At 54.6% G+C, this 57,534-nt stretch carries 55 protein-coding genes and 1 pseudogene (1 of these 56 only partly in view); 25 read left to right on the forward strand and 31 right to left on the reverse strand.

Annotated features, from left to right (window positions below; translation table 11 throughout):
* Positions 1–117: pseudogene (locus D7M11_RS37600) on the forward strand (IS30 family transposase); the annotation flags it as partial.
* Here D7M11_RS37600 and D7M11_RS32245 read toward each other — a convergent pair.
* Both D7M11_RS32245 and D7M11_RS32250 read right to left on the reverse strand, forming a co-directional pair.
* Positions 109–915 (reverse strand): ABC transporter substrate-binding protein, encoded by an 807-nt coding sequence (locus tag D7M11_RS32245; protein WP_205127142.1) that lies wholly within the window; start codon positions 913–915, stop codon positions 109–111. The pseudogene D7M11_RS37600 and the gene D7M11_RS32245 sit on opposite strands and share 9 nt — an antisense overlap.
* 409 nt (positions 916–1,324) lie before the next feature.
* Complete coding sequence (locus tag D7M11_RS32250) at positions 1,325–3,115, reverse strand: M3 family oligoendopeptidase (protein WP_120751405.1); 1,791 nt, start codon at positions 3,113–3,115, stop codon at positions 1,325–1,327.
* 283 nt (positions 3,116–3,398) lie between these two features.
* On the opposite strand from D7M11_RS32250, the gene D7M11_RS32255 reads away from it, so the two are divergent.
* The 3 genes from D7M11_RS32255 (at position 3,399) to D7M11_RS32265 (ending at position 5,052) form a co-directional block, all read left to right on the forward strand.
* Entirely contained in the window at positions 3,399–3,584 is a 186-nt protein-coding gene (locus D7M11_RS32255; RefSeq protein WP_120751406.1) for a YycC family protein, read from the forward strand.
* Positions 3,581–3,817 (forward strand): hypothetical protein, encoded by a 237-nt coding sequence (locus D7M11_RS32260; RefSeq protein WP_120751407.1) that lies wholly within the window; start codon positions 3,581–3,583, stop codon positions 3,815–3,817. Before D7M11_RS32255 ends, D7M11_RS32260 begins: the two co-directional genes overlap by 4 nt.
* A gap of 137 nt (positions 3,818–3,954) precedes the next feature.
* Complete coding sequence (locus D7M11_RS32265) at positions 3,955–5,052, forward strand: GGDEF domain-containing protein (protein WP_120751408.1); 1,098 nt, start codon at positions 3,955–3,957, stop codon at positions 5,050–5,052.
* 135 nt (positions 5,053–5,187) lie between these two features.
* Here the strand turns inward: D7M11_RS32265 and D7M11_RS32270 are convergent, their stop codons facing one another.
* Together D7M11_RS32270 and D7M11_RS32275 are read right to left on the reverse strand one after the other, a co-directional pair.
* A complete protein-coding gene (locus tag D7M11_RS32270; protein WP_240041410.1) occupies positions 5,188–5,901 on the reverse strand; it encodes a DUF2225 domain-containing protein in 714 nt (237 codons plus the stop codon).
* A gap of 61 nt (positions 5,902–5,962) precedes the next feature.
* The gene (locus D7M11_RS32275) at positions 5,963–6,352 is read right to left on the reverse strand and encodes a globin domain-containing protein (protein ID WP_120751410.1); all 390 of its coding nucleotides are present in this window, start codon (positions 6,350–6,352) and stop codon (positions 5,963–5,965) included.
* 473 nt (positions 6,353–6,825) lie between these two features.
* Between D7M11_RS32275 and ylbJ the strand changes: the two genes are divergently transcribed.
* Together ylbJ and D7M11_RS32285 are read left to right on the forward strand one after the other, a co-directional pair.
* Positions 6,826–8,058: a sporulation integral membrane protein YlbJ gene (gene ylbJ, locus D7M11_RS32280; RefSeq protein WP_120751411.1), complete on the forward strand. Its 1,233-nt coding sequence runs from the start codon at positions 6,826–6,828 to the stop codon at positions 8,056–8,058.
* 174 nt (positions 8,059–8,232) lie between these two features.
* On the forward strand, positions 8,233–9,036 hold the full coding sequence (locus D7M11_RS32285) for an NAD kinase (RefSeq protein ID WP_120751412.1): 804 nt from the start codon (positions 8,233–8,235) through the stop codon (positions 9,034–9,036).
* A 135-nt stretch (positions 9,037–9,171) separates the two neighbouring features.
* Here the strand turns inward: D7M11_RS32285 and D7M11_RS32290 are convergent, their stop codons facing one another.
* The 6 genes from D7M11_RS32290 to lipA all read right to left on the reverse strand — a co-directional run bounded on the left by D7M11_RS32290 (position 9,172) and on the right by lipA (position 15,266).
* Entirely contained in the window at positions 9,172–9,615 is a 444-nt protein-coding gene (locus tag D7M11_RS32290) for an OsmC family protein (RefSeq protein WP_120751413.1), read from the reverse strand.
* Positions 9,616–9,802: 187 nt separating this feature from the next.
* The gene (locus D7M11_RS32295; RefSeq protein ID WP_120751414.1) at positions 9,803–10,117 is read right to left on the reverse strand and encodes an acetyl-CoA acetyltransferase; all 315 of its coding nucleotides are present in this window, start codon (positions 10,115–10,117) and stop codon (positions 9,803–9,805) included.
* Between the two features lie 143 nt (positions 10,118–10,260).
* Entirely contained in the window at positions 10,261–12,513 is a 2,253-nt protein-coding gene (locus D7M11_RS32300; protein WP_158606955.1) for a methyl-accepting chemotaxis protein, read from the reverse strand.
* 248 nt (positions 12,514–12,761) lie between these two features.
* A complete protein-coding gene (locus D7M11_RS32305) occupies positions 12,762–13,784 on the reverse strand; it encodes an efflux RND transporter periplasmic adaptor subunit (RefSeq protein ID WP_120751416.1) in 1,023 nt (340 codons plus the stop codon).
* Between the two features lie 30 nt (positions 13,785–13,814).
* Positions 13,815–14,339 carry a YutD family protein gene (locus D7M11_RS32310; protein WP_120751417.1) on the reverse strand — a complete coding sequence of 175 codons (525 nt, stop codon included), beginning with the start codon at positions 14,337–14,339 and terminating at the stop codon, positions 13,815–13,817.
* A gap of 39 nt (positions 14,340–14,378) precedes the next feature.
* Positions 14,379–15,266, reverse strand: a complete 888-nt coding sequence (gene lipA, locus D7M11_RS32315; protein WP_120751418.1) for a lipoyl synthase — start codon at positions 15,264–15,266, stop codon at positions 14,379–14,381.
* Positions 15,267–15,638: 372 nt separating this feature from the next.
* Here lipA and larE point away from each other — a divergent pair, with 372 nt between their 5' ends.
* Genes larE through larC form a run of 3 tightly spaced genes read left to right on the forward strand, consistent with a single transcriptional unit; the run spans position 15,639 to position 18,255 of the window.
* Positions 15,639–16,490: an ATP-dependent sacrificial sulfur transferase LarE gene (larE, locus tag D7M11_RS32320; protein WP_120751419.1), complete on the forward strand. Its 852-nt coding sequence runs from the start codon at positions 15,639–15,641 to the stop codon at positions 16,488–16,490.
* Positions 16,487–17,263 carry a nickel pincer cofactor biosynthesis protein LarB gene (gene larB / locus D7M11_RS32325; protein WP_120751420.1) on the forward strand — a complete coding sequence of 259 codons (777 nt, stop codon included), beginning with the start codon at positions 16,487–16,489 and terminating at the stop codon, positions 17,261–17,263. Before larE ends, larB begins: the two co-directional genes overlap by 4 nt.
* An 8-nt stretch (positions 17,264–17,271) precedes the next feature.
* On the forward strand, positions 17,272–18,255 hold the full coding sequence (gene larC, locus D7M11_RS32330; RefSeq protein WP_120751421.1) for a nickel pincer cofactor biosynthesis protein LarC: 984 nt from the start codon (positions 17,272–17,274) through the stop codon (positions 18,253–18,255).
* Positions 18,256–18,325: 70 nt separating this feature from the next.
* Here larC and larC2 read toward each other — a convergent pair whose 3' ends face one another.
* On the reverse strand, positions 18,326–18,817 hold the full coding sequence (gene larC2 / locus D7M11_RS32335) for a nickel pincer cofactor biosynthesis protein LarC2 (protein WP_120751422.1): 492 nt from the start codon (positions 18,815–18,817) through the stop codon (positions 18,326–18,328).
* 136 nt (positions 18,818–18,953) lie between these two features.
* Here larC2 and D7M11_RS32340 point away from each other — a divergent pair, with 136 nt between their 5' ends.
* On the forward strand, positions 18,954–20,045 hold the full coding sequence (locus tag D7M11_RS32340) for a M23 family metallopeptidase (RefSeq protein ID WP_193556335.1): 1,092 nt from the start codon (positions 18,954–18,956) through the stop codon (positions 20,043–20,045).
* Positions 20,046–20,194: 149 nt separating this feature from the next.
* Here the strand turns inward: D7M11_RS32340 and yunB are convergent, their stop codons facing one another.
* The gene (gene yunB, locus D7M11_RS32345) at positions 20,195–20,974 is read right to left on the reverse strand and encodes a sporulation protein YunB (protein ID WP_120751423.1); all 780 of its coding nucleotides are present in this window, start codon (positions 20,972–20,974) and stop codon (positions 20,195–20,197) included.
* Between the two features lie 369 nt (positions 20,975–21,343).
* Between yunB and D7M11_RS32350 the strand changes: the two genes are divergently transcribed.
* Positions 21,344–22,594 carry a DUF445 domain-containing protein gene (locus D7M11_RS32350; protein ID WP_158606956.1) on the forward strand — a complete coding sequence of 417 codons (1,251 nt, stop codon included), beginning with the start codon at positions 21,344–21,346 and terminating at the stop codon, positions 22,592–22,594.
* A 262-nt stretch (positions 22,595–22,856) separates the two neighbouring features.
* A complete protein-coding gene (locus D7M11_RS32355; RefSeq protein WP_120751425.1) occupies positions 22,857–23,618 on the forward strand; it encodes a Cna B-type domain-containing protein in 762 nt (253 codons plus the stop codon).
* A gap of 112 nt (positions 23,619–23,730) precedes the next feature.
* Here D7M11_RS32355 and D7M11_RS32360 read toward each other — a convergent pair whose 3' ends face one another.
* Positions 23,731–24,264 (reverse strand): YceI family protein, encoded by a 534-nt coding sequence (locus D7M11_RS32360; protein WP_120751426.1) that lies wholly within the window; start codon positions 24,262–24,264, stop codon positions 23,731–23,733.
* Between the two features lie 227 nt (positions 24,265–24,491).
* Between D7M11_RS32360 and D7M11_RS32365 the strand changes: the two genes are divergently transcribed.
* Positions 24,492–24,794: a winged helix-turn-helix transcriptional regulator gene (locus D7M11_RS32365; RefSeq protein ID WP_120751465.1), complete on the forward strand. Its 303-nt coding sequence runs from the start codon at positions 24,492–24,494 to the stop codon at positions 24,792–24,794.
* A gap of 127 nt (positions 24,795–24,921) precedes the next feature.
* Positions 24,922–25,122, forward strand: a complete 201-nt coding sequence (locus D7M11_RS32370; protein ID WP_120751427.1) for a hypothetical protein — start codon at positions 24,922–24,924, stop codon at positions 25,120–25,122.
* Positions 25,123–25,225: 103 nt separating this feature from the next.
* Here D7M11_RS32370 and D7M11_RS32375 read toward each other — a convergent pair whose 3' ends face one another.
* On the reverse strand, positions 25,226–26,212 hold the full coding sequence (locus D7M11_RS32375) for an LLM class flavin-dependent oxidoreductase (protein WP_120751428.1): 987 nt from the start codon (positions 26,210–26,212) through the stop codon (positions 25,226–25,228).
* 426 nt (positions 26,213–26,638) lie between these two features.
* Between D7M11_RS32375 and D7M11_RS32380 the strand changes: the two genes are divergently transcribed.
* Positions 26,639–27,307, forward strand: coding sequence for a GGDEF domain-containing protein (locus D7M11_RS32380; RefSeq protein WP_120751429.1), 669 nt, complete (start codon positions 26,639–26,641; stop codon positions 27,305–27,307).
* An 8-nt stretch (positions 27,308–27,315) separates the two neighbouring features.
* Here the strand turns inward: D7M11_RS32380 and D7M11_RS32385 are convergent, their stop codons facing one another.
* The 4 genes from D7M11_RS32385 to D7M11_RS32400 all read right to left on the reverse strand — a co-directional run bounded on the left by D7M11_RS32385 (position 27,316) and on the right by D7M11_RS32400 (position 33,546).
* Positions 27,316–28,338, reverse strand: coding sequence for an HD-GYP domain-containing protein (locus D7M11_RS32385; protein WP_120751430.1), 1,023 nt, complete (start codon positions 28,336–28,338; stop codon positions 27,316–27,318).
* Positions 28,339–28,469: 131 nt separating this feature from the next.
* Positions 28,470–31,901 carry a BREX-1 system adenine-specific DNA-methyltransferase PglX gene (pglX, locus tag D7M11_RS32390; RefSeq protein ID WP_120751466.1) on the reverse strand — a complete coding sequence of 1,144 codons (3,432 nt, stop codon included), beginning with the start codon at positions 31,899–31,901 and terminating at the stop codon, positions 28,470–28,472.
* 167 nt (positions 31,902–32,068) lie between these two features.
* A complete protein-coding gene (locus D7M11_RS32395; protein WP_240041412.1) occupies positions 32,069–32,881 on the reverse strand; it encodes a TrmH family RNA methyltransferase in 813 nt (270 codons plus the stop codon).
* A complete protein-coding gene (locus D7M11_RS32400) occupies positions 32,878–33,546 on the reverse strand; it encodes a potassium channel family protein (RefSeq protein WP_120751431.1) in 669 nt (222 codons plus the stop codon). The genes D7M11_RS32395 and D7M11_RS32400 overlap by 4 nt, the downstream gene beginning before the upstream one ends.
* A gap of 174 nt (positions 33,547–33,720) precedes the next feature.
* Between D7M11_RS32400 and sspI the strand changes: the two genes are divergently transcribed.
* The 9 genes from sspI (at position 33,721) to D7M11_RS32445 (ending at position 42,222) form a co-directional block, all read left to right on the forward strand.
* Complete coding sequence (gene sspI / locus D7M11_RS32405; protein ID WP_120751432.1) at positions 33,721–33,936, forward strand: small acid-soluble spore protein SspI; 216 nt, start codon at positions 33,721–33,723, stop codon at positions 33,934–33,936.
* A 161-nt stretch (positions 33,937–34,097) separates the two neighbouring features.
* Positions 34,098–34,802 (forward strand): response regulator transcription factor, encoded by a 705-nt coding sequence (locus D7M11_RS32410; protein ID WP_120751468.1) that lies wholly within the window; start codon positions 34,098–34,100, stop codon positions 34,800–34,802.
* A gap of 7 nt (positions 34,803–34,809) precedes the next feature.
* A complete protein-coding gene (locus tag D7M11_RS32415; RefSeq protein WP_120751433.1) occupies positions 34,810–36,327 on the forward strand; it encodes a sensor histidine kinase in 1,518 nt (505 codons plus the stop codon).
* 167 nt (positions 36,328–36,494) lie between these two features.
* A complete protein-coding gene (locus D7M11_RS32420) occupies positions 36,495–37,145 on the forward strand; it encodes a GntR family transcriptional regulator (RefSeq protein ID WP_120751434.1) in 651 nt (216 codons plus the stop codon).
* A gap of 205 nt (positions 37,146–37,350) precedes the next feature.
* Positions 37,351–38,175, forward strand: coding sequence for a metallophosphoesterase family protein (locus D7M11_RS32425; RefSeq protein ID WP_120751435.1), 825 nt, complete (start codon positions 37,351–37,353; stop codon positions 38,173–38,175).
* An 18-nt stretch (positions 38,176–38,193) separates the two neighbouring features.
* The gene (locus tag D7M11_RS32430) at positions 38,194–39,528 is read left to right on the forward strand and encodes an ABC transporter substrate-binding protein (RefSeq protein ID WP_120751436.1); all 1,335 of its coding nucleotides are present in this window, start codon (positions 38,194–38,196) and stop codon (positions 39,526–39,528) included.
* Positions 39,525–40,505, forward strand: a complete 981-nt coding sequence (locus tag D7M11_RS32435) for a carbohydrate ABC transporter permease (RefSeq protein WP_120751437.1) — start codon at positions 39,525–39,527, stop codon at positions 40,503–40,505. The genes D7M11_RS32430 and D7M11_RS32435 overlap by 4 nt, the downstream gene beginning before the upstream one ends.
* A 30-nt stretch (positions 40,506–40,535) precedes the next feature.
* Entirely contained in the window at positions 40,536–41,390 is an 855-nt protein-coding gene (locus D7M11_RS32440) for a carbohydrate ABC transporter permease (RefSeq protein ID WP_205127143.1), read from the forward strand.
* A 49-nt stretch (positions 41,391–41,439) separates the two neighbouring features.
* On the forward strand, positions 41,440–42,222 hold the full coding sequence (locus tag D7M11_RS32445) for a tyrosine-protein phosphatase (protein ID WP_158606957.1): 783 nt from the start codon (positions 41,440–41,442) through the stop codon (positions 42,220–42,222).
* Positions 42,223–42,321: 99 nt separating this feature from the next.
* Here D7M11_RS32445 and D7M11_RS32450 read toward each other — a convergent pair whose 3' ends face one another.
* From D7M11_RS32450 to D7M11_RS32465, 4 genes are all read right to left on the reverse strand, one after another.
* Positions 42,322–43,884: a peptide chain release factor 3 gene (locus tag D7M11_RS32450; RefSeq protein ID WP_420818456.1), complete on the reverse strand. Its 1,563-nt coding sequence runs from the start codon at positions 43,882–43,884 to the stop codon at positions 42,322–42,324.
* A 187-nt stretch (positions 43,885–44,071) separates the two neighbouring features.
* Entirely contained in the window at positions 44,072–45,151 is a 1,080-nt protein-coding gene (locus tag D7M11_RS32455) for a metallophosphoesterase family protein (RefSeq protein WP_120751441.1), read from the reverse strand.
* Between the two features lie 150 nt (positions 45,152–45,301).
* The gene (gene zwf / locus D7M11_RS32460; protein ID WP_120751442.1) at positions 45,302–46,861 is read right to left on the reverse strand and encodes a glucose-6-phosphate dehydrogenase; all 1,560 of its coding nucleotides are present in this window, start codon (positions 46,859–46,861) and stop codon (positions 45,302–45,304) included.
* A 114-nt stretch (positions 46,862–46,975) separates the two neighbouring features.
* The gene (locus D7M11_RS32465; protein ID WP_120751443.1) at positions 46,976–47,734 is read right to left on the reverse strand and encodes a YwmB family TATA-box binding protein; all 759 of its coding nucleotides are present in this window, start codon (positions 47,732–47,734) and stop codon (positions 46,976–46,978) included.
* Between the two features lie 237 nt (positions 47,735–47,971).
* Between D7M11_RS32465 and D7M11_RS32470 the strand changes: the two genes are divergently transcribed.
* A complete protein-coding gene (locus D7M11_RS32470) occupies positions 47,972–48,358 on the forward strand; it encodes a hypothetical protein (RefSeq protein WP_120751444.1) in 387 nt (128 codons plus the stop codon).
* Positions 48,359–48,484: 126 nt separating this feature from the next.
* Here the strand turns inward: D7M11_RS32470 and D7M11_RS32475 are convergent, their stop codons facing one another.
* The 9 genes from D7M11_RS32475 to liaF form a co-directional block, all read right to left on the reverse strand.
* The gene (locus D7M11_RS32475; RefSeq protein WP_120751445.1) at positions 48,485–48,940 is read right to left on the reverse strand and encodes a GNAT family N-acetyltransferase; all 456 of its coding nucleotides are present in this window, start codon (positions 48,938–48,940) and stop codon (positions 48,485–48,487) included.
* A 776-nt stretch (positions 48,941–49,716) separates the two neighbouring features.
* Positions 49,717–50,766, reverse strand: coding sequence for a zinc-binding dehydrogenase (locus tag D7M11_RS32480; RefSeq protein WP_120751446.1), 1,050 nt, complete (start codon positions 50,764–50,766; stop codon positions 49,717–49,719).
* A gap of 56 nt (positions 50,767–50,822) precedes the next feature.
* Entirely contained in the window at positions 50,823–51,953 is a 1,131-nt protein-coding gene (locus tag D7M11_RS32485) for an aminotransferase class V-fold PLP-dependent enzyme (RefSeq protein WP_158606959.1), read from the reverse strand.
* Positions 51,954–51,996: 43 nt separating this feature from the next.
* Positions 51,997–52,734 carry an MBL fold metallo-hydrolase gene (locus D7M11_RS32490; RefSeq protein WP_120751448.1) on the reverse strand — a complete coding sequence of 246 codons (738 nt, stop codon included), beginning with the start codon at positions 52,732–52,734 and terminating at the stop codon, positions 51,997–51,999.
* A gap of 69 nt (positions 52,735–52,803) precedes the next feature.
* Entirely contained in the window at positions 52,804–53,973 is a 1,170-nt protein-coding gene (locus D7M11_RS32495; RefSeq protein ID WP_158606960.1) for a M20 family metallopeptidase, read from the reverse strand.
* 264 nt (positions 53,974–54,237) lie between these two features.
* Positions 54,238–54,948: a GntR family transcriptional regulator gene (locus tag D7M11_RS32500; RefSeq protein ID WP_158606961.1), complete on the reverse strand. Its 711-nt coding sequence runs from the start codon at positions 54,946–54,948 to the stop codon at positions 54,238–54,240.
* A 248-nt stretch (positions 54,949–55,196) separates the two neighbouring features.
* Entirely contained in the window at positions 55,197–55,841 is a 645-nt protein-coding gene (locus D7M11_RS32505) for a response regulator (protein ID WP_120751451.1), read from the reverse strand.
* On the reverse strand, positions 55,825–56,871 hold the full coding sequence (locus tag D7M11_RS32510) for a sensor histidine kinase (RefSeq protein ID WP_120751469.1): 1,047 nt from the start codon (positions 56,869–56,871) through the stop codon (positions 55,825–55,827). The genes D7M11_RS32505 and D7M11_RS32510 overlap by 17 nt, the downstream gene beginning before the upstream one ends.
* A 113-nt stretch (positions 56,872–56,984) precedes the next feature.
* Positions 56,985–57,534: the 3' portion of a cell wall-active antibiotics response protein LiaF gene (gene liaF, locus D7M11_RS32515; RefSeq protein WP_120751452.1), read on the reverse strand. It continues 98 nt past the right edge of the window; the window shows 550 of its 648 coding nt (coding positions 99–648); its start codon lies beyond the right edge, outside the window; the stop codon is at positions 56,985–56,987.

A 57,534-nucleotide genomic window follows, 5' to 3' on the forward strand; every position in this document is an offset into this window, starting at 1 on the left:
GTGTCGGATGAGGAGTTGGCGACAGCTCTTCGTCTTATCAACCTTCGCCCTCGTAAATGTCTCGGCTGGAAATCGGCTCACGAAGCATTCATGGACGAATTGTCGCACTTAGCTTGACAATCCGTCATTTATAAAACCGGACGGCTCGAGTGTCATCGCAGCTTTCCCGGCTGCAAATAAATTGTTCTTCCTGGACTGCTCAATCATGAGCTCGAAGTCTTTCACAGTTTGGGCGTTGGCTGCACCGGACTGGAGAACGTTTGCGTCAAAAATAGCCCCCGATTTGTATGCCCCTGTTACATTCGCGAAAACTTTTGCCCATGCGGGCGTACCGATCGTTATGTTTCGCGCAGCCGAATCGATCCATTGCAAACCCAGCAAGTCTCCAGCGTAAAGCAAAAACGCTCCGGGGGTCATTCCTTTTTTATAAAATCCGGCAACCGGCTGTTCCGTTTGTCTTTCCGTAAATCGATAGGCCAGTTGAAGGACTTCCTCAAAACTCATCCCGTTATGGGGATACGCTATTTTGAATTCGTCGAAAAGACGTTTATTGTAATATAAAGCTTGACTGCTGAACGAGGTCGGCAGCCCGTATAGGCTTCCTTGACCTTTGGCTCGAAGCAGCGTAGTAACGAGAGGAGCAAATTGATCGATATCGAACTTATCTTTAGCGATAAAGTTGTCCAATGCCAGCAAGCTTCCCTGCTCTATCAATTGTTCAAACAGCCCGGGAACAGGTAAAATCGTTACGATGTCGGGCTTATTGGTATGGATGAAATCATAAAATCCTTCCGGGTTAAGCTTTCCCGGCTGCATGAGTTCCGCATAGGAAACCACTTCGATATGAAGATCCGGAAACTTGTAATCCAGCACATTCGCATACTCCCGGCGGTAAGACTCCTCGTCACGGAACATAAGCTTTATCGTCTTTTGGGATACGGGTACATTCGCATCTTTGTCGCATGCAAATAGAAAAAGAATCGTTGCCATGCTCGTTAGTGTCAACACATTCAAATATTCTCGCTTCATACATCCTCCTACCGTGTAAATTCTCTTTTTTGAAACGTATACATATCAGCTTGTATGTTATACAAGTTATAGTAGGTCCCTTGCCTAATTTTGGTTTACATATAATACCACATTATTCACTTGTTTATATGGTTATCAAAAACTATTTATCCTTTTTTTACATAAATCTAAGCAATCCCACCGCATATACTACTTGCCTGCGAATAGGAATGTTCCCAGGACGCCCAACGTGAAAAAGGCCTGCGCTCTATGGAGTGCGCAAAGCCTTTTTGTGTATCGCCGAATCCCGGGTCCCCTACTCCGTCATAGCCATAAACTGCTTGACGTCTTCCATCGCCAAATCGACGGCGCTCTGCCAAAAATCCGGCTTGGTGAGATCCACGCCGAGATGCTTCTCAGCGAGCTGCTCCACCGTCATGCTTCCCGTATCCCGCAGCAGCGCGATATATTTGTCTTCGAAGGCGGCCCCTTCACGCAATGCGACAGCATATATGCCCGAGCTGAACAAGTAACCGAACGTATACGGGAAGTTGTAAAACGGCACGCCCGTAATATAAAAATGCAGCTTCGATGCCCAGAAGTGCGGATGGTATTCGCTGAGCGCATCCTTGTAAGCCCGGCGCTGGGCGTTTTGCATCAGCTCACACAGCTGCTCGGTGCCGACCAGGCCTTTGCGGCGCAGCTCGTAAAATTCCGTTTCGAACAGGAAGCGCGCGTGAATGTTCATGAAGAACGCAACCGAACGCTGAATTTTGTCCTCGATGAGCGTAAGCCGCTCCTCCTCGGAGGACGCCATCTTCACCGCCGCGTCGGCCACGATCATTTCGGCGAACGTCGAAGCCGTCTCGGCCACGTTCATCGCGTATTCCTGCGCCAGCGCCGGCATGTCGTTCATCACATGCTGATGGTAGGCATGACCGAGCTCATGCGCCAGCGTAGCGACGTTGGAGGCCGTTTTCCCGTAAGTCATGAAAATGCGGGTTTCTCCCTTGATCGGAAACGAGGTGCAAAAGCCGCCCGGACGTTTGCCCGGCCGATCCTCCGCCTCGATCCAGCGGTTTGCGAACGCCATCTCCGCAAAGTCGGCCATCTTCGGACTGAACCTGCGGAACTGGCTCACGATCATGTTGGCCGCTTCCTCGAACGGTATTTCTTTCGCCGCCTTCCCTACGGAAGCATCGACATCGTGCCAGGACAAGGCTTCGAGCCCGAACATGTTCGCCTTGCGGCGCAAATAATCGACGAACGGACCTTTGTTCCGGTCGATGACGTCCCACATCACCTGAAGCGTCTGCTCCGACATCCGGTTAATCGCAAGCGGCTCCTTCAGCACCGACTCCCAGCCCCGGTGTTTGTATACTTGCAACCGGAAGCCGGCCAAACGGTTGAGCGCGTCAGCGGCAAAATCGGCCGATTCGCCCCAAGCTTTCTCCCAATCCGCGAACAGGCGGGTGCGGACGTTCCGATCCGTGCTGTTCAGCTTGTTCGCCGCTTGTCCGGCGGACAGCTCGAGCGTTTGACCGTTTTCCTCGAACGCGATTTTGAACTTGCCGACCGTCGTATTGTACGCTTCTTCCCAGCCGTGGTAACCGTCCACCGCCAAATCGGCGATAAGCGACTCCTGCTCCGGCGGGAGCTTTTCCTTGGCCAGATGGCGTCGTTCCGCAAGCGGGAATGCAATTGGACTGAAGCCGGCGGATTGCAGCAGCTCCGTCCAGATGCCGTCCGGTATTTGCCGCAGCAGTTGATCGAAGCGCGTAAGCGCGGAAGTAAAGGAAGCGCCGATCGACGAAATATGCCCGCCGAGCTGCACCGCTTTTTTGTCGTGCTGGTTTTCTGCGGCCAGACATCCTGCGAACGAATCCGCCTCGCGCAGCATCAGCGTGACGTTCTGCATCCGTTCGGTCAGATCCGCAAGCGTCTGCGCATCGACGGCTGTACCAGCGTCAGTTGCCGTCCGGACCTCCCCGCGAAACTGTTCGACCGCACGCTCCAGTTGCTGCAAAAATAAGGCAAATTCCGCCGACGAGCTGCCTCCCGGAAAAAACGCGTCCAAATCCCAAACGAGACTATACGATTGTGACATAACGTCCTCCACCTTCCTATGTAGGGGTACACTACATCATTAAAGCATATTTCGCCTCGGGAAGAAATGTTTCGATCCGGCGGCTTAAGAGCTGAAGCTTCGGACCGCCAGCCGCCCGCGTCTCCTGCTTCGTTCAAATTCTGTTTAATTTTTATTTACCGATATTGAAACTCCATTTACTCGAGAAGCGTACAGTTCTCATGTATAATAAGATCATACTACCTTCGCTGCTTGTCCAAGACGTGTATACCAACAATCGGAAATACGGAAAGGAACTGGACGTATGAGACCGTTACAAATATCGCCCGAAACGGCAATCAAGCTGGCCGAAACGCTTAAAGTACCGATCGAGCAGCTTATGCATATGCCGCAGCATCTTTTAATCCAAAAGCTGGCCGAGCTGGCGCGGATCGAGACCGGCGAAGCCGGACAACCGGCCGCGGAGCGGAAAGACGACAGCCGGTCATGATTCCTTTTGAAAATACGCTGCCTTACGAAACGATCGGGGCCGATGTGTACTTGAACGAATGCCCCTATTGCCGCGCCAGCAACGTTCTGCTGCCGATCAAAACAACCGACCTCGCTTCGATCCGGGACGGCAGGAAGCGGCTGATCGTATTCCCTTGCTGCCGGGACAAAATAACGGCCATCGATGTCGACCGGGACTACTTCCTTGCCGACAGGCCGATTCGCAGAAGATGAACGAAGAATCCGGATAGCAGCGACTTACGGCGTGTTTGCAAACACGCCTCAGGAAGATAACAGACTTGCAGGAAGGAGACATCGACGAATAACATGCTTCTCCGAAACGTTTGCGGCCTTTTCAGGAGCGCTAAGCAATGAACGAATATCTAATACCGGTTACGATCTCATGTACGCTCATAACACTTAGCTATATCGCGCTGAAGCTGCGAAATCGCATACTGGGCAGCATGAACGAGATGGTGGTCGTTCCGCTTTATACCGGGATCGCTTCCCTTCTTATGATCCTGCTGCCGATAACGAACGAACCAGCCGTTACGGATCTGCGCCATATTCCGATCCTTATGGCCGGCCTTCAGCTCGGTTTGCCGGTAGCGCTGCTGTCGACGCTCCCCCCTGCGGCCTTTATCTTGCTGATTGACGGGGTTCGCGGCGTTCCGGATCTATTGGTCGGAATTGCGCTGCCGGCCTTCATCAGCGCACTCATGCATCGCAAGGAGTACCGCTCGGGCTTCGAGCGGCTTCGTCTGGGCGACGGCGTCAAAATAATCGCGCTTCTCTTCCTTGTGAAGATTGCCCTCGGCTTTTTTACATTGCCGGTCCCGTGGCCCGAATATTTGCAGTTGAATGCGTATTTATTCGTGATATCGCTTCTCTGTCTGGTTGTGCTGGTCGCCCTTCATAACGATGAGAACAAAAATTGGCTGCTCCAGAGGCAGCTGGAGCTCGAGGCGAATCAGGACCGGCTTACCGGGCTGCCGAACATCCGCAGCTTTCTGGAAATCGCCGGCAACATGCTGAAGAAGCGCCAGATCAGCATCCTGATGATCGACATCGACAATTTCAAAAATTTCAACGACACGCTGGGTCATCTGCAGGGCGATCACCTGCTGCGCGAAACCGGTCATCTGCTGCGGGGGACGATCGGCGAGAAGGATTACATCGCCCGGTACGGCGGCGAGGAGTTTATCGTCATGTGCGATTCGGTAGACAGCCGAAGACTTGCTTCTCTCGCCAGCCGGCTATGTCATGCCGTCGCCGCTTACCCGTTCGCGGGCAGAGAAATTCAGCCCGGTCAGGCGATATCGATCTCGATCGGCATTTCGATCGCGGCGAGGCCCGAGGATGATTTATACCGCCTCATTGCCGAAGCCGACAAAGCGCTGTATACCTCCAAAAGAAGCGGTAAAAATCGTTTCACCTTTTACGAGAGCTCTACCTCCGCTACTTCCTGACCCCAGCCCCTATCGGACACGCCGACGGGGCTGTTGCTGGTTTCGGGCGGCAAAAAAACGAAACAGAAAAGACCGGTTTCCCGGTCTTGTAAAGCTGCGATCTGTGCAGCCTTTTCTATTCGTGTTTGCAGCGCTTTACGCCCGGCTCTCTTTCATCTCTTCCGGCAGCTCGAGCTGAGCCGCAATCATGTCCTCCCGGGTCTGCACCCATTGCTCCCGGCAAGCCCGAATCATCGCCGAATCCATAATTTTCTTGTCGTTGATAACCCGCCCGAACCACAGTACCGCCTTCTGGTAATTGCCGAGCCTGCGATTGAGCTCGCCGATCAAATACATGAGCCGGGCGTTGTTCACGTCCTCGCCCTCGACCTCGAACACTTTAATGTAAGCGTCCAGAGCAAACTGAAGGAAGCGGGCTTCCTGCTCCTTATTGTCCTTGTACCGGTACAGCCAGGCGATATGGTGGAGCAAGCCCGCGACGACGCGGTCCTTCTCTCCCTTGATCTGGGCGCATACAAGAGCCAGCTTGTACGTTTGCATCGCACCGCTCCAATCTCTCTCTCCGGTCAGATCCAGGCCGTTCCAGTTTTTGCCCAGCTTCTCGTAATACAGCTCTTTCGTTCTGGGGGTCATCGTTTCGGAGAAATTTTCCGTAAACGCATAGCCGCAGTACGGACATACCCGAACGACGTAATAGTCCGGATTATGCAGCTTGTAGTGGATGCAAAAATCGCTTTCCGTTCGGATCGGCTTTCTGAAGCTCGGCCGTACCCGGGAAGTTTGGAACGATTGCTCGCAGCATACGCAGTTCGCCTTGATCGAATAAAGCGGGTCTAGCTCTGTCTCCACATGCGTCATCCTTTCCGCCGCTGTCACGATTTCCCGTCGCCCTCTCCCGCGTGACTGCTGGTTAGGGCGTATTCACGAAATGATACGCCGGAGCTTTCAGCCGCTCCAAAACGGCGGTCTGCAAGTGCGGCTCGATTCCGATTTCTTCGAGCGCCCGCTTCATACAGCCAAGCCATGCATCCGCCCGCTCCGGCGTAATCGGAAACGGCAAATGTCTCGCTCGCATCATCGGATGGCCGAATTTGTCGGAATATAACGAAGGCCCGCCGAAAAATTGCGTCAGAAACAGAGCCTGCTTCTCCATGACCGGCGTGATGTCCTCCGGAAACAAAGGTCCGATGCTCGGATCGGCCTGCACCTTCGGATAAAATGCCTGAACGAGCCGGCTGATCGTTTCGGCTCCGCCGATCGCCTCGTATAGGGAAATAGTCCCGGAATGTTCTCGATTCATCCATGTCACCTGTCCTAGTAAGTATTTCACATTATACACCACAATCCGCAAAACATCTATGTCGCGAACGGAACACAAGCGCTGCGAGGAAACAAAATGGTGCCACTTTTTGTAAAAAGCGGCACCATGCTTTTAACCGAACTGTGTCCGGATTTATTAGTTTTCGATATCTTCCTCGGTGGCACCCATTAACGTTTCGCGAATGACAAAAACGAAGGCGCATACAATCAAGCCTGTGACTACACTCATCATTACGCATCACTCCGTCTGTACTTTTTTTTAGTTTACCATATTCGGAGGAAAATATCAGCCTTTTTGATCGATATATAAAAAATGTATCCGATTTCAGTTCGCTTATCTCCGGATGCCGCTGCATGTCCGAACGCCCTGTCACATAAGTATAAAAGTAAGAATGGCTTGTTCGTTTGCGTTTTATCCTTCCATGAACCAGACGCAGGATCGGAGGTGCTCGAATGACGGCTTCCCGTGTATGGTCGACGGCGCTGTTTTCGGCGAGCTTGCTAGGCGTTGCGGCTCTAATGCTTCTATACCCGGCCCAGTCGCTGGAAGCGGCTTTGCGCGGGTTATCGATTTGGTGGGACATTTTGTTTCCCGCGCTCGTTCCGTTTCTCGTCATCGCGGAGCTGATGCTCGGCTTCGGTATCGTCCATTTTTTTGGAACGCTGCTCGACCCGATGATGAGGCCGCTGTTTCGCGTTCCGGGTATAGGCGGCTTCGCGATGGCGATGGGTTTCGCCTCCGGTTACCCGGTAGGCGCCCGCCTTACCGCCCAGCTTTGGGAGCAGCGGCTGCTAGGGCGCGATGAGGGCGAACGGCTCGTTTCATTCACGACGACGTCGGACCCCATTTTCCTGATCGGCGCCGTCTCGGTCGGTTTTTTCCACAATGTCGGACTTGCCGTCATTTTGGCTGCGGCCCATTACGGAACCGGTGTCGTAATCGGTCTTCTGATGCGTTTTCACGGCAGCAGGACCATGACTGTAGCAGTGCCTCAGCAAGGGGATGCGTCGCTGCTTCGCCGGGCGATGCAGGCGATGCACCGGGCCCGGCTGCGCGACAGTCGGACATTCGGCGAGATGCTCCAGGAGGCACTGCAGACGTCCTTGAAGCTGATGATGGTCATAGGCGGCCTCGTCGTTTTCTTTTGCGTTGTGCTCGAGGTGCTGACGATTTCGCAAGTAATGAACGGCTTATATGCTACCGTTACATTCGTTCTGCAAGGCCTGCATGTGCCGCCGGAGCTGTCCCAGGCGGTCGTGAACGGTTTGTTCGAGGTAACGCTCGGCGCCAAGTCTGCTGCCGGAGCGGGTGCGCATTTATCGCTCGCAAGCAAGGTCGCGGTCGCCGCCTTCATCTTGTCTTGGGGCGGTCTGTCCGTTCACGCTCAGGTGATCAGCCTGCTGAGCCGGACGAATATCCGTTACGTTCCGTTCGGCCTAGCCAGGCTCGTTCATGGCTTTCTGGCCGCTGCGGCGGTGTTTGTGTTGTGGAAGCCTCTGGCACCGGCCATATCGGCCGTTTCGGCCGCAGTGCCGGCTTTTTCGGTCGAACGCGGCCTGCTCCCTGTCTGGCCTGCGCTGTTTTCGTTGTCCGGTCTGCTGTTTATAGGTACGCTTGTCCTCTTCTTTTTGCTGTATGCCGCTTATTTGGGACTCCGCCCTCTGCTTCACTACGGAAGACGGTGATAGACACAGGCAGCAGATACGCAACACAAGTTTCATATCCGGCGCCAAACGCGCCATTGTTTTACGTCCTAATATTTAATATGATGAGGGATAGAGAACCGCTTTGCTTCGCAAAGATCAAAAAATGCTTACGATGCCAGCTTTGCTTCGCAAAGCTCTAAGGAGGAGAACGGTGTGAAGTACAACGTAGTGAATCGGGGAGACGAAATATCGGTACGAACGAACAACCGATTCCACGAGCTTGCCGCCGAATGCGGCCTGACGCTAGATCCGGAACATCCCGACATCGTCGTGTCAATCGGCGGAGACGGCACGATGCTGCACGCGTTCCACCTGTACGCCGACCGCCTGGATCAAACGTCATTCGTCGGCATCCACACCGGACATCTCGGCTTTTACGCCGATTGGAAACCTATGGAGCTGGAAACGCTCATCCGCCATATGGCTGCCGGAGCCGAATCGTTCCGGACGGTCAAATATCCGATCATCGAAATCCAAATCGTGACCGGCCAGGGGATGGAGACGTATCTTGCGCTGAACGAGTGTACGCTTAAAGGTGTCGAAGGCACGCTTGTCGCCGAGCTTCGCATCAACGACGAGCGATTCGAGATGTTCCGCGGCGACGGCATCTGCATCTCGACGCCGACGGGCAGCACCGGCTATAATCGCAGTTTGAACGGAGCGATCCTGCATCCGTCGCTCGAAGCGGTACAGATCGCCGAGATGGCTTCGCTGAACAACCGCGTATACCGGTCGCTAGGCTCCTCCATTGTGCTGCCGAAGCACCACCACTGCGACATTTACCCGAAAAAGGGGCAAAAAATATTGCTGACGCTTGACCATTTGAATATGCAGCTTTCGGACTTGGTCTCGATTCGATGCATGGTTGCGGACCGCAAAGTATCGTTCGTGCGTTTCCGCCCGTTCCCGTTCTGGAACCGGGTGCGCGAATCGTTTATCGGCGATATTGTAGAATAGCTTTGATATTGACAAATAGGACAAGCAAACAGCCTGCCGCCGCCCCCGGATCGGGCGTGGAAACAGGCTGTTTGTTCGTCGTCTTCTAGATAGGCGAGCCGAAGCTGGTGCAGCGCTTCCCCTCCCGCCGCTGGCTCAGTTTTCGATGACGATGCCGTTTAATTTCAAATTGACCGGATTTGCTATCGTATCGCCTACAGGGCATGTCCGTTCCAAAAATTCGATGAACTGCTCGACCTGTTCGCGGGGAGAGTCGGTCTTGATATGGAATGTATAGCGGATGTCCGAATACCCTTTGCGAACATCGGATTTGTTGAAGAAGCCGTCCAGGTCGATATCGCCCTCCAGCTCAACCCAGAAGCCGTCCAGACGGACGTTGAACTTTCTCGCATATACTCTCGCCACGATCGATTGGCAGGCGCCAAGCGCGCCAAGAACCGCTTCGACCGGGTTCATGCCCGTATCGGTTCCGCCCAGGCTTTTCGGTTCGTCAATCGTCAGCTCGAAGTTCCTCGATTGGACTTTGACGACGACCCCCTCTTGCAAATGCGCGGTTGCTTTGAACGTTTCCACTGCCATGCTGCATCACTCCTGCTCCCATGAGGTTTCCAATATATTTCCATCATAACACACTTATCCTATAATGTTAATCGGATTTGTTGAAAAACAGCAATTTTCAGACGCTTTCACAGCGCTCTACATCGCCGAGCGCGAAAAGGAGCTCCGCCAAAGGGCGAAGCTCCCTTCCTGTCTGCCGGCAAGCCGGTTACAGCAGCGAAATGACCAGCAGATTGTAGAGCACCAAAGGCAAAATAACGTTGTTGTACGCGGAAGCCTGAGCCAGCGGATTAAAAAAGGCACGCGCATCCTGCGCTCTGACGCCCAGATACAAATAGTGGTCGTCCATGCTGACAAGAACGCCCTCATGAACTTGACCGTCCATCAGTTGGACGCGGACCGGACGATTCGCCCATTGGCGTCCTACTTCGTGAAGCCTATCATGGCAAGACTTCATGGCCTGGATGAAATGCGGATCGGCCTGATATACAGGCTGCTGCGCTGGAATAGAGCCGCTCGACATGAAACTATCCCTCCGTTTGCATGTTGTTAGGCTATATCCTATGCAAGCGCCCAGCTTTGTGTGCAAAGACGCTGCCAGACGAGCGGCTTCGCACACAAAATTATTAAAGAGACGAACCCGGATGCTACCCGCGTTACCCGCGCTTATGCGCCGTCGGCCGGTCTGAATACCTTGAGTGCGTTCCGCAGCTCGTGGCCGAGCTGCTCCAACTGCTCGCCCGTTCTCACGAGCTCCCCGCCCGATTCATGCTGATCGCGGATCAGGCTGGCCACGCTTTCCGTCGTTGCCGTCGATTCCTCCGATACGGCGCTTACCTGCATCATCATGCCGGACAGCTCCTCTTGCGCTTCCATCGAAAATTGCAGCGAAGTCCAAACCTGCTGGAAGCTGTCCATAAACTGTGTCATCGACGTTTGCACATGACGGAAAATCTCCTGCGAGGACCGCGATATATCGCTTTGACGCGCAAAGATCGGCAGCGATTCGGCTACAAGCCGGCTCGTCTCGCCCATTTCCGTCTGAATGCCGCCGATCACTTCCTCGACCGAAGCGATCGATTCCTTCGACTGATTCGCCAAGCTGCGAATTTCTTTGGCTACGACCATAAACCCTTTGCCCGCTTCGCCGGCCGAAGCGGCTACGATCGAAGCGTTCAGCGACAAGATGTTGATCTGCTTCGATATATTGCCGACAATATCGAGCACGACGGATATCGACTCCGTGCCGGCCTGCAGACGGCCCATCCGTTCGCTCAGCGACGATACGATGCTTTCGGCCTGCTGGTTGTACTCGGCCAGCTCTCCGACCGCGACCGCACCGCTTTTGCCCGATTCCTCCACCTGCGAAGCGATCTCTTTCATCTCGCGATTGACCTCAAGCACGTCGTTCAGCCGCTTCGTCATCTCCCCGGTCAAAGCGCTGCTCTGCTCCGCATCGCGCGACAGGCTGTCCGCCCCGGACGATACCTCGTTCATGGCGACGGCGATTTCGCCGGAGGCGTCGCGGGAGCGCTGCACCAATTCGTTGATTCGCTCGGTCGCCTGCATGAGGCGATCGGACGATTGCCCCGTCTGCGCCACGATACTGCCGATCCGCTCCATCATGCTGTCGAAGCTTCTGCTTACCGAGCCGATCTCGTCGCTCCGATTCATATTCAGCCGGACGTTCAGATCCCCCTGTTCGGCTTGACGCATTTTCGTCACGGCGCTCATAAGCGGCGAACCGATTGTCCGGTAACACCACAGCCCGAGCAGTAGAGCAAGCACCGCGCCGCCGATGGCGAGGAAAATCAGACTGTTCGCAATCGCTTTCGCGTCTTCCAGAAGCTTGTCCTCCGGAATGGCCCCGACAAGCGTCCATTCCGTATTTTGCAAAGCCTTCACGGACGTCAAATATCCTTTGTTCTCGCCCTCGATCGATACGGCAGCCGGCTGGCCAAGCACAGTCCCTTCGCGATTGGAGTACAAGCTGTTGCCGGCATTCGTGACCAGATGAATGTCGCCGATGCCGCCGAAGTTAATCGGCTTAAGCAAATTTTCGAAGAAGGCAAGCTTGAATTCGATAATGAGCACGTCCGCCCACTTCTGATCCTCCGCGCTCCAGAACGATTTGGCGACGGCGAAGACGCGTGACTCTTCGTCGGCAATTAGGAACGAGCCTTTTTGCGGCGGCAAGTACACGTTCTTGCCCTTTGCCTTCACTGCTTCAGTCGCCCACTCCGTATCGTACAGGCTGCTCGTCCGCACTTTGCCGGAGCTGCTGAACGTCTGATTCTCGCCGTTAAACCGGATCATGCCGATCGAGAACACCATGTCCGAGTTCGTCATCGCGTACGCCGAAATATACGTATTGATCGCGGAATCCAGCGCCGCTTTGTTCGTATTCAGCACGTTGTAACGGGTCATGATCGCGTTTTTCGTTTGCGAGGCGCGCGCGATGTCCTCGTTCAGCTTGATGCGCTCGCTCGAATCGGTCGCTTTGCCGGCCTGCCCGGTTTTCTGGGCGATCTCGTCGTCCAGCGAACGAATTTGCGCGAGCAATTGTTTATATTCCTTCGCCTCCGGCTCCGTCTGCGGCTCCAAATTACGCCGGTCCTTCGTTGTATACTGATTTTTGTCCGCATAGATGGCGAGCTGGTTAAACGTGCCGTCCATCACCTTGAACCACCGGTCCGCGTTGTTCGCGGCGTCCTGAACGACTTGCACCATATTGCTGCCGACCTTTTGCTTGAGCGCGTTCGCGGAAATCTGATACGCGATCATTCCGGCCGCGGCGCTGGCCACCACGATACTAGCGAGGAAGGCTGCGAAAAGCTTGAAGCCGATCGATCGGTACCATCCCTTTTGCAAGCGAATCGCCCCAAGGAACCGGCTCAGATTCATTTTCTTTCCCATCATCAACATACCCCCAACCTTGTGCTCATGGATTAGTCGAGGCCTGTTCCTGATCTAGTTGTAAAGGCTTACTTTTTTCCCGGGAACATGCCCTTCCCTCTATTGTAATGGAATAAATATGAATTTTATGTGAGCTTTTCCGACAAAAAACACGTTTTTTTCAACAAATTAGTTCTTCTGCCGTTCCCAAACGAAAAAAGAAGCGTCCGATTACGTGAACGCTTCATCGTCCGTCGACCGAGGCCGAATCGTCAGTTGTTTAGGATTACCTGCTGGCCGGCCTTGAGTCCTCTGCGGATTTCGACCTCGGTTGCGGTTTCCAGCCCTTTCTCCACATCGATTTCCTTGCGGCTGTCCCCGTCCTTCACATGAACGAAGTTGCGGCCCTGATAAGACCTCAGCCCCACACGGGGAATCGTGAGAACGTTTTCTTTTTTGTCGGTCACAATCGTCACATCGCCTTGCGAACCAAACTGCGCGCCTGGAGGGATGCCGTCCATCTCGATCAGCACCGTTCTCGCGTTGCGGTCGCTCATCTGCTGCGACGTAGCCGTCGGAGCCGTTCGGGGCGTCTGCACGACTTTGCCGGTGTACACTTTGCCGTTAAACGTAATCTCTGCCGTCATATCTTTCTCGATAGCGGATAAGTCCGCGCCGATCGTGGACGAGTACTGGAACAGCATCTGCTGCGGATCGGCCAGAGCGATGACGTCCTTATACGACGTAATTGTATCGCCAGGCTTCATAAAATCTAGAAATACAACTTTGCCGGCCCGCTCGGCCAGCAGTTTCGTCTTCGCCAGGTTCTGCTCCAAGCCTTCCAGCCTCGCCTGCTCCACTTCCCGGTTCAAACCGGCCAGCCGCAGCTTCTCCTTGTCGTCATCGCCCTTGGCCGTCTCCAGACTATCCTCCGCCTTCGCGACCACCAGCTTCTGCTGGGCGATTTTCAGCGGCATGTCGCCCGGATCGAGCTCCAGCAGCACATCGCCTTTATTCACCGTATCGCCGGGCTGTGCGCGAATCACGCCAAGCTTGCCGCCGATCGTATACTGGTAATACTTCGGAGACGACGGTATGAAAACGCCGACTCCGCGTATCTGCTTGACGAGGGAACCGCTCTTCACCTCGTACAGCTCTTCCTTCTTCTTGACGGGTTTAAGCAGCTCCGGCTTCGCTTCCGCTCCGCTGCTAACGTACGAGCAGCCGGCCTGAACGGCCGCCAGCGCGCCGAGGAGCAGCAAGACCACCCATCGTCCTTTCGCTACATGGAACAAGCCTGTCGCCTCCCAAGCTTTGTATCGATTTCACTTCGGATTGCTTTGCGGCTGCTGCTGCCGCTCGGGCCTCGCCTGGCGTTCCTGGCGTTCGGGCCGTTCGTGGCGCGCCTGCCGCTCGTGACGTTCTGGGCGCTCATGGCGTTCTTGACGCTCCGGGCGCTCATGACGCTCGTGTTTGGGATGCTGATGCTGGCGCTGATGCTCGCCTTGCGGCAAGCTTGTCTGCTTCGGCGCTTCGCCCGCATTCGTTTGCGGGGGCAGCTCGCCCTGCGGCTTGCCGCTGCCGATTTTGCGCAAAATGAAGTACGCGCAGCCGAAATTGCAATATTCGTTCAAATAATCGTGAATGCCGGACACACAAGTATCCTTGTTGCCATTCTTGTTGCTTTCCGTAAAAAAGCCCTTCAGCCGCAGCTGGCTGTAGCCCCAGTCGCCCACGATGTAGTCGTAGCGCTCCAGCACCTCGCTGAAACGGTCCCGGAACGCCTCGAAATTGTAGCCGTTTTTGTGCTCCTGCACGAGCTCGTACGTTTTGCTTCCGATATGGATCACAGCGGTTTCCTCCTAACGCCGGCTGGACGGCGGCCCCGATTAAGAACGCGCATGGGCCGCTTGCACCTGCTCATGGGCATGATACGAACTGCGGACGAGCGGCCCGGATTCGACATGGCGGAAGCCCCGCTTCATGCCTTCCTCCTTAAGCCCCGCGAACTGCTCGGGCGTGTAATACTCCACTACGCGCAGATGCTGCTTCGTTGGCTGCAAATATTGGCCGATCGTCATAATATCGCAATCCACGGCGCGCAGATCGTCCATCGTCCGCAAGATTTCGTCCCACGTTTCGCCGACGCCGACCATAATGCTCGACTTGGTCGGGATGCTCGGCGCCATCTGCTTCGATCGGGCCAGAAGCTCCAGCGAACGGGCATACTTCGCCTTGGAGCGCACCCGGTCCGACATCCGCTCGACCGTCTCCATATTGTGGTTCAAAATGTCCGGCTTCGCCTCCATGACGATGCGCAGCGTCTCCTCGTTACCCATGAAATCGGGAATGAGCACTTCCACCGAGCATAACGGCATCCGGCTGCGGATCGCGCGGATCGTCTCGGCAAAAATGGAAGCGCCTCCGTCCGCCAAATCGTCTCTGGCTACCGAAGTTACGACGCAGTGGCGCAGTCCCATCTGTTCGGCTGCTTCCGCCACGCGCTCCGGCTCCTGAAGATCCAGTTCCGTCGGCAAACCGGATTTGACCGCGCAAAACCGGCACGCCCGCGTGCAAATATCGCCCAGAATCATAAACGTCGCCGTCCGGTTCGCCCAGCATTCGTGAATATTCGGGCATTTCGCTTCCTCGCAGACGGTATGCAGCGTCTTCGAGCGCATCGTTTCTTTCAATTGCTTCACATTATCGTAATCTTCGCCTGCCGGCAGCTTGATTTTGAGCCATTCCGGCTTGCGGAGCGTTTGTTTGGTCGACATGATGGATTCCCGCTTTCTATATCGAATGAATGTATTATATCACGAAAGGGGGGATATTCCACGTCCGACCGTCTTATGCTCCCATTGTAACGAAGCGCGGGCGGAAAGGCAGGCTCGAACTTGTTGGAAAAGGTGTCGATTTGTTCGGTGCCTGCGGCTTGTGCCAAGTCCGATTCGTTTCGGCGCCTTGTGCCTGCCCCTGCTGCAAGCTTCACAAGAAGTCAGCTTTCGACTTTTCGCGCCACAGGTTTCGGTCCCTTCCTCATTGTGATACACTGCAAATAGAGAGATCGTTTACAACAGCACTCTCCGGAAAAACCGCAGAAGGATCGGAGCGGCGGAAGCGGAACGAGGCTATGGGAGGGGAAACGCATGGACAGCGGATTGACACTGAAGCAAAAGGATGAACGGCTCGGCCGCATTCTTAAGGATATGGGACGCGTCCTGATCGCTTTCTCCGGCGGTGTGGACAGCACCTTCGTTTTAAAAAGGGCGTTTCAGGAGCTCGGCGATAATGTGCTTGCGGTTACGGCCGCCTCGGAGACGTTCCCGACGCGCGAATTTGACGCCGCCGTCCGGCTGGCCGAGGATATGGGCGTTCGTTTGCACAAAACGGAAGTGAAGGAATTCGAGAACGCGGCGTTCGTCGCCAACAACCCGGACCGCTGCTATCACTGCAAAACCGGTCTGTACTCGCATCTGCAATCGATGGCGAAGGAGCTCGGCTACCCGTTCATCGTGGATGGATCGAACGTCGACGATCTGGGCGACTACCGTCCGGGGCTGCAAGCGAAAACGGAGCAGGGCGTACGCAGCCCGCTGCAGGAAGCCGGCTTCCTGAAAGCGGAAATTCGCGAGCTGTCCAAGGAGCTTGGCCTGCGCACGTGGAACAAACCGTCGTTCGCCTGCCTGTCCTCTCGCATCCCTTACGGAACGAAAATCGACAAAACGAAAATCGATCAGCTCGACGTTGCGGAAGACTTTTTGTACTCGCTCGGATTTTGGCAAGTGCGCGTGCGCCATCACGACAAGATCGCGCGCATCGAGGTTATGCCGGACGAACTTCCCAAGGTGATCGAGCTGCACGATCAGATTCACCAGAAGCTGACTTCGATCGGCTTTACGTATGTCACGCTGGACCTGGCCGGCTATAAGACGGGAAGCATGAATGCGGTGTTGAAGAAGGAACTTCCGGTGACTGTAAAGGAAGAAGCCGCGCGATGAATGAACTGGAACAGCTATTGCAGCAAGTAAAGGACGGCAGTCTGGATGTTCAGGATGCGAGGCGTCTTATCGGTGAAATGGCGCGCGAAGCGGACGGCAAAGTCGACGACCTCGGCTTTGCCCAGCTTGATATCGAACGGGAGAAGCGGACCGGGTTCCCTGAGGTCATATTCGGAGAAGGCAAAACGACGGAGCAGCTCGTTGCCATTTTCCGCAGGCTGACCGAGCATTCCGACCGCGTGCTTGCCACCCGTATCGATGCCGAGAAGGCCGAAGCCGTGCTCGCCGCCGTTCCAGGCGCTACGTACCATCAGGCCGCCCGGGCGCTGACCTGGTTCAAGAAGCCGATTTTGAGCGTGCATGACGGGTATGTTGCCGTCGTATGTGCCGGAACGTCCGATCTCCCCGTCGCCGAGGAAGCGGCGATCACGATCGAGTGCATGGGCAGCCATGTGGAAAAAGTGTATGATGTCGGGGTCGCGGGCATCCACCGGTTGTTCCGGCGGCTCCCGGTCATTCGCGGAGCGAACGTAATCGTCGTCGTCGCCGGCATGGAGGGCGCTCTGGCGAGCGTCGTCGGCGGGCTGGTGGACAAGCCGGTCATTGCCGTGCCGACCAGTATCGGTTACGGCGCCGCCTTCCACGGCGTTTCCGCCCTGCTGACGATGCTCAATTCCTGTGCGACCGGGGTCACCGTCGTTAATATCGACAACGGGTTCGGCGCCGGATACAGCGCGGGCATGATCAACAAAAATATGTCGAAAAGGTCGTGAGCCTACTCGTGAGAATCGTATATTTCGACTGCTTCTCCGGCATCAGCGGAGATATGGCGCTGGCGGCACTGGTCGATGCCGGCGCCGATCAGGCGTACATAGAGCGCGAGCTGCAAAAAATCCGCATCGAGCCTTTCGGGCTGAGCTGGAAACGTGTCAACAAAAACGGCATCTCCGCCTTGAAGATGGATGTCGTGCTCGATCCGAACAAACAGCCGACCCGGCACCGGCATTATTCGGACATCGTCAAGCTGATCCGGACGTCCGGGTTTAACGAGCGGGTTCAGGCATACAGCCTGGCTATATTTGAGAAAATCGGGATCGCCGAAGGGAAAATTCACGGCATTCCGGTCGAGAAGGTGCACTTCCACGAAGTCGGCGCTATAGACTCCATCGTTGATGTCATCGGGGTCGCACTCGCTCTCGACTCGCTTCAGGCCGAGTATATTTGCAGCTCGCCGGTGCCGCTCGGCTCTGGCATGGTACGCTGCGATCACGGCCTGTATCCGGTGCCGGCCCCGGCCACGCTGGAAATGATGCGCGGTTTGCCGATCGCCGAGACCGATTATTCGATGGAAATGACGACTCCTACCGGCGCCGGCATTGTCGCCGCGGTAGTGAACGGCTTCTCCAAGGGGCTTCCGCCGATGGTCGTCGATACGATCGGATACGGCGCGGGAACCCGCGACCTGGCGAAACAGCCGAACGTGCTGCGTGTCGTCGTCGGTACGACCGATTCGTATATTGCGAAATCGACGGCTATGCTGCAGCCTGCTCTGGCACACCTGCATTCGCATGATCACGACCACGATCATCACCATGATCACGATCATGACCACCATCACGATCATGACCATCATCACGACCATGACCATCATCACGACCATCATCACGACCATAATCATGATCATGACCATCACGACCATAACCATGATCATGACCATGAGCACGATGACGACGATGAGAGCCATGATCACCCTCACAAGCATTAAAAAAGGAAACGGCAAAAGCTCTCCGAAGGCGGAAGTCCCGCTCACACGGAGAGTTTTTTGTCTATCGTCGTCAAGGCTGCGAGCCGCCGTCGTGGTCACCCTTGTCCGCAAAGCCCCGTCTCACTTCTTCGTATACCTGTTTCAGCGGTACGCCGTGCCTTTTGGCAATGGCCTCGCATTCCTTGAACTCCGGGGCCATCTGCACCAATTGGCCCTGATGATAGCCAAGCTTCACCGTCACCGGTCCCCAGCTCGTTTCCACCTTAGCGAATTCCCTGCCTAGCCGGTGTACGGCCGCTTTCAAATAACGCAGGCCTAGCGTAGTCGTTTCCGCAAAAATAATCGCCTCCATATCGGGAATACGCTCCTCGGCCACAAGCACATTCAACATCATTCCCGGTCTTCCCCGCTTCATAATAATCGGAATCCAATACACGTCGTTGGCTCCCGCCTCGAACAGCCGATCCATTACATAAGAAGTGTACTCCGGATTCATATCGTCGATATTGGCTTGAAGCAGCGCCATATGCTCGTCGATATGCTCGCTTTTGTGATCGAACATATTACGCGGTCTCCTTTTTTATGCTTTTTTCTCATCGTAGCAGAACTGTCTATTCGCTGTAAACGAGCAGCCGGAGCCAAGTCGGTTGCAGGAAGAATAGCGCTATGCGGGAATGCGTATCCTAAGCGCATGTACGATGTTGGCCGTGAAAGGAGGCAGTACGAACTTGAAACGCGCAATCCGGTTATACCGGGCTTCTATTTTGGTTTTGTGCGGATTGCAGCTTGCTTTTCTCGCACCCGACCGAAGTATGGCCGCCGCAGCGGAGCAAGCCCCGAAGATCGAGACGAAAGACATGAAAACGATATTTGCCGAACGTAAAGCTTTGTTCGACGAGGTCAGCGGCATTACCGGCATTCCCTGGATTTATTTGGCCGCAATCGATCAGTACGAACGGACGCTTACGATCGCCAATCCAAAAACAAGAACCCGCCAGCCGGGACTGATCGGCATCTATTACTCGGAGCTGGAGTGGGCGGGATTCGCCAACCCGAATTCAGCAGATACGAATCCGGCTTCGATCGCTTTATTCGGCGGCAAAGGCAAAGACGGCTCCGGGGACGGCGTCGCGGACCGCAATAGCGATCTCGATGCTCTTTCCACAATGGCGTCGTTTTTACTCCAATACGGCAAAGGTATAGACAATCTGAAGCTGGCGCTTTGGAACTATTACCATAATGCCCGCAGTGTGGAAAGGATCGAACAATTTATTAAAATTTATGATACTTACGGGAGAATCGATCTGCACGAGCACGCTTTTCCCCTGCCGCTCGGCGCGGAATATTCGTACCGCAGTACCTGGGGGGCGAGCCGAGGCTGGGGGGGCCACCGCATCCACGAGGGCAGCGATATTTTTGCCGGATACGGCGTTCCGGTCCGCAGCACCTGCTACTGTATTGTTGAGATTAAAGGCTGGAATCCTTACGGCGGCTGGCGCGTAGGGCTGCGAGACTTGAACAACGTGTACCATTACTATGCCCATCTGCAAGGCTTCGAAAAGACGCTACAGCAAGGAAACGTTGTGAAGCCGGGCCAGGTGCTCGGCTGGGTAGGCAGCTCCGGGTACGGAAAGCCCGGAACGCAAGGGAAGTTCCCGCCCCATCTGCACTTTGGCCTGTACCGGGACAACGGCAAGCGCGAATGGTCGTTCGACCCGTATCCTTACCTGAAAAAATGGGAGCGCGAGGAACGGCTTCGCAAAGAAAAAAAGAGCGGTCAGGGCGGATAACCCGGACTGTCAGCCGAAAAATACATGCAAAAAAGCTTCCGGCTGCCCATCGTCAAAAACGAGGCCGGGGCTTTTTTGCGCTTCAGCAAAATGCCTTCGCTCCGGAAGCTTGGTTCCTATCCGAAAGGCGGAGCATCCGGGCTCCGCCCTTACGGCCCTTTCGTCGCACCGTTTGCCTGACCTGCGGCTCCCGCATCCGCTTCCGGCTTCGTCAGATCCTGCTTGATTTGCGGAATCGCGATGCTGGCCGGCGCCGAAGTCGTCTTGCCCGTCGGATTCCCCTTGTTGTCGTAGTAATACATCGGCACATCGCCCACTACGAGCACATACGAAATCGGAATTTCCGTCTCGATTACTTCAGGCTCCGAATCGAAAGGAATAATGATCGCGACTTCCGTCGACACTTTGATATAAACCTCAACCAAAATATTATTAATGCCCGTATCCTGCTGACGCGTGCTAAGGTCCACCTTCACCGCGCCGAGCGGGGTGAACTTGATCGGTATTTTCGGGCCGAACGAAGCGATAATCGCGCTGTCCATCGCTTGCCCGACGGGGATATGCTCGGGAATATCCTTCAGCGAGGTCAGGACGTTCTGCACCGTATTAATCGTATCCGACGTTATTTTCATATGCTCGCCGTAGTTGAGCATAAAGCCGGTTATTTTTCCGTTTTTGTCCGTACGCCAGTCGATCAGCCTGTCGAAGCTTTGCGATCTTGAGATTTGTTCGGTTATCGCCGAATTGATCGCTTGCGTGGCGATCTGCTTCACCCGCAGCATGGCGACATGCTGGAGCGCGGGACGCAAATTTTTCTCGAGAAAAATAAACGATTGCAGCGAAAACAAAAAAAAGATAAGCATCGCGATAAAAAAAGCTCTTCTTCTCCCCTTCTTGGCCGGCCGGCTCCGCCATCCGCGTCGCAGCATGCAGCGCTTCCCCCGATCCGTTAAGCTCACAGTCCGTCCATTCAGCTTATGCGCCAGTCCTGCTAAATAACCCCACAAAGTGGAGCCTAGGCTTCGAAGCTTACTCCAAATACTTTGCGGGGAGCCCCGAAACTTATAGCAAAAAAGACGAACCCGGTCCGGTCCTGCACGCACTGGCCCCCGAACAGTTTAGCTGTGAGATATGTTTAATTCGGGGCGGCAAGCTGCATATTTCGTTTTTGGATTTGTCCGAAATGGAGTACAATGGGAGAAGACGACTTGGGCGACATTCCGAAAGCGTGCAACAATAAGGCGTTCCATTCGGAGACCGCCCTCCATTCCGAAAATCATAGGGGTTGAATGTTTTACATGAAACGAAATACGCGATATATGGCGACCGTATCGCTTGGGGTCATGGCGGCCGGATTTCTCGTTACGCTTCCGTTTGATTCCATCCCGTGGGTCCGTTTTGTGCGCAGCGGCTTCGAAGCCGGACTTGTCGGCGGCTTGGCCGACTGGTTCGCCGTTACTGCGCTGTTCCGGCATCCGCTCGGATTGCCGATTCCCCACACGGCGATTCTTCCGAACAATCGGGACAAAGTGACGAAGGCGCTCGTTTCCACCGTTCAGAACGAGCTGCTCAGCAAGGAAAGCATTCGCGACAAAATCAAACAGTTCGCGATCGTAACCAAGCTGCTGGACGGGGCCGAGTCGCATCTTCGCACGGAATCCGGAGCGAAGGCGATCGTGGACATAAGCGACTACGTCGTCCGTTCGCTGCCGTGGGAGCAGCTTGCTCCCGTGCTGGAGCGGGAAATTCGCCGCCGTCTGGACGACGTCGATTTGTCCAATCTCGCTTCCGGGCTCGCCCAGTACGGATTCGCCCAAAACTGGGACGGCAAAGCGCTCGACTTCGTGCTCGATTTTGCCGAGGACTACATCAACCGGGAATCCACCGTCCGGCAAATGGGCGCTATGGCGTCCGCCGCAATCGGCAATATTCAGGCCGGCGGGCTTATGTCGTTTGCGCTTAATGCCTTCGCCGGCTTTATGAGCGAGGAGCGGCTCGGAGAGACGATCCGCGGGCTGCTGCAGGCGCAAATATGGGAGCTGCGCAGCGAGCACAGCCGTACTCGCATCGGTATAACGGAAACGCTGCGCGACAAGCTGGGGGCACTGCTGGAGCGTCCGGAAACGAAGGCTGCCCTGGATGCCTGGAAGGGCGATATGACGGAGCGAATGCGCTTGCCCGAGACGCTGGGAGCATTTCTGGAGCAGACGCGCGACAGACTGCTCGCCTACATCCATACAGAGGACTATCCGACCCGGATCGCTCTTCCGATCATCCAACAGGCGATCGGCCGCCTTCGTTCGGACGAGCAGAAGATCGAGCAGATTGAAACCTTTGTTCAGATCAAGCTGGCCGAATGGATCGAGCACAACCACCATAAAATCGGCGGCTTGATCGAAGAAAACATTAACAAATACGACAATGAAACACTTATCGCGTTAATTGAGGACAAAATCGGTTCCGATCTGCAGTGGATTCGCGTCAACGGTGCGATCTGCGGGTTTATGATCGGGATCGTGCTGGCCGGAATTCGTCTTGTTGCCGGCTGATCGGGGGCTGTTCGGATGATATCGAATCCGGACGGCTTTTTTGGTTGTTTGGAAACGGGGAGTAGACAAGATTTACACCTGATCATAAGCCATTAGTCTTATACATTCAGGATGATTTCCATGGAAATTTGTCAAATGTTATTCATTCATAGTCCCGCAACCGCCTTTTGAGTTAAATAATGGTAGAACATTAGCGAAATTTGTTATATACTCATACTGCATCTGTTCATATTTAGTTCATAATTACTAGGAGTGTGTAAAGATGAAGAAAGCGGTCAAACACGTACTATCGGCATTCCTGCTCGTATGCTCCCTGTTTGTATTCTCATCACTAGCTTTCGCCGATGCGGCTCTCGACTTCGAGATCACGTCGGTCGGCTATGAGAACGGGGTGTTGACGGCAAACGGCAAGTTCACGAACACCGGCGACAAAGCGATCGAGAAAGTTAACAAAGTGGACGTCAAAATCTTTTTGTACAACGATGCCGGCGATTCCAAACAGGTAGCCGACCATTATTTCACCGATTTGGCGCTCCCGCTTGCGCCAGGTCAATCGATGGACTACACGCTTGAATTCCCGGACGTGGCCGAATACGTAGACGCTACGAAGTGGAGCGCCGAAGAAGGCGATTGGGAGTTCATCTACATCGAGGAAGCCGCTCCGGCAGCGGAAGCCCCGGCTGTGGAAACACCCGCAGCAGCAGAGGAAGCTCCAGCCGCACTCGATTTCGTCATTACAAGCGTCGCTTACGAGAACGGCAAGCTGACAGCCATCGGCAAGTTCACCAACACCGGCGGCAAAAATATCGAGAAAGCCGACAGCGTAAATGTGAAAATTACGCTGCACAACGATGCCGGCGATTCGAAGCAAGTCGCCGACCACGTGTTTACCGATTTGACCCTTCATCTGAAGCCAGGCGAGGAAATGGAATATTCGCTCGAATTTACCGACGTTCCCGAATATACGGACGCCAAGCAGTGGAGCGCGGAAGAATCGGACTGGGTGTTTACATACTTCGAGTAATCGTATAGATTGCCTACAGCCATGCCGTCCGGTATTCCGGGCGGCATTTCGCTATGCGGCTACGCAAAAAAGGCAGCCGGGCTTCTCCCCGACTGCCGCTATCTTTATCCGATTACGCTTGTTTCGCGCCTTCGATTTCGAGCGAAATTTTGATTTCGTCGCCGATCAGCACGCCGCCGGCTTCCAGTACGGCATTGTAAGTCAAACCGAAATCGCTGCGTTTGATTTTGCCTTTGCCGCTGAAGCCCGCTTTTTCATTGCCCCAAGGATCTTTACCTGCGCCTTCGAAAGTAACCTGGAACGTCTCCGAACGAGTTACGCCGTGAATCGTCACATCGCCGGTTACGTCGTATTCCCCGTCGCCCGTTGCTTTAACGCCGGTCGATTTGAATTGGATCTTCGGGTATTTCTCCGCATCGAAGAAGTCGGCCGAACGCAAGTGTGCGTCGCGATCTTTATTGCGCGTATCGATGCTGTCCACGTCGATATTGAATTCGATCTCGGCCGTAGTCAGGTCTTCCGGATCGGCGTTAATCGAAGCTTCGAACGAATGAAACGATCCTTTTACATTTGCAATCATCATGTGTTTAACGGAAAAATCGATACCGCTGTGTGTCGGGTCAACTGCCCAAATCGTCTTTGCCATGGTTTTGTTCCTCCCTATTTTAACTTACTAATTATTATTTACTTACGTTTAGTAACGATAATCTTATTGTAGACGATTCGCTTCCGGTTGTCAATCTTAAAATTGAGATTACTTTGTTACTTTTCGTAAGTTAGTGTATAATAGTAATATCTTTATGTCAAGACTATTGAAAAGGGGTGGCAGCCGTGAAACCACATTCCGTATTATGTCCCCGATTCGAAAAAGGAATGAATCTCGTCAACAAGCGCTGGACCGCGCTTATCGTCCACCAGCTGTTGAACGGACCGGTTCGCTTCTGCGCGATCGAAGCCGCAATACCGATCAGTGCAAGACTGCTCTCGGAGCGGCTCAAAGAAATGGAAAACGAAGGCATCGTCCGCCGGGACGTTTATCCGGAAACGCCCGTTCGCATCGAATATTCGCTAACGGACAAAGGGCGTGCCCTGGAGCCCGTCATTCGGGCCATCGAACAATGGTCGTACCGCTGGATCGATGTGGAAAAGGACAACCCTGATGCCCCCCGCGACTAGACTCGACCCGCGACGGGAAACGGTCGGTAGCAAAGTGGCTGGCATGAAAGCCCGCCGATTGGATGGTTACACATCTCCGGTTCCCTGCTAGTCTAAACATATCCAAACGATAAAAGAAGGTGACTATATGGTTGTATATGCATCCATCATCATCCTTTTGGTTATTTTGTCCGGCGTGTTCACGGTCATGATCGGCAATTCCAAAACGAACCGGGAAGGCAATCCCAATTACGATCAGCGAACGGGAGGCAATATCGTTCGTCTGACTACGTTATACGTCATCGCCGGCATTATCGGCGTAGCGGTTATGATTTATATGATTTTTTAACTTCGCCTGCCCGGTTAATCGGCAGTCTAACGTTTTAACCCAAAAAAGCTTTCGGAGGTCCCGTACGGACGGGCATCCAAAAGCTTTTTTTCGTGACTCTGCTTTACCGGCTCAGCTTATGCCCGATTTCGGCCGTAATTTCATACGAGCGAAGCCGAGCCGCGTGATCGTAAATGTGGGCAACCGCCATAATTTCGTTCGCCTTCGTGTCGTGCAGCAGCCGCTGCAGCTTTTCCCGTACCGTATCCGGTCCACCGACGATCGAGCCGCCCAGATTTTGCTGAAGCGCCAGCTTCTCGCGTTCGGTCCAGATTCCTTCCATGCTGTCTACAGGCGCCGGAAGCGGACCCGGCCGATTGCGGATAAAGCTGAGAAACAGCTGTTGTCCTGAGGTGGCGAGCCGCTCGGCCTCCCGGTCCGTTTCCGCCGCAATGACGTTGATCGCTACTAAGGCGTATGGCTCGGCGAGCGTCCGCGAAGGCTGGAAATTCCGATGATACAGCTCCAGTGCAGGCAGCAGCTGCTGCGGGGAGAAATGCCCGGCGAACCCAAACGGCAAGCCGAGCTCCGCAGCCAATCGAGCACTGTAATCGCTAGAGCCGAGCAGCCAGATCGGCAGGGTCATCCCTTCCCCGGGAATAGCCCGAATCGGCATCCGTCCGGCAAAATAAGCTCTTAGCTCGGCAAGCTGCTCGGGAAAAAACTGCCCGTCTCTTCCACTATCCCCTCGCAGCGCCGCAGCGGTCCGCTGATCCGTTCCCGGAGCGCGGCCAAGCCCCAGATCGATTCGTCCCGGGTACAGCGCCTCAAGCGTGCCGAATTGCTCGGCAATAGCGAGCGAAGCATGGTTAGGCAGCATGATGCCGCCCGAACCGACCCGAATCGAGGTAGTTCCCGCCGCCACATGCCCAATCACGACCGATGTAGCGGAACTGGCAATGCTCGGCGAATTGTGATGCTCGGCCAGCCAGAACCGGGTATACCCCCATTTTTCCGCATGCCTTGCCAAATCGAGCGAGTTGCGCAGCGAATCCTGAACCGTGCCTCCCTCTATAATCGGGGAAACGTCAAGTACGGATAAAGCGACCATTCCGTTCTCACCATCCTGTTCCTTTAACTGTATTCCAAATCAGTACATTATATTCTACAAAAATGCAAGAAAACGGACAGCAGCATTGGAGCTGAACCTAAACCGACCGAAACGTCATTCGTTCCAAACATGCTACTTATCTCTACTGCTTCCTAGAATCGCAAAAACTCATGCATTCCGCTGCAATGCGTTTGTGTTATGGCTTCAACATCGCATCATACTGTTATCATATTTCATACAGTTAAAGCTGTCAATCTTGGATGCACAGCTGTTTGATAGTTACAGCTTCATTGTCGAAATTTGCCGAATCTTTTAATGGAAACCTACATATTTAATTCCATGTAATACTCTTCCAATATCACGAAATCATGTTATAGTATTGATAGGGCTATAGAGTCTTTTGAACTACAAAAGGATGGAGTAAACATGAAGTATTATGGCAGAATTAGTTCGATAGGCTTATCCTTCGTCATCCAAAGCTTTTACGTAATATACTTTTACCATTTTCTCGGTAAGCAGCCGGAGCTTGTACTATGGTGCGCCTACCCTGCGCTTCTCGGCGTGTTTTACTGGATGGGGAGGCAGTACGACAAGGCAACGTACTATTCCGAACGAGACCCGCTTACGAACTTGTACAACCGCCGATTTATCTCCCACGTTTTCGATAAAATCCAGGCTATCGCCAGCCGGTCTAACAGTCAAATCTTCGTGCTGCTCATCGATTGCGATAACTTCAAACAAATCAACGACCAATACAACCACCATATGGGCGACACCGTTTTGCGACAGATAAGCCGCATGCTGGTCATGAGTACAAGAAAGAGCGACCTGGTCGCTCGATGGGGTGGCGATGAATTTTTGATTGTCGGTCATTATAAGGATGATGAAGGCTTGCAAGTGCTCATCCAGCGAATTCTGGAAAGCTGCGGCAACATCCAGATTGCCAAAGGCATCCGCGTGTCGGTGTCGGTCGGTTCCGCCGTTAGTACCTCCCACCTGCAAGACGATTTGACGTATTTGATCAAAATCGCCGACGAGAACATGTACGGGTCGAAATCGAGAATAGAAAAAACCGAAAAACTCCCCCCGAAGTAAGGCGCTTTCTAAACGGTAATAATTTCTTGGATACGCACCCCGTCTTCCTTGCTTAAGTCAAGAAACTCATCCTCTATTTTGATTAAAGGCATCTCCAATCTGTGCGGGTTGAGGTACACCACTTCCCCTTCCCGGCCATCCGTTAGTCTTACGCGTTTGCCAACCAGCTTTTTCATCATGTTCTCCACAAACAGGGATACGATTGTCGGATTCAGCTCGCCAAACTTTCCTTGACTCATCTGGCTTAGAATTTCATAAAAAGGAAGCGGTTCGTGATAAGGTCTTTTGGATGACATCGCATGGAAAATGTCCGCTACCGCCACGATCGAGCTGAACCTGTCGATATGGTCCCTCTTTAATCCAAGCGGATATCCTCTTCCGTCATCGCGTTCATGGTGCTGAAGCGCAACGCGGGCTACGGCGTGGCTAATTCCAGGCGTATTTTTCAGCAGTTCGTAGCCGTATATCGTATGCTTCTTGACAAGCTCATACTCTTCGTTCGTTAACTTCCCCGGCTTGTTCAGCACTTCGATCGGAAGCTTCACCTTCCCCACGTCATGCAGCGTCGCCGCGAGCGATAACACGGAAATGTCGACCTCGCTCAGATTCATCCATCTTCCGATTAACGTCGCCAGGACGCCGACACCGATATTATGCTGATACGTATAATCGTCTTTCGCTTTGACCGCTTCGAACAGCTCGAAAACATCGGGATTTCTCGAAACGTCTTGAATGGCGGGAAGAACCTCCTGGCGAAATTCCAGCAAAGGGACTTTCCGCGAGACGGTTATCGATTCGAACAATTGCTTCGATTTTGTAACCGCTTGCTGAACGAGCTTGCTTGGCGGAGCAAGCGTCTTATCCACTCCCCCAGTCGTGTCGGGAGCAAATAGGATGGATTCAGGGTCAATTTTGTGATTCACAATTAATTTAATAACTTCATGGGTGAGGAACGTTTGCGCTGGCACTACGGTGATACCGATCTTGTTGACAATGTCTCGTGCGATTCGTTTCCCGATCAAGTAATCCAAGATCCCGACACCTCTTGAAGTCATAGTTCGTTTGGATCATATTACCATATTTATCAATAGAATACGACTCCTCCTACATCAATTCACTATTCAATTTACATCAAGTTTAAACTAGAGGTTACACAAAGATGCTACTCTATTTTGGCAAGCAGCCCTGTAAAGTTAGCATAGTTTCTGGAGACACCATCATCAAGATCAAGCTCGATGTGCAGATCGGCCATATGGTGAAGATGTTCCTCATAATCTTGAAGTTCGTCTATTTTCAAATCAACAATATTTAACTCCTTTTTAGCACCACTAATTTTTTTGGCCGGCCCGCCTTCTTCAATGATGCGTAGAAGCAATTTTTTCTCTACTTCAAGGCGAGCTTGAAGTTTTTGTACATAGTCTGTTCGGATTTTGGTTAGAGTTGACTTATCATACCGGTGTATGTAGACCAAGCAATTAAATGCCTTTTGTTTGCCTGACGTAAACAGCCAATAAATCGGCTTCTTTTTATACGTTTGGACATGGTCTTTGAAGAAGTCATTTATTAAATATCTTCCAATAGTCTCCGTACTGGTTTCCCTATTTTTCTTCCCCAGCGACTCGGCTATAAACTCAAGATTTTCCGCCAAAGCTTTCTCCCCGTACGTCACTTTCACAAATTCCACCAGTCTTAACACGACTTCATTATCAAAATACGCATTTGTAGTAATGGGAACAATATTATCTTCATTAGTTTTAAAGGTTCGATACGCTTGCGGATCAAATAAACCGCCGGCATAGATCAAACCCTCGTGATCTAACGAGTATCTCCCGAACATACAGCCGATCGCATAAGAAATAAAAGACTTCATATCTTTATCTTGGTCCGCCCTGCTAATGGTGACATCCGTTTCATCCATTTCGGGAGACAGTTCTTTTTGCAACCCGTACGTTTCAATAAATAATGTATTCAACTCTGCTTCAGCAGCTCTTAGTTGATTGAATCGATGTTCCGCCCACGTACACCAATTTTTGAATGCCTGCCTAATCTCGGCAGCCCCATCTTTATATTTCAAAAAAGGATGTTCGGTGAAGTCCCAGGAAACTTCGGCTGAATTCCAATCCTCTTTGGCTATCTCAACGAGTGCATCTACCCGTTCCCTGCTAATCCGATCATTAAATTTCACAGGTATCTTTGAAATATCGCCCGGGTTAGCATTTAGAGTCGAGTTGATGATTCTGGAGAGGTAACTAAACACTTTGGAGTTTAACAGCCCCAAGTAATACCAGGTGTTCTCTTGAGAAAACAAGGCATTCGAGGCAGAACTGAATAAAAATCCTTTCGGCAACAATCTGGTGGAAAAATTCGAGCTTGTTATGGAGGTCCAACATAAACCTTCAGTAAAAATATAGTCTAAATTCCGATTGACCGCTCTAATTCTCCCGCTCTCATGCTGCTCTGTTTGTAAGCGGTAGCCGTCATTTTCCCAATTCACTACGTCCGTATAATTCCCGTACCACTTCTTAAACTCCCCGCCATTGGCGTACGGGAACCATTTTCGATTTGAATGTTTGGCTGTTGACCTGTCAAAGGAAAACCCGATTGTATCAAACTCTACTTCATACCACGACCTTACAAATTCGGCGTTTGAACCTGTAGCCATCCCTTTCCTGGTTACAGCCAGATCCTTAAGTAAAGGATTATTCGCAAATATATCCCTCCCTGTAGAGCTTGACCAATAAGCATAGGGGACACCCGGAATTTTTGCAAAATTCTCTGTTTGCGTAATATACCGTTCTTTCCCTTGCAGAAACTTTTCTTCCTTCAACTTTGCCTGGTCATACTCAACCAATCGAACGAAAGTCGAATTGAAACCCGCGACTTTCCCTTTTCTTAATACAAAAGCAGTCGTTTGAACAACTTCCCCGCCTATTTCTTCGAATGCTTTTGCGCCTAAATGTAACATATTCACTATTTCCTGAAGTATTAGTTTACCCCTTAACTTTTTATACCTGGACAAAAACATCCAGGCATGCTGGGTTATCATAGCTTGAAAACCATGATTTTTCACCATATGGCCGCAGCTTTCAATAAATACAGCAAATAAGTCAGCTCTGCTGTCCGGGTAGTTGTTTTTAACGTGTTCGCTAAGCTTAGCCCCCATCCCGCTTCCGCCCATGTAGGGAGGATTCGTGCAGACCACATCATAGGTTGCGGCCAACATTTTATACTGCCGAAGAAGGGCTGGCATTTTCTCCAGCATTTCAGTCTCAGCTATCCGTTCCGGAATACCTCCCCAATTCTGTGATTCATCAGCAAACTTTTCCAAGGCACTCTCCAACACACTTAAATCCAAAGGCTTAACCTTCAGAATGGACCCATATTCTTTTGCATCCTCGAATGTATCTCTAAGAGAGGTCAACATCTCCCTCAGTTTCCCTTGCTCGTCCGGCTCCTGTTTAACGACAAATTCATCCATCCATTCGGTTTTCAGCCAGTTGCTTTCTTGAATCGTGCATACATGGAGATTTATCGTTTGTCCGAAAATCCCGCGGTTTTTCTCTCTCGCTTTCATCATCATCGCAAAAGAGGCCAGCCGAACGGCTCGATCGTCAAGATCTAAACCGAACAGATTTTTTTCCAGGATCAGCTTCACAATGTCATGATGGGCGTAACCTCTCTCAAGATACATGTCATAGAAAACACCAAAAGCGTATACAAGAATATGCCCGCTTCCGCAGCATGGATCTATAAAAGTAATGTCCTCTGGATTCACATTCCTGTAGCGGAGTTCATCCAGCTCCCTCTTCACCTTATCTTCCTGCTCGGCATCTTCCAAATAGTACTTCCATTCCGACCTCAACGGACTGGTGGAATCACTTTCCAACCAGATCCGCCCTAATGCATTTTCCACCATATATTTCACAATCCAATGCGGAGTAAACAACTGGGTAGCTGCCGGAATGTTCTCTTTGCTGATTTTTATATTCTTTTTTAGATCGGTGAAAATTTGATCTTTTTTATCCGAGATGTAATATTGATACAGCCAGCCCATGATCTCAACCTGTCCCCAATCGGACTTAGGGATCACTTGCAGATCAGACATTTCACGAACGAAGGATTCCTTCGTTAACAGACCTTCGGGAAACAGAATTTGCTTATAATCCTCAATGGGTTCAAACACAAAAGGAAGCATTTGATGCAAGCTATTACATTGCTTGATCACCAAATCCTTATACAACTCTTCGTTGCTATGGTTTAGCTTCGTCTCGTAAACCGATTCTTCTTCTATGTCCAGATAATCGTTTACTTCCATGAATCGTAATGCGGTAAAACGGTTAAACCAGGTATACGCAACCTCTTCGACGACCTGCTTATAACCGATCTCCTTCATCCGTGAAATCAGCTCTTCCCGCTGTTCTCTCTCCGCTGCCGAGAGTGCTTTCCCGTTTATGTAGATGGCATCCGAGCTCTCGCTCTGAGCGTTTTTTATGTTTGCTTCCGTTATCCCGATATGAAATGCTCTAGCCGTAACCTTCTCGATCAGCTCTTTCCGAGCATGGATCGCAAGATTTTTCAATGCCGTTTTATTCATTCCTTGTTCACCAGCCCGGTTCGCATGTATCTCCAATATTATTTCATTCTTAGTTTTTCTACAATGGATGCTGCCTGAAGAGCTGCTCCGGAAATATAAAAAAACTGGATTTTGATCGAATCGACATCGATCAGTTCCAGTCTTTTGTCTTTTGGAAGGACAGTTATTTATTTGTTCAACCCCCGCTGCCGCATAGCCTCAAAAAGCAAAACGGTGGCGGCCATCGCCACATTAAGCGACTCGGCCGGGCCTTTCATTGGGATAATCACGTGCTCGCCGATTTGCGCGGCTACCTCGGGCGATACGCCCTTGCCTTCATTGCCGAGCACGAACCAGACCGGGCCCGTCAAATCGGCTTCGTAGCAGCTCTGCTTTGCCTGTAAGCTCGTATTAAGCAGGCGTACGCCCTGCTCTCTCGCCTTCGCCAAAAGGGGCAGCAGGTCGGCCTCGACGACGGGAAGGTGAAACAGCGAGCCCATCGTGGAACGAACCGTCTTCGGATTATACAGATCGACCGTGCCTTTTCCAAGCACGACTCCCGTAGCGCCGACAGCATCGGCTGAACGGATAATGGTGCCGAGGTTGCCCGGATCCTGCACGCCGTCAACAACAACGACGAGGCTGTCCTCCCTGACAAGCAGGCGCTCAGCCTCGCCCCCCGCCTTGTTCACGATCGCGATGACCGGCTGCGGCGTCTGGGCATCCGAGCATTTGGCCAGCACCTGCTCGCTGACCGGGATGCATTCCGCTACCGCTCCGGAATCAAGCAGCGCTTCGATCTCCGCCGGCATTCCTCGCTCCGCTGAATATAACAGCGTCTGCACGCCGGCTTCGAATCGGATCGCCTCCTGGACGAGGTGAATGCCTTCCACCAGATATGCGCTCTGCTTGTCCCGCCCTTTTTTGTCCAGAAGCTGCACCCATAGCTTCACCTTCGGATTTTGCGCCGATTGGATCGGTTCGGCGTGACGTTTCATCATCTACCTGCCTCCAACTGCCGCTCCAGTACATTAAGCTGGTTGTTCTCGCCGACAACGATCAAGATATCGTCCTCTTTGATTATATCGTCGGCATTGGGGGAAATATTGAGTTTATCGTTGTTTTTGAGCGCCATAACGTTGCAGCCGTACTTCGCCCGAATATCGAGCTCACGCAGCGTTTGCCCGATCATGGATGCCGACGCCCTGAGCTCGACGATGCTGTAATCGTCCGACAACTCGATAAAATCGAGAATGTTCGGGGATATTAAGTTATGTGCGACCCGGAGGCCCATATCGCGTTCGGGGAAAATCACTTTGTCGGCGCCGATTTTTTTGAGCACTTTGCCATGGAGATCGGTTTGCGCTTTGACGACCAGCACCGGTACGCCCATATCTTTCAAAATTAGTGTCGTCAAAATGCTCGCCTGTATATCCTGGCCGATGGCGACGACCACCACATCGAAATTGCGTATGCCAAGCGCGCGAAGCGCCTCTTCGTCAGTCGAATCGGCCTGAACCGCATGGGTTACCAACCCGGACACGTCCTGCATCCGCTGTTCGCTGGAGTCGATTGCAAGCACCTCGTAGCCGAGCCGGCTCAGCGATATGGCCACACTCGATCCGAAACGTCCCATGCCGATTACGGCGAATTGCTTCGTTTTCATGTCCCTGCTCCCTTCAAACCTGATGACGTTTATTATACCACACTGGAGCGGCTTCACCCTATTTCACCATTTCATTTCGTACATGAAGGCGGGCCGCTGTGCGCATATTAACATGCAGGATACCCACGTCAAGACTGTCGATTATCGACGTACTAACAAACCGGAGGTTGGGTTATGATTTTGAGCTTGCGGCAAGCGATTATTAAGCGGGTTTGCGATAAATCGGAGGAAGAGCTGGCCGGGGTCATCGAGGACTCGATCGGCGGAGATGACAAAGCGTTGCCCGGACTTGGCGTCCTGTTCGAGATCATATGGGAAAACAGCGGTCAAGACGAACGCAAAAGCATGGCCGCCACTTTAAAATCGCATATCCCTGAAGGGGCCGATTAAAGTCCCCGCCCAAAACCGTTCGCCCGATGGGGCGGGCGGTTTTTCGCTTGCAGTAGACGTGCCATTTTCACATAATGACCATCTTGCATCGAAGAGAACTTGCGCATATGCTGAAAGAAGACAACCTTGCCCGGGCGAGGAAAGCGGAGGTGGCGGCTGAAGTGAAATTACTTGTTGCGGAAGATGATCCGTCCGTTTGCGAAATGCTGCGGCTGTTTCTTCATAAAGAAAACATTCAGGCTGTATTCGTCCACGACGGCAATGAAGCCGAGAAGCAGCTCCGCGAGAACGTATGGGATTTCGTGCTGCTCGATTGGATGCTGCCTGGACGGAACGGGTTAGACCTGTGCGCGGAATTTCGCAAACGGTCGGATACGCCCATTATCATTTTGACGGCAAGAACCGACGAGAAGGACCGGATCGCGGGTTTGGAGCTTGGCGCCGACGATTACGTTACGAAGCCGTTCAGTCCGCTAGAGCTGATGGCCCGGATTAAAGCGGTCAAACGCCGGTACACGCCTTCCCCTTCCGTTCCGACGGACACACCTGAAGCGGTGGCAAAGCCTTCTTCCCGCCTGAAGCACATGAATATGTGCATCGACACCGTTTCGAGGGAAGTGACTATTTACGGCCGAACGGTAACCGCTCTGACTCCGAAGGAATTCGACCTGCTCTTGCTGTTTATCTCCCATCCGAAACAGGTGTTCACGCGGGAGCAGTTGATCGAAGCGGTATGGGGATTCGATTATTACGGAGAAGACCGCACGGTTGATGTACATATTAAACGGCTGCGCAACAAAATCTCGACGGCCGAACGCCAGTGGATCATGACCGTTTGGGGCGTCGGCTACAAGCTGGAGGACTGAAGGCGTCATGCAAAGGCCAATCATCCGATTTCGGTTTACTTTGTTCCAGCGCCAGTTTCTCAGTCATTTGCTTGTAGCGCTGCTTTTGCTAGCCTTGCTGGGAACCGCTTTCACTTATTTTGCCAGACATCAGATTATCGAGAAAAACAAAGGCAAGGAACTTCTCGATACAACGCGCGCGGTCGCCCGCATTTTGCAGCGGGAGGATGTCCCCTCCGGCGTGCTCGCCAACTACAGATCGTTTCTGAAAGACCGGAACATTACGATCGTGCTCATGAGCCGCTCCGGAGAGCTGCTCGAGAAAGATGCCGGCCTGATGGGAGCCAGCGGCAGGAGCAAGCAAGTGCTAGACAGCTTGCGCCAGCAGCTGTGGAACGCACAGAGCGACCACACCTTCGTCATCGAGAAAGAGACGGCCGATCCGCTGATGGTGGCGTCAAGAAGCGTCAAGCCGAAGGGGAAAAAGGAAGAAGCGGTATTGTTCGCCATCTCGCCCATGCGGGGCTTAAACGAAACGATAGCGAACATGGAGCAGGTCACTTTGATGTCGATGGGCATCGCCTTCGTCTTCATTCTCGCTGTCGTGATCTGGCTGTCGAGGGGCACGAGCAGGGCGGTGCTTCAAATCCGGCGGGCAGCGGGGAGGATCGCAAGCGGCCAGTACGACACACGCATCGGGACGAAACGGACCGACGAGCTCGGCGACCTTGCCCGCGAGTTCAATACGATGGCCGATCAATTGCAGCTTACATCCGATAAGCTGCTGCTCGCGGAAACCCGGCGAAGACAATTTCTGTCCGACGTCTCCCATGAGCTACGTACGCCGCTTACTTCGATACGAGGACTGGTGGAAGCACTGAAGAGCGGCATCGTCACCGCGGAAGAAAGCAGCAAGGCGTACACGATTATCGAAAAAGAGACGATCCGTCTCATCCGCCTGATCAACGAGCTGCTCGACATCGAGAAGATGCAAACCGGCCAAATCACACTGCATAAAGCGAGTTATTCGGCCAAGGACATTCTCGAAATCGTCGCGGAAACGATGGAGGTGCTCGCCGCGCAGAAACGCCTCCGCCTTCAGATCGATTGTCCGCAAACGCTCATCTGGCACGGGGATTACGACCGGCTTATTCAAATCGCGATGAATATCGTTAAAAATGCGATCCAATTTTCCGACTTCGGCACGATTCGGCTTGCCGGGTCCGAATACGGGGGGAATACGGTTATCGAGATCAGCGATCAGGGATCGGGCATGACCCCGGATGAACGCGAACGGATATTTGACCGGTTCTACAAAGCCGATCCTTCGCGATCCAGAGAAAAAGGCGAAAACGGGCTCGGGCTGTTTATCGTCAAACAGCTGACGGAAGCGCATGGCGGTACAGTCGAGGCGTTCAGCGAGCCGGGGATCGGCACGACATTCCGGCTGTTTTTTCCGACTCCGCAGCAAACAAACGACGACGCCGGAGCCGAAACGGGCCGTCTTCCTCCCGGACCGGTGCCAGATTCGGATGCAGGCGCATAGTTCACAGCTCAAGCCGCAGAGAAAGCGGCTCTTTTTTTGTCCGGACGAAACCGCTATACTGAGAAATAGTTCATATTTTTTTGAAATTTGGCGCATTAACGGAATTATCGATCAAAACGATGGCCGGCTTGCTACAAGAGGAGCCGAACAAAGGAGTATAACGCGTCATGACCGATTTGCCACTGGCGGATATTGCTTACCGGGAGCTGCGCCATAAGCTGCTCAACGCCGATTATTTGCCCGGTCAATTGCTGTCCGAGGGCGAGCTTGCCGAAGGGCTGAGCATGAGCCGGACGCCGGTTCGCGCCGCGATCGCCAGGCTGGAGAAGGAAGGCTACGTCGAAACGCTGAAGAAGCGCGGGGTGCTCGTGAAAGGAGTCGATATCAAAGAGCTGTACGATATGTTCGATTTGATGTCGGCCCTCTACTTTTATGCACTAGATGTCGCGGAGCATCATCAGTACGAGATCGATTTGCAGGCGATGCAGGCGCATCTGACGGAGCTGATCGAAGCGAGCGAGCATAAGCGGTACCGCGACTATTACGAGAACGGCTTGCTGTTTATGCGAACGATACTGTCCGCCATCGAAAACCGCAGCATGCTGGAGACGTTCGATACGTACAAGGATAAAATTTTGTTTTTCGTCGTCGCCCATCGCTCGGTCAAAGGGGAAAATCGCCCCTATACCGGGAAGAAGCTGTACGCGGAAATTTACCGGCTGCTGTCGGAAGGCCATTACGCGGAAGCGAAAAAAGCGATTCTCGAATCGAAATGGAATGTCCGCGACGAACTGGTGCGGAGCGGCAGCCGGATTTAAAGCCGGTTTTCGCCCATGTGCCCGAACGAACTTCATAGGAGAACTACGGCAGAGAGCGCCCCAAGCAGGTGCTCTTTTTCGTTCCTCCGACTTTTACAATAATTCCAAACCGGCTTAACACTGTTCTTACATACAAGATCGATAATTCTTGTATACAAGATCATCTTGTAGCCGATGAAAATTACCGATAACGGAGGGCAAACCGATGGAAACCGTTCAATTTATCCACATTACCGACACGCACCTGAATGCTCCGGGGCAAGAAGCCGCATTTCTGAAAGTTAATGTCGCGGATAAGCTGATGCAAGTATTCCGCCACATCAAAGAGTCGCAGCTGAAGCCCGCCTTCATCCTCGTCACGGGTGACCTCGCTCATGAAGGCAATGCGCAAGACTATGCTTACATTCGTACGGTGATGGACGAAGGAGCGGATATCGTCGGAGCGCCCGTTTACGTCACTCTCGGCAATCATGACCACCGCTCCGCCTTCCGCGAAGGGTATCTGGGCGAACTCCCGACCGAGCAAGCCTACTACTATTCCGAAACGATCAACGGACTGCGGCTGATCGCGCTTAACTCGCAAATGCCGGGTCAGCATCACGGCACGGTCGACGACGAACAGCTCGCCTGGCTTGCCCTTCAACTGCAGACGCCTGCGCCGAACGGCACGATCGTCGCCCTGCATCACCCGCTGCTGGACATAAACGGCATGTCTTCCGATCATATGCTTTCGAATGCGAAAGAGCTCGGCGACATGGTTCGGACCGGCGACGTAACCGGCATTTTCGCCGGACACGTTCATTCGAACAACGTCGGCATGTATAACGGTATTTTGAGCGTAGCCGCTTCCGGCACCGCCTTTGCCGGAGAAAGACTGAGTGACGGTCAGTTCCGGATGTACGATTTTTGCAGCTATAACGTCGTAACATCCGGTCCGCTGAACAGCTCGGTTCAAACGATTGTCATCCCGACTTCCAATGAGGAATTCGCCCGTTTTTATATGGCGCTCCTCAGTGCGCATAAAGCGTAAACCGTTCAGGAGGCTGCCATGCTGACAAGAAAAACGACCGCTCTTCTTTTAAGCACATCGATTATCGCGCTTACGGTTTCCGCTTGCGGAACGAAGCCGGATGCCGCTTCCCCCTCCGCCGCCGATGCGTCTTCCGCACAGGCGGATAAGAAAGTGACGATCCGCTTCTACAGCTACAACTTGGGCAACGCCGTCTTCGGAGCCGGGACGCAGAAGCTGATCGACGAGTTCCAGGCCGCTCATCCGAACATTACGGTCGAAGGCGTGCCGGTTCCCGTATCCGACCTGATGACCCGCGTGCAAGCCGATACGGCCGCAGGCTCGCCGCCCGATATCGCCCAGCTCGGCTTCGGGGCGATGGACATGATCGTAAACGGCTTCGGAGCGACCCCGCTCGAGAGCCTCGTACCGGCGGACGAGCTGAAGAAAAACTTCGAGGGCTTCTCGCCGAACGGACTGAAGCTCGGTATGTACAACGGGAAAACGTACGGCCTTGCCTTTACGTTCAGTACGCCGGTTTTGTTCTACAATGCGTCGCTGTTCCGCGATGCCGGTCTGAATCCCGACCAGCCGCCGAAAACGTGGGCGGAGGCGAAACAGCAGGCGCTGCAAATCGTAGCCAAGACGAAGGCTCAGGGCATGCACCTGTCCGGCACGACGCCGACGACCGGAGACTGGCTCGTTCAGGGGCTGATCGGCAGCAACGGCGGAGCCGTTTTGTCGGATGACCGCAAGAAGCTGCTGTTCGATTCGCCGCAAACGATCGAGGCGCTGCAAATGTGGAAAGATCTGATCGACAGCGGCGCAAACGACAAGCTGAACGACACCGAAGCGATGGAAGCGATGGCTCAGGGCAAGCTTGGCATGTACGTCATGACGAGCGCCGTGCAAGGGACGTTGATCAAAGGCGCGGAAAGCGCCAAATGGGAGCTGCGGGCAGCGGAAATGCCCGGCTTCGGCAGCAAGCCGACGACGCCGACGAACTCCGGCAGCGCGCTGTTCATCCTCGCGAAAGATCCGGCGAAGCAAAAAGCGGCGTGGGAGTTTATGAAATTCGTGACGAGCGAGCGCGGCTATACGATCATTACTTCGGAAATCGGCTACCTGCCGCTGCGTCCGTCCATCCTCGACGATCCGAAATATTTGAAAGACTGGGCGAAGGATCATCAGCTCATCCAGCCTAATATTCGCCAACTGGATCGGTTAAAACCGGCTGTCGCATTCCCGGGGCCGAATTTTAGCCAAATCTCGACCATACTGATGAACGCCATACAAAAAGCGGTCATGACCAAGGCCGATGTGGCGCAAACGATGCAGGAAGCGCAAGCCCAGGCGCAGAAGCTGATGCCATGAAAACGCCAAAATCGTCCGTCCTGGCGTACCGGGAAACTCGCCGCGTCGATTCGGCGGCCGGAGTGAAGCGGATCGTTAAAGCCGCCCTCCGGCGGCTGTCCCGGGTAGAGCCGTATCTGTACCTGCTGCCCGCCTTGCTTGCCGTCGCTTTCTGGATTTACCGGCCGCTCCTGCAAACGGTGAAGCTCAGCTTCTACCAATGGAATTTGCTGCCGGCCAGCCCGAAAACATTCGTCGGCCTGCAAAATTACGAACGTATTTTGACGTTGCCGGATATGAAAACGGCTGTCGTCAACTCGCTCATTTATATGATCGGCATCTTGCCGTTCTCGCTTGTGCTGCCGCTAATCATCGCCATTTTGACGGACGGCATCGCGAAGCGGGCGCGCAATCTGTACCGGATGCTCGTATTCCTGCCGATGATTATGGCTCCCGTCGTCGTATCCGTCATCTGGAATTGGATCCTGCATCCGACGAACGGCATTGTGAACCACAAGCTTCAAGAGTGGTTCGCCGTCAGCGAGCCCGTCCGCTTTTTTACCGACGAGCGCCTCGCCATATGGAGCATCCTGTTCATCACCGGATGGAAAATGATCGGCTTCAGCACGCTAATCTTCTCCTCTGCGCTGACCGGCATCAACCGGGATTATTACGAGGCAGCCGCCGTCGATCGCGCCAGCCGCTGGCAAACCGTGCGGCATATTACACTGCCGCTGCTGTCGCCTTACATCATTTTCATATTGATGCTGAGCATTTTGTTCTCATCCGAATGGAGCTTTGCCTATATTAACGTGCTGACGCACGGCGGGCCTTCCAATTCCACGATGAATATTTACTATTTGCTATGGAACTACGGCTTCAAAACCTTTGCCATTGGCTGGAGCTCCGCGGCGGCCGTCCTGTTCTTTATCGTCTTCGGCTTGATCGCATGGGGCATGACGAAGCTAAGCAGCCGCTTCTCGTTCTACGATCACTGATGAATCATCTCGCCTACGAAAGGAGCTGAAATGATGGCAAGCGCAAGCGCCGCAACACCCCGTTCCAGAGGGCTCGCGCCACGGCTCGGCTCGATCGGCAAACACGCCGTTTTGATCGCGCTTTGCCTGTTCGCCCTGTTTCCGATTTACTGGATGATCATCTCCTCGTTCCGTCCGGAAGCGGATATGTACTCGGCGGATCTGTTCCCGAAATTTTGGACGCTGGACAATTATGTGAAGGCATGGAAGGCTATCCCGATCGGCCATATGCTCGGCAATACGCTGCTTATGGCCATCGCGCAATCCGTCTCCCAGCTTCTGACCGGCTTGCTTGCCGCCTATGCGTTCGCCCGCTGGACGTTTCGCGGCTCCAAGCTTCTCTATCTGCTGTTCGCGCTCACCTGGCTCGTTCCGTTTCAGGTGACGATGATTCCGAATTACGTGCTTATTTCCGAATGGAACTGGCGCAACAGCCTGGCCGGCCTGATCGTACCTAACCTGGCGTCGGCGTTCGCCGTCATGACGCTGTCGCAATCGTTCCATGCTTTTCCGAAGGCGCTGATCGAAGCGGCCCGGCTTGACGGCGCGTCCAATTGGTCGATCCTCTGGCGCATCGTTGTGCCGAATATGCGCGCGCCGATCTCTTCGCTAGGCATCCTGCTGTTCATTTCGTCGTGGAACGAATATTTCTGGCCTTTGCTGCTGACGAACAAGCTGCAAAACTCCGTCATCCAGATCGGACTGCAAATGTTCATGTCCTCCGACGCCAATGCGTGGGGGCCGCTGATGGCGGCGGCGATTTTGTCCAGCTTGCCGATCCTGATCGTGTACGCGGTACTGCAGCGGCAAATTATAGATTCCTTCGTCAAAATGGGGCTGCGCTAGCCCGAAGCTCCTTTTACGTCCAAACTATATTCGTTCGAGGTGAATGTTCGTGACGACAACCCGTATTACAGATTACCCCGCAGATCGTGTCATCGCACTGGAGGGAGCAAGCAACTTCCGCGACATGGGCGGTTATACGACGGAGGACGGCCGCTCGGTCAAGTTCGGCCTGTTGTTCCGGGCCGATGAGCTCGGCGGATTAACCGAGAATGACCTGCAAGCGCTGGACGCGCTCCGTATGAAAACGATCCTCGATTACCGCAGCGAAAATGAAGCGCTGCGTTCTCCGACGCCTGAGCGGATCGGGTCCGTGTATCGCCGCATCGAAGCTAATCCCGTCGCCGCATCCACAAGCGGCCGCGCGGAGGACTATCTGGCCAGCGGAGCGCTAAATCACGACACCATGGTCGCGATGTATGCGAAGCTTCCGTTCGCCAATCCGGCTTACCGCTTTCTGATGGAGTCGCTGAGTTCGCCCGAAGCGCTGCCCATCGTACATCACTGTGCGGGGGGCAAAGACCGGACAGGGGTCGGAGCCGCGCTAATTCTGAAACTGCTCGGCGTATCGGATAGGCTCGTCATGGAGGATTATATGCTGACGAACGAAACGCTCGGTCCCAAGATGGAAAAGCTGCTGCAAAGCTTGTCCGGCAAGTACGAGGAGCCCATCCTGCGCAACTTGCGAGACGTGTTCGCGGCGAAGGAAGTATACATGCAAACGACTCTCGAAGCCGTCATTCGCACCTATGGCGATTGGGATACTTATTTTGCAAACGAATTCGGCATTACGCCCGAGCAGCGGGACCGCATCCGGGAATACGTTCTGGAATAGCCGGCTTATTGCGACAAAAAAAAATCTCCGGTTTCTGCCCTGATGCGGCAGAGAACGGAGACTTTTTGTTTAAGCCGAATAGATGGCGCTGCTCGCCGGTTAAGGCGCCGTTTCGAGAAACTTCGCCTGCGGCATTTTTTCCACCGCGCTGCGCATGGCGTATTCATTCTCGAACAACGCCACGTTGTTGTCCTTTTTATCCTTGACGAGAATCGAATTGATCCGGAACTTGGACGGGTCGATTTTATCGTCCACCACCCAGCGGGCGAACTGGTAAGGCAAGCGCTGGAGCAAAATGTCCACGCCGTATTCGGCGCGCATCCGGTACTCCATAACCTCGAACTGAAGCTGCCCGACGACGCCGAGAATCATCTCGTCGAAACCGGTAACCGTATGGAACACTTGAATCGTGCCCTCTTCGGTCAATTGGTCGATGCCTTTCAGAAACTGCTTTTGCTTGAGCGCATTTTTGATCGTTACTTTGCTGAACATTTCCGGCGAGAACGTCGGCAGCTCGTCAAATACGATGTCCTGCCCTTGCGACAACGAATCGCCGATGCGGAAAATGCCAGGATCGAACAGTCCGATAATATCGCCCGGAAACGCCTCCTCGACGATATCCCGCTCCTGCGCGAGGAACTGCTGCGGCTGCGACAGCTTGATTTCTTTGCCGGCCCGCACATGCCGAACCGACATGCCGCGCTCGAACTTGCCGGAGCAGATGCGGAGGAACGCGATGCGGTCCCGGTGCGCCGGATTCATATTCGCCTGGATTTTGAAAATGTAGCCGGAAAACTTCTCGAACGTCGGCTCGATGTCGCCTTGGCTGCTGCTGCGCGATGTCGGCTTCGGCGCGAGCTCGAGGAAGTTCTCGAGAAACGTCTGCACCCCGAAATTGTTGATCGCGCTGCCGTAAAAGACGGGCGTCAGCTCGCCTCTGCGCACCTTCTCCAGATCGAACTCATCTCCGGCCACGTCCAGAAGCTGAAGCTGCTCCTGCAATTGCTCATACAAATAGTCGCCGGCGATTTCCCGCACGAGCGGATCGTCGTAGCCGCTCACCTTGCGCACCTCGATCTGATCGTGGTCGCCGTTATGGAACAGCTCGAGCTGGTTTCTCACCCGGTCGTAAACGCCGCAAAACTGCTTGCCCGAACCGATCGGCCAGTTCATCGGATAAGAACGGATGCCGAGCACCTGCTCCAGCTCTTCCATCAAGTCGAACGGGTCGCGGCCTTCGCGGTCCATCTTGTTCATAAACGTGAAGATCGGAATGCCGCGTTTGCTGCATACTTGGAACAGCTTCTTCGTCTGCGCCTCGACCCCCTTGGCCGAGTCGATCAGCATGACCGCGCTGTCGGCTGCCGTCAGCGTCCGGTATGTGTCCTCGCTGAAGTCCTGGTGACCCGGCGTATCAAGAATGTTGACCCGGTGCCCTTCATAGTCGAACTGCATGACGCTCGACGTGACCGAGATCCCGCGCTGCTTCTCGATCTCCATCCAGTCGGAAGTGGCGTGGCGGCTAGCCTTACGCCCTTTGACCGTACCGGCCAGCCGGATGGCGCCTCCAAACAGCAGCAGCTTCTCCGTCAAAGTCGTTTTCCCGGCGTCCGGGTGGGAAATAATCGCGAACGTTCTGCGCTTTTGCACTTCATTTTGCATTTGAGTTGCCGTCTGATTCATTATGTCGATCCTTTCCGATTGGGGTAAGACGCGTCTTACCTGTTCAGAGCTTTATTTAAAACGGAAAAACGGTTCCGCTCTTTCGCACGGAGCCGCTTCCGCCTTGGTCTTCGGTTTCTACAGCTTTGTTTCGCTCGCAAGAGCCCGCCTCATCTTGTCAGTATCGTCAAATTTTCGCCTTCTCAAGCGGAATCGTCCAGTTGGCCGCTTCGATCCAATCGTTCTTCGCAAACTCCCGGCCGCGTACGACAACCCGGTCTTCGTACACCTGAACGTACATGCCCTGCGACTTTTCCACGCCGCTTTGCGTATTGCGTGTGCGCCCTACGGAGGCGTTCGTGAACCAGTGGAACGTCTCCTTGCTGTAGTGGGACGTACCGTTGTCGAAGTCCTGATGCGTATGGCCGGAGATGACGAATACGTTTTTGTATGGCTTCAATATATTGCGGAATTCTTTGGCCCGCACAAGTCGATGGCTCCCGCCATCCTCGCCCTGCGGCGGCAGCGGCTGGTGAATGAGCACGAAGATCGGCTTCCCGTCCGTCGTCTCCTTCAGCTTCACCTTCAGCCATTCGAGCTGCTCGTCGGAATACCAGGCGCCCTCGCCCACCTCCGGCTTCTCCTGGCTGTACGCCTCCTGGGAGACGAGAATGACATGGTAACCGTTCAGCCAGACGTCGCTATATACGTTCGGAATCTGAAACGTCTTCATAAACCGGGCGCGGGAGCCCGCGTCGGTTTTGCCGTTCGGAAACGTGTCGCGGCTGAAGCCGCCGTTATCGTCAATCCATACATTGTAATAATCGTGGTTGCCCATATTGGCATACACGGGCGGCAGTTTGTAGCTGGCTATAATCGACTCGAACGATTTGATTTCGCTTTCCATCCCGTAGTCGGTCAAATCGCCGCCAAGCAGCAGCGCATCAACCGGCGAGTCGAAATGGGCGATCTGGTCTAACGCGTTTTTCAGCTTTCTCGGAGTGCTCTCGTCATAAACGGAGACATGCAGATCACTCAGCACGAAAAATGACAGTAGCGGAACTGCGGATACGATAGGCTTCTCTTCCTCGGCTTCGGCGGACGTTTGAGCGTAAGCATCGCTCGTCCCAGAAGCGCCTGATTCACCGGCCGACATATACGGCCGATCCGAGCCCAGCCGGGTCAGCAGCTGAACCATCGCGTAAAACGACGCTGCCACTATCGCAAACGCGGCCATCATCCATTTCAAAAATCCCCGTCTCGACATAGGCTCACACTCTCATTAGATAGGATCTCAGCATCTGAAGGCCCACGCGGGTCGGGGGACGGATGCCGCCCCCGGGTCCGGAATCTCGTTCATAGCTCCCGGCCTCTTCCCTAAAGGATACGCGCGGAAGCGGTAAGCGGTTCGGCCCGCTTACTTCGATGTTACCGGCGTCGCCCAGACGACTTCGCCTTCAAGCTGGCCGTTGACCGGCCACCATTTGAAGCCGTCCTCGGCAAGCAGCTGCTGAGCCGCATCCGGTCCCCACGTACCCGCCGGATACCGGTGCAGCTCCGAGCTGTGATCGCGCCATGCCGACTCGATTCGGTCGACGAACCTCCAGGCCAGCGCCACCTCGTCCCATCTCGTAAAGTAGGTGGAGTCGCCGCGCGCCGCATCGTACAGCAGCCGCTCGTACGCCTCCGGCGTATTGATGCCCACCTCGCAGCTTTGGCAAAAATCCATCGCGATCGGCACGATCCCCCACTGGGAGCCCGGCTGCTTCGCATTCATTTTCAAATAGATGCCTTCCGTCGGATTGACGCGGAACACGAGCAGATTCGGCTCCAGCTTCGTCTTGCGGGAAAAATAAACGTTGTCCGGCATATTTTTGAACTCGACGACGACTTCGGTCGTTTTGACCGGCAACCGTTTGCCGGTGCGAATATAAAACGGAACGCCCGCCCAGCGGAAGTTATCGACGAATACTTTGGCCGCGAAATACGTCTCCGTTGCGGAATCGTCAGGAACGCCCTCCTCGTCCCGGTATCCCGGAACGGGCTTGCCCTTCATCTCGCCGGTGTCGTATTGGCCGCGCACGACATGACGGGCCACCTCCTCCGGACTGTGAAACACGCGGAGCGAACGGAGCACCTTTACCTTCTCGTCGCGGATGTCCTCCGGCTCCATCCGGCTCGGAGGCTCCATCGCCATCATCGTAATCATTTGCAGCATATGGTTTTGCCCCATATCCCGCAGCGCTCCCGCGTGGTCGTAGTAACCTCCGCGCTCCTCGACGCCGACCGTCTCGCTGAGCGTAATCTGGATATTGGCGATATATTTGTTGTTCCAGAGCGGCTCGAAGAAGGCGTTCGCGAACCGGACAACTTCGATGTTCTGCACCATTTCCTTGCCGAGGTAATGGTCGATCCGGTACACTTCCTCTTCCTGAAACACTTGCCTGATTTGCTCGTTCAGCTTCTCCGCCGACGGCAGGTCGTAGCCGAACGGCTTCTCGATGACGAGCCGGCGCCAGCCCTCGGTCTCCAGCAGCCCGCCATCCCGCAGATTATAGCTGACGCTGCCGAACAGCTCCGGTGCAAGCGCCAAATAAAACAAGCGATTGCCGCCGATATCGAATTTGGCGTCGAGCTGCTCGGCGACCGTTTTAAGCTGCTGGAACTGCTCCAGCTTGTTAATATCAAGCGACATATAATGGAAATGTTCGGCGAACTGTTCCCAGTTATGATCCTTTTCGGACTTGTAGCGGGCGAACTCTTCAATAGAATGCTTGACGTCGTCGCGGAACTGCTCGTTCGTCCGCGGACGGCGTGCGAGACCGATGACGGCAAACCGCTCGGACAGCTTGCCTTCCCTAAACAGACTGTAAATGGCCGGAAACAGCTTTCTGCGGGCCAAATCGCCCGTTGCGCCGAAGATGAAAAAAAGCGTGCGATCCGCTCCGAAATCTGGAAGTTCCGCTGTATGTGTCATGCTTCATCATTCTTTCCTTAAGTATTTGCAGTCCGCCTTGCCCGGCGGAGCCTGTTAGTAGTTTAGCATATTGAAACCGGACAAGCTATGGCCGGCAATCAATTGGAATCCCTTTCAGGGCTCGGAAATCATGAGGGGAGTCGCTATCGTCAGCCTGTACGTGCCATAGACGGAGTCGCGGTGGAACGCCGCCTGCAGATTGATTGTCCCTGCCGCGCTGCGAATGCCCGGCTCCAGCAGCTTGCTGTTATACGAAATAATTTCGCTGGAGGAATCTTTGTAGGAGTCGACCGGCTCCGCCTTGAAGCTGGCGGCCACTTTCCCCTTCAGCGCCTTCATCGCCTCATCCGACCAAGCTCCCGCTCCTCCGCGGAGCGTAATCATCCACTTCCCCTGTATGCCCAGCTTCTCGAGCCGCGCCGACGACTCCGTCGTCCATGCCAACAGCTTAATCTTCTCCGTACCGGCCGGGGCATCCAGACGGACGATCAGATTCGTCGAGCCGTCGGCCCAGCCGGACAATGCCACCTCGAGCTTCCCCCAACCTTCGGGCTGCGTTGGCCCAGACGAGCTGTACACCCGGTGCCCATTTGCATCGCGAACCGGCTTCGACGGAGACAGGCCGAAGCCTACCGCCACTTCATTACCGAGCGCGGCAAACGAATCGTCGTCGACCGCCCGACGGTATGGCCCGGAATGCTGCACCGTCGCGGAATAAGCGGCCGAATACAGCTTGTCCGCCATTTGCAGCATGGTCTCCGCATTCGATAGCGGCGTCAAGACCGCCCGATTGGCGCCCGTGTACGCCATCCAGCCGCCCAGCAGCAGCGCCCCGAGCAGCAGTACCGCCCACAATCTGTTTTGCAGGTTCATCGCCGATTCCTCCCGCGATAGTCCCTCGATCCGTATTTCATCCAGTTACTTCCTATTTTAGCATATTCGCACGGAGGTTGCATGGAAGCGGTCCGTATGCGCGAACACGGCCCCCAAACAGCGACCCCTAGGCACCGTCAAAAATAGGCGCAAGCTCATAGGCATGCGACCATGCGCGGAATTCCCCTGTGAATAGCCTATATAGGGAAGAAACCTATCAGGGAGGCGCTATGACGCATGGAACAGATCGTTCCCATAAATGAAGAAACCTGCACTCATTTCATAGGGGTTCCGGTATGCGCCGTTCTTAACGACGGCAACAGGCACTTCGGCATTATTAGCAAAGTGCGCAAAGGCAAACTCATTCTGAATGATTCCTCCGAAGACGAGTCGTCCGGAGCCGTGAAGCGATCGAAGGGCGAGGCCACCAAAACCACCGCAGCCAAAACGAGAAAAACGCCAACTTCGCGCAAATCGAAACGGGGCTTGCAGCTTTCCGCCTTCCCTCCCGAAGCTCCCGCGGAACACTTCGAGCCGTTCGAAACTCTCGAGCCGAGGTCCCCGTTCGGCGCCAAAGTATCGGTCGATTTGGCGAACATCGCCGGGCTGTTTCCGCTGCTCTGACCCCATTCCCCGCAAAGTGAGATAAGCAACGAGGCGTATGCCGGCGGAGCGGCCAGTAGCGCCAAAAAGCTTCCGATCCACTCTCTCTCTCCAGTGGCGGAAGCTTCTTTTTTCGAGAAAATGCGGTTACAGCCGTTTAGCCATCACAATAAACGCAAACGAAGGGACGTACTCCGACTCGCCGTATCCGTTCCTTGCGTAAAATAGCCGCGCCTTGCCGTTTGCCTCGTCGACGAACAGCTTCATCTCGCGATACCCGCGCTCGCGGGCATAACGCTCCGCCTGCTTCAGAAGCGCCGTCCCCCACCCTTTGCCTTGACTGCCGGGCTCGACGGCGAGCAGATCGAGCAGCATCGTCGTGCGGTCCGACGATCGGACCGAGACGAAGCCTACCGGCTTTGCCGCTCTTCTCGGCGCAGCGACAAAGGTGACGTCACCGTCCAGCCTTCTCCGCACGTCGGCCGGGTCCCAGCGCGTCTCCGGTCGCGTCAGAACCGTGTAGACGAATAGCTCCTGCTTCACCAAACCCAGAATCGTCCGGTCATCCCGGCGGGGATTGCGCGCCCGAATCATGGCTCTCATCCTTCCGTATTCGGCTTGCCCGGACCGGGACCAACGCGTGAAGCTTCAGCGGGACGTCGATAGGCAGGCTATACGGACAGTGTATGTGGAAGCCGGATCGATGGTGAACCGGCTAACCTTTAACGTTACAAAAGTTTAACTTCGCTAAGCATTAAAGTGAAGTGCGGCCAAGTTAGGAGCTGTCCAGGGGCATGGAAGCGGAAGTAAAAGTTCCGCTATGACTGGTGGAACGCTGTAACTCAGGCGATAACGGAAGCGGAAGTTCCGTTAAAGCCGCCTATAGGCCGAGTGGATCCGGGCAAATGAAGCCATAAAGGAAGTGAGGCTTCCTCTATGCAAGCATAATAGGCACGCAAAACGGCAATAACGGAACTGGCGGTTCCGCTGATCGGGCAATAACGGAAGAGGAAGTTCCGCTATCGCTGGCAAAACCTTATTTCTTCCACCACTTCTTGCTCATCATCCACGAGAAAGCCACTGTTGCCACCAAGAAAACTACAAGCACGATCCATTGCGTACTGCTCATGATCCGTTTCCCCCACCTGTATTCGGCGGTACCCCGCCTTGCTATCGTTATTGTACCGGGAACGAGGGCAAGCGTCAAAGCAGCGCAAATCGGCTCAGGAGGGGACGAAACAACGAATAAAGGAGCCGCCCTCGGCGACTCCGTACAGATCCAATTCTATAATTACTATGTTCTCGTCCGGCAAACTTCACCGCCGTAACCATACTCGCGTACTCGCGTGAAATTCCGGCCCGGCGCAAGCCCCTCAGCCTTAATGAGGCCGCAAAAAGATCTTGCCTGCATCGACGCGTCCTGCGACCAATTCCGCAAAAGCGTCCGCTCCCGCCTCAAGCGGGCGCACCTCCGTCCAGCCCTGCTCGGTAATCCGCCCTTCCGCGAGCAGCCGGACCGCATCATGAAAATCTTGCGCGGAGTAACAAAACGAGCCGAGCACCTCGATCTCGCTGCGGATCAAATGATTGATCGGCAGCACCGTATCGTCGATGCCGAGGCCGATATTCATCACCGTGCCTCCCGGCCGCACGAGCCGCATCGCCGCTTCCCGCGTCGGCTGAAATCCGGCGGCGTCGATCACCGCATCGAGCCCGCCCTCGCCGAAGACCGCCCGCACCCGCGAACCGAGGTCCTCCTCGCGCGGATTCGCCGTCTCGAAGCCGCCGAGTGCCTCCGCTGCCGCGAGCCGCTCCGCGTTCGTGTCGGCGATCAGCACGCGCGAGGCGCCGAGCAGCTTCGCCGCAAGCGCGCACAGCAGGCCGATGCCGCCGGCGCCGAAGACGAGCGCACCCGCGAACGGGTGCCGCTCGAGCGCCCGGCGCGTCGCCCGCAACGAGCAGGCGAGCGGCTCCGCCAGCGCCGCGCGAAACGGGCTCATGCCGGCATCCACCGGCACAACGGCGGATCGGGGAACGGCCACGAGTTCCCCGAAAGCGCCCGGCCGGTGGACGCCGACGAGCGTCCGTTTCGCGCATAGCTGCGGGAGCCCGCGGCGGCAGGAAGCGCAGTCGCCGCAAGCGGAGAGCGGGTTGACGACGACACGGCTCCCCGGTGCAAGCTCCGCCTTCTGCTCTCCGCCAGTTGAACCGCCCGCCCCCTCCTCCGCTGCGACGATCCTGCCGCAAAATTCGTGCCCCATCACAAGCGGCGGCACACGCAAGCTGTTATGCCCCAAATAACCTTCGATCTCCGAGCCGCAGATGCCGACGGCATCAACGCGAATGAGTACTTCACCCGGCTTGCATACGGGGTCGGCCAGCTCGCGCATTTCCATCTTTTCCGCCCCGGTCCATAACAACGCCTTCATATCGATTCCCCTTATCTTCGTCTTGCCGCGCTATAGGTGCCGAGCTGACTTTCGCGCTAAGCGGGTTTTCCTGCAAGTGCCGCAAGCTGCCGAGTCAGCTTATCCACATCTGCCGAGCTGTTATAGAAGTGAATCGAGGCGCGAATCCGCCCGTCTCCGCCCCATACATACGTTCCCTGCTGCATCAGTTCGTCCGCAAGCCGCTCGCCGTCAGGGCATACGAACGAGATGTTGCCCGCCCGCTGCTCCGGCTGCTCCGGCGTCATCGATTCATAGCCGAGCCTCCGCATCTCCTGGATCAAATAACTGCCAAGGTCCAGCACATGCCGCGAAATGTTGTCGATGCCGATCGACAGCAGCAGATCCGTCGCCGCTTTCATTGCATAAACGGTCGGATAGCTCGGATAGCCGGCCTCGAACCGCCGCGCATCGCGGAAAAAGCGGAACTGCTCGAACCGGGTGTCGCTGAACATATCCTCCACGCTTCGCCAGCCGACATAACGGGGCTCGAACTGCTCCGTCCGCTGCGGATTGATCGCAAGCACGCCCATCCCGTGACCCGCCATCAGCCATTTGTACGAGCTGGCCACGATAAAATCGGCCTCGTCCATACGAACCGGCACAACTCCGAGCGATTGCGTGGCGTCGACCAGCAGCAGCGTATCCGTCTGCTGCAGCTCCCGATAAAGGTGCGAATAATCGATGCGCACCCCGGATAAATAACTGACGTGACTCGTAACGACGATACGGGTATTCGCATCAACCCGCGCTAACAAATCTTCGGCGGTAATCCGCCAGTTGCGGCTTGGCACTACTCTAACTTCAACGCCGGACGACTTCAGATGAAGCCAAGGAAGAACGCCGGACGGAAACTCGAGATCGTGAATGACTACGTTGTCGCCGGGCTCAAACCGGAATGATGCGGCGATCATCGAGATCGCTTCGGAAGCGTTTGACATAAGCGCGATATGCTCCGGCTGTCCGCCGAGCAGCGCCGCCAGATTGAGCCGAAGCGCCTGTTCCGCTTCGCTGTTCCGCAGACGCCCCGTCGGGCCGCCCGACCGGTTATACACATAAGCGTTAACGGCATCCAGCATCCCTCGGAAAGGAGGCGATTCGGCCCCGCCATAAAACCAGGCCCGATCTTCCATGCCGACAAAAGCGGATCGTTCGATTAAAGCTTCCATCTTTTCGCCACCCCTCCTGTACATTCGCCGAACTTCTTCACGTTTACAAATTTGGAGGAAGATCCAGCCTCCGGAAGCAATCATGCGCCCGCTCGATATGGCGATACGCTTCCTTCAGCACGGGCGCCCCGTGTCCCGCATACAGCGTATCGATGCGAAGCCCGTGCAGCTTCGCCGTTGTAGCGGCATAATCCTGAATCGAGCAATCCCACGTCGATTGCAAGACGACCCGCCCTCCAGCGAAAATAACGTCGCCGGCAAAAATCGCCCGGCCGTCCTGCCCGTCCCACATATAGCTGACGTGCCCGCGCGCATGTCCCGGCGTATCCAGCACGGTCAGCTCCAGCTCGCCGACCCGGATGCGATCGCCCTCGGCTACCGCTCTGCCGACCGGACAGGCCGGAAAGCGGTAATCCTCGGGGTAAATGCCTGCCGCTATCGCCGCAAGCAGACTGTTCTTCTCCATGTCGCCCCGTTCCATCCACGGAGCGGCCTCGGCGGCGGCAATCAGCTCGGCGCCGTAGCGATCGTGAAAATGCTGGGCTCCCGCCGCATGGTCTCCGTGCGCGTGCGTGAGCAGCAGCTTCGTAATGCGCGACGGGTCGATCCCCGCCGCGGCGATATTCGCCTCGATCCTATCCGGCTCCACGCCGCCGCCCGCATCAATAAGCGCACACTCGGAGCCGCCGTCCAGCAAATAAACGTTACAATCGATCGGATGCGTCATCTGCAGGCCGTGCCGGCCGCTTCCTACCATATGAACGCGAGATGATATACGCATACAAGTCCTCCCCAGCAGCAACAAAATAATCGCTTCCTCCGTTCCGTGCAACCAGAAACGGCCTACGGCCTATAACCGGCCAAACGTGCGGGCGAGCTGCAAATAAAACTCCGCCGCCTGCTCGACGTCCGAAACGGGAACCCATTCGTCGTTCGTATGCGCCTGAGCGATAGAGCCCGGCCCGTAAATAATAGATGGGATACGCTTGAACTCCTGAAGCTTGCTCGCATCGCAGCCGTATGTAACGCCGCGCAGCCGATTGCTGAGCCCGATCGCAGCCGCAGCCTCCCTGGCCGCCAGGACGACCGGAGTATCATGCGGCGTGTCCAGCGCCCAGTCGTGCAGCAGACGCTCTGCGGTCAGCTTCACCCGCTCGGAACCGAGTTCGCTTGTCAGCCGCTCCACGAGCTCGCGCTCGACGATTTCCGGACGCTCCCCGGGAATGAGGCGGCGGTCGATCTCAATAACGCAGCGATCGGGCACAATATTGATCTGCGTGCCGCCGTGAATCGTGCCTACGACGATCGTCGGACTTCCGCACAGCGGATGAGCCCGGGTAGCCAGCTCCGGCTCGAGCTTCTCGTGAATAAACCGCAGCACGCGCATCATCTGCATGACGGCGCTGTCGCCTTCGTCCGGCATCGAGCTGTGGGCCGCCTTGCCGTGCGTCGTCACCGCCATCCGGACGCAGCCTTTGTTCGCCACCGTAATGCCAAGCTCGGTCGGCTCCCCGACCACGGCCCCGGCTACCGGGATGTCCAGCTCGAGGAACGCCATCAATCCCCGATACGCATGCTCCTCGTCCACCGATGCGCAGAGAAGGAGGTCGCCTCCGGCAAGCTCCGGCTCGGCCGCGCACCGCTCCATCGCGTACAGCATGCCGGCGAGCGAGCCCTTCGTATCGCAGGCTCCGCGCCCGTAGAGCTTGCCGTCCCGGTACACCGGAACGAGCGCGTCCGGCATCGTGCCGAGCGTTACCGTGTCCATATGGGCTTCGAACAGCAGCGTTTTGTCCGGCTTGCCGACACGCAGCTCGATCAGAAGATTTTCCCTTCCGGGAAATACCGGCTGTCTCGTCACGGTCAGTCCCGCCGCTTTGCACCGCCGCTCCACGTAATCCGCCATCGCCCCTTCGCCATGCCCCGCCTTATCGAAATGCGGGTTGACGCTCTGAATGCGGATCATATCCTCCAGCATCGCCAGCGCAGGATGCTTCTCGATCTTCTCCGGTTGCGCCATATTGGTCTCCTTCTGTCCGGCTTGCCGCATGTACGATCGATACTCACGATCCGATCGTTCTGTGGATCGGGCGGCGCCTATCGCTTGTTTGTTGTTCAGAAAACGCTTTCTTAAAGGCGACCCGTCTGTACCGAATGGCCATCATACCCGGCAGTCGGGCGGATTTCATTCACACGACGTATTAAACATTATATATAATATATATTATATCGTCAATCGTTCATCCGTCAACAAAGAAAAAACAGGCCCGCAGAGCGGAGCCTGTCAAATCCACAGCTTCTCATCAAATTGCAGCGGCTGGTCCCTCTTCTCGGACAGCTGCACAAAATCGCGATACGACCGGAAAATGTGCTTGCGCATCGTGGTCTCCGCTTCGTCCGGATTCCGTTTCTTGAGCACTTCGATCAGCTCCAGATGCTGATCGACTTCCTTCTGCTTCGTCGATCTGGCTCCGAGCAGCCGGTTCACGAGCGAAATCTGGAACGAGATCGACTGGTACATGTTCATCAGCCGGTCATGGCCCGCCATCTCGATAATCGTCTTGTGAATATGCGAAGAATCGTACAGCAGGCTCGACACCGAATCGTCGTTCAGCTTCAGCTTCATCTGCTCGTAGAACGATTCCAGCTCGGCAATCTGCGCATCGGTCGCGTTCTGCGTAGCCAGCCGGATCGCCAGCCCCTCCAGCATGGAACGGACCGAATAAATTTCGAACACGTCCTTCATATCGAGCGTCCGCACCATCGGCCCTTTGTTCGGCACGATCGTAATGACGCCCTCCCCGTGCAGATGGCGGATCGCCTCCCGCACCGGCGTCTGGCTGACGCCAAGCTCGCGGGCCAGCTTCGTTTCCACGATCCGGTCTCCCGGGTTCAGTTCGCCGGAAATAATCTGCTGCTTAATATATTTGACCAGTTCTTCGCTAATGTTCTGCTTCTGAATAATTAGCGGTTGGTTTTGCATCGGTTGATCCATCTTCGGCTCCATCCTCGCTTACGCATCTTGCTTGGCTTATTGGTTAAACATTATATATACAATAATATATAATTTCCTCTATTTATGTCAACTTCTCACGAAAAGAAGCGGCCCGCACACCGGGCTTCCCTTCCACGCAAATAGCTCTCACCGGGGATGAGAGCAGCACATGCGTTATTCAGCTGGATGCGAAACCGGCATGGCACGCACGATGCTTTTCAAATGAGTGGGACTATACCCCATCCAGCTTACTCGACGATACCGTGCTTGAACGCGTATATGGCCGCCTGCGTCCGGTCTTCCACGCCCAGCTTGGCCAAAATGTTGGTGACATGGAATTTAACCGTCTTGATCCCGATGAACAAGGCGTCGGCCACCTCCTGGTTCGACTTGCCCGAGGCGATCAGCTTGAGCACCTCCATCTCGCGGTCGGTCAGGTCGTGATGCGGTTCGGCGGCCGGCTTCGGCTGGCGGAAGCGGTTCATCATCTTCGCTGCCACCTGCTGCTCGAGCACCGATTGCCCCTTGATGGCGGCCCGGATCGCCTGGGCGATTTCCGAGGCACGCGACGTTTTCAGCAGGTAGCTGAACGCGCCGGCTTCGATGACCGGGTACATTTTTTCGTCGTCCAAAAAGCTCGTCAGAACGATGACTTTGATGTCCGGCATTTGCTGCAGCAGCTTCCGGGTCGTCTCGATCCCGTCCATCCCTTCCATAACCAGGTCCATCAAGACGACGTCCGGCTTGTATTCCTGCGCCAAACGGATGCCCTCGAGCCCGTTGCTCGCTTCGCCGACAACCTCGATTCCGTCCTCGGTTCCGAGCACGGCCGCCAGACCGATACGCACCATCTCATGGTCATCCACCAGCAACACTTTAATTTCCGCTTCCATCCGTCATTTCTCCTCCATCTTCTGTCAAGATCGGCACGCGGATCTCGATCCGGGTTCCTTTGCCGGGAGCGGTGACGAATTGAATCGCCCCGCCGATTTCATTGACCCGCTCCTTCATCGACTGGATTCCGTACGAAGCATGCTTATTCTCGTCCATCTCGAAGCCAACCCCGTTGTCCCGGATGGACAGCCGGATATTGTCCGATGGACGCTGAAGCTTTAGCTCAAGCAGGCTTGCCTTCGAATGGCGCAGTGTGTTCGACAGCGCCTCCTGCACGATGCGGAACAGATGGTCTTCGATTCCTTTCGGCAGCCGTATGCTTTCGTCCATATCCCACGTAATCTCGATCGGCACCTTCGCCTGCAGCTCCTGCAGCAGCTCGCGAAGCCCTTGGGACAAACGCTTGCCCTCCAAATGAACGGGGCGCAAATGAAGCAGCAGGGCCCTCATCTCCGACTGGGCGACCGATGACATTTCCTCGATCAGCGCGATTTGCCGCTTCGCCTTGTCGAAATCTTTATCGAGCGTTCGCCCGACGGCCGTAGCCGTCATTGAGATTGCAAATAGCTGCTGGCTGACCGCGTCGTGCAGCTCCCGGGCCAGCCGCTGGCGTTCTTCCACGACGGCCGACAGCTTCGCCTTCTCCGCCAGCTCGGCGTTGTTCGTCGACAGCCGCTGGAGCGACGAAACCTGCTCCTCCCATCTGGTGCTGATTCGTCCGAGCTGCTCGCCGATCCGTCCGATCTCATCTTGCCCCAGATCGGGAATCGGCCGGCTGAGGTTGCCCTTCTCCAAATGCAGCATCGAATCCTGAAGCTGCTCCAGCCTGCGGGTCGTCCGGCTGGACGACCAGAACCCGAATGCCCCGCCAAGCACCGTTACGGCGCCGATCAGTAGAAGGCTGATCATTACGCCTTCCCGCCAATTCGAGAACGGCCTTATGTAGCCGTAGTAGTTGAGAATGTAGATGATGGTTCCGAACAAAAAAAGGCTGAGAAGGATCGACTCGCCCATGCTGCGCCATATCATGTTCGTCAGTTTTTTGTTCACGAGCGATCCTCCCAAGAGCTTTTCCCGCAGGGAAAAGCTTCTTTCGTAAGCGTTACTGAGCTTTTCCCGCAGGAAAAGCTTGCTTCGTAAGCCTACACCAATTTAATATCAATATCTCCTACTAAGTAGGAAATGAGTATTTTCACTTTTTGATCGCATGTTTCGTAATTCGGCGACTGCCAGACGACCTTGTTCACAAGCCCGGTCTCCTTTTCGCTTCCCGCCTTGATCTGCCCGACCAGTGCGGATGCGTTGACGCTGACGCCGATAAACTCCGGCACAATAATATCGACATCGCCGAGTCCTCCTTGCACAACGATCGTTGTCTCCTTCTGATCGAGGATGACGAGCGACATGTCCATATAAATTTCGCCGACGACATTCCACATGCTCATATTTTTGAGTTCCCACGGCTCTTTGTCCCGCTTAAAGCTTTCGAGCAGGCTATGCTTCTGCGTGAACGAATCGTCCCGGTGAGCCTGCTTGGACTTCATATAAAACAATCCGAGTGAGATCAGTACAATCGACAAGATGAATGCGAAATTGCCGCTGAACAAAACAATAATCCCTACGATTAGAATACCATAGCCGATTTTATCCGGCGACGATCTTATTTTGTAAACGCCGAGCGCGATGAACGAC

It is taken from the genome of Paenibacillus ginsengarvi, from assembly GCF_003626695.1.
Lineage (GTDB): Bacteria > Bacillota > Bacilli > Paenibacillales > NBRC-103111 > Paenibacillus_AB > Paenibacillus_AB ginsengarvi.

Excerpts from the sequence above, each read along its gene's own strand:
- D7M11_RS32245 (WP_205127142.1), bottom strand. The coding sequence starts at position 915 with ATGTTCCGTGACGAGGAGTCTTACCGCCGGGAGTATGCGAATGTGCTG.
- D7M11_RS32250 (WP_120751405.1), bottom strand. The coding sequence starts at position 3,115 with ATGTCACAATCGTATAGTCTCGTTTGGGATTTGGACGCGTTTTTTCCG.
- D7M11_RS32255 (WP_120751406.1), top strand. The coding sequence starts at position 3,399 with ATGAGACCGTTACAAATATCGCCCGAAACGGCAATCAAGCTGGCCGAA.
- D7M11_RS32260 (WP_120751407.1), top strand. The coding sequence starts at position 3,581 with ATGATTCCTTTTGAAAATACGCTGCCTTACGAAACGATCGGGGCCGAT.
- D7M11_RS32265 (WP_120751408.1), top strand. The coding sequence starts at position 3,955 with ATGAACGAATATCTAATACCGGTTACGATCTCATGTACGCTCATAACA.
- D7M11_RS32275 (WP_120751410.1), bottom strand. The coding sequence starts at position 6,352 with ATGAATCGAGAACATTCCGGGACTATTTCCCTATACGAGGCGATCGGC.
- ylbJ (WP_120751411.1), top strand. The coding sequence starts at position 6,826 with ATGACGGCTTCCCGTGTATGGTCGACGGCGCTGTTTTCGGCGAGCTTG.
- D7M11_RS32290 (WP_120751413.1), bottom strand. The coding sequence starts at position 9,615 with ATGGCAGTGGAAACGTTCAAAGCAACCGCGCATTTGCAAGAGGGGGTC.
- D7M11_RS32295 (WP_120751414.1), bottom strand. The coding sequence starts at position 10,117 with ATGTCGAGCGGCTCTATTCCAGCGCAGCAGCCTGTATATCAGGCCGAT.
- D7M11_RS32300 (WP_158606955.1), bottom strand. The coding sequence starts at position 12,513 with ATGATGGGAAAGAAAATGAATCTGAGCCGGTTCCTTGGGGCGATTCGC.
- lipA (WP_120751418.1), bottom strand. The coding sequence starts at position 15,266 with ATGTCGACCAAACAAACGCTCCGCAAGCCGGAATGGCTCAAAATCAAG.
- larE (WP_120751419.1), top strand. The coding sequence starts at position 15,639 with ATGGACAGCGGATTGACACTGAAGCAAAAGGATGAACGGCTCGGCCGC.
- larB (WP_120751420.1), top strand. The coding sequence starts at position 16,487 with ATGAATGAACTGGAACAGCTATTGCAGCAAGTAAAGGACGGCAGTCTG.
- larC2 (WP_120751422.1), bottom strand. The coding sequence starts at position 18,817 with ATGTTCGATCACAAAAGCGAGCATATCGACGAGCATATGGCGCTGCTT.
- D7M11_RS32340 (WP_193556335.1), top strand. The coding sequence starts at position 18,954 with ATGTTGGCCGTGAAAGGAGGCAGTACGAACTTGAAACGCGCAATCCGG.
- yunB (WP_120751423.1), bottom strand. The coding sequence starts at position 20,974 with ATGCTGCGACGCGGATGGCGGAGCCGGCCGGCCAAGAAGGGGAGAAGA.
- D7M11_RS32350 (WP_158606956.1), top strand. The coding sequence starts at position 21,344 with ATGAAACGAAATACGCGATATATGGCGACCGTATCGCTTGGGGTCATG.
- D7M11_RS32355 (WP_120751425.1), top strand. The coding sequence starts at position 22,857 with ATGAAGAAAGCGGTCAAACACGTACTATCGGCATTCCTGCTCGTATGC.
- D7M11_RS32360 (WP_120751426.1), bottom strand. The coding sequence starts at position 24,264 with ATGGCAAAGACGATTTGGGCAGTTGACCCGACACACAGCGGTATCGAT.
- D7M11_RS32365 (WP_120751465.1), top strand. The coding sequence starts at position 24,492 with ATGAATCTCGTCAACAAGCGCTGGACCGCGCTTATCGTCCACCAGCTG.
- D7M11_RS32370 (WP_120751427.1), top strand. The coding sequence starts at position 24,922 with ATGGTTGTATATGCATCCATCATCATCCTTTTGGTTATTTTGTCCGGC.
- D7M11_RS32375 (WP_120751428.1), bottom strand. The coding sequence starts at position 26,212 with ATGGTCGCTTTATCCGTACTTGACGTTTCCCCGATTATAGAGGGAGGC.
- D7M11_RS32380 (WP_120751429.1), top strand. The coding sequence starts at position 26,639 with ATGAAGTATTATGGCAGAATTAGTTCGATAGGCTTATCCTTCGTCATC.
- pglX (WP_120751466.1), bottom strand. The coding sequence starts at position 31,901 with ATGAATAAAACGGCATTGAAAAATCTTGCGATCCATGCTCGGAAAGAG.
- D7M11_RS32395 (WP_240041412.1), bottom strand. The coding sequence starts at position 32,881 with ATGATGAAACGTCACGCCGAACCGATCCAATCGGCGCAAAATCCGAAG.
- D7M11_RS32400 (WP_120751431.1), bottom strand. The coding sequence starts at position 33,546 with ATGAAAACGAAGCAATTCGCCGTAATCGGCATGGGACGTTTCGGATCG.
- sspI (WP_120751432.1), top strand. The coding sequence starts at position 33,721 with ATGATTTTGAGCTTGCGGCAAGCGATTATTAAGCGGGTTTGCGATAAA.
- D7M11_RS32415 (WP_120751433.1), top strand. The coding sequence starts at position 34,810 with ATGCAAAGGCCAATCATCCGATTTCGGTTTACTTTGTTCCAGCGCCAG.
- D7M11_RS32420 (WP_120751434.1), top strand. The coding sequence starts at position 36,495 with ATGACCGATTTGCCACTGGCGGATATTGCTTACCGGGAGCTGCGCCAT.
- D7M11_RS32425 (WP_120751435.1), top strand. The coding sequence starts at position 37,351 with ATGGAAACCGTTCAATTTATCCACATTACCGACACGCACCTGAATGCT.
- D7M11_RS32430 (WP_120751436.1), top strand. The coding sequence starts at position 38,194 with ATGCTGACAAGAAAAACGACCGCTCTTCTTTTAAGCACATCGATTATC.
- D7M11_RS32435 (WP_120751437.1), top strand. The coding sequence starts at position 39,525 with ATGAAAACGCCAAAATCGTCCGTCCTGGCGTACCGGGAAACTCGCCGC.
- D7M11_RS32440 (WP_205127143.1), top strand. The coding sequence starts at position 40,536 with ATGATGGCAAGCGCAAGCGCCGCAACACCCCGTTCCAGAGGGCTCGCG.
- D7M11_RS32450 (WP_420818456.1), bottom strand. The coding sequence starts at position 43,884 with ATGCAAAATGAAGTGCAAAAGCGCAGAACGTTCGCGATTATTTCCCAC.
- D7M11_RS32455 (WP_120751441.1), bottom strand. The coding sequence starts at position 45,151 with ATGTCGAGACGGGGATTTTTGAAATGGATGATGGCCGCGTTTGCGATA.
- zwf (WP_120751442.1), bottom strand. The coding sequence starts at position 46,861 with ATGACACATACAGCGGAACTTCCAGATTTCGGAGCGGATCGCACGCTT.
- D7M11_RS32465 (WP_120751443.1), bottom strand. The coding sequence starts at position 47,734 with ATGAACCTGCAAAACAGATTGTGGGCGGTACTGCTGCTCGGGGCGCTG.
- D7M11_RS32470 (WP_120751444.1), top strand. The coding sequence starts at position 47,972 with ATGGAACAGATCGTTCCCATAAATGAAGAAACCTGCACTCATTTCATA.
- D7M11_RS32475 (WP_120751445.1), bottom strand. The coding sequence starts at position 48,940 with ATGAGAGCCATGATTCGGGCGCGCAATCCCCGCCGGGATGACCGGACG.
- D7M11_RS32480 (WP_120751446.1), bottom strand. The coding sequence starts at position 50,766 with ATGAAGGCGTTGTTATGGACCGGGGCGGAAAAGATGGAAATGCGCGAG.
- D7M11_RS32485 (WP_158606959.1), bottom strand. The coding sequence starts at position 51,953 with ATGGAAGCTTTAATCGAACGATCCGCTTTTGTCGGCATGGAAGATCGG.
- D7M11_RS32490 (WP_120751448.1), bottom strand. The coding sequence starts at position 52,734 with ATGCGTATATCATCTCGCGTTCATATGGTAGGAAGCGGCCGGCACGGC.
- D7M11_RS32495 (WP_158606960.1), bottom strand. The coding sequence starts at position 53,973 with ATGGCGCAACCGGAGAAGATCGAGAAGCATCCTGCGCTGGCGATGCTG.
- D7M11_RS32500 (WP_158606961.1), bottom strand. The coding sequence starts at position 54,948 with ATGGATCAACCGATGCAAAACCAACCGCTAATTATTCAGAAGCAGAAC.
- D7M11_RS32505 (WP_120751451.1), bottom strand. The coding sequence starts at position 55,841 with ATGGAAGCGGAAATTAAAGTGTTGCTGGTGGATGACCATGAGATGGTG.
- D7M11_RS32510 (WP_120751469.1), bottom strand. The coding sequence starts at position 56,871 with ATGATATGGCGCAGCATGGGCGAGTCGATCCTTCTCAGCCTTTTTTTG.